We start from the raw sequence: 57,671 nt of genomic DNA, 5'->3' as shown, positions 1-57,671 counted from the left end.
ATCAATATGACTTCCTGCAACCACTACAGTATGCCAAGCGCGATGCTCAGTTAATGCGAGAGTTTCTTTATCATGAAGCAGGATTTGACCGAATTTTTTTCTTCTCTGATGACTCGCCAGATTTTAATGAAAGAACTACTCGTCCTTATCGCAATAACTTGCTGCGAGTGCTGCGACAGTTATTTGAAAACCCTTTCATGGAAGCAGGAGATAACCTCTGGTTTTTTTTCAGTGGTCATGGGATGCCTCATAACGGTTGCGATTATCTCATGCCTTCTGATGCAGATCCAGGAGATGTCGAAAATACAGCTATTTCTATCAACTATATCACTCAACGCCTACGTCGGTGTGGCGCTGATAACGTAGTTCTAATTTTAGATGCTTGTCGTAAGGGTATTGGCACTCGTGCAGGTGAAGGGATTGGACGACAAACCTCTAAACAAGCACGTCAAAAGGGAGTAATTAGTATTTTTTCTTGTAGTCCCAATGAATACTCTTTTGAAATTGAGGAATTACAGCAAGGTGCCTTTACTTATGCCCTGCTAGAAGCATTAGGGATTAAAGGTCAGTGCGCTACAGTTGAGCGTTTGGATCAGTATATAAGTTTTCGAGTTCATGAACTCGTTCGTCAGCATAAAAATGCTCAACAAACACCTTATGTTATTGCTGAACCAATAAATAAATCTCACCTTATTCTTGTACCTAAATACGCGACGCTAACGGATATTGCCATACTAAAAAATGATGCCTACCGTGCTAAAGATGAAGGTAACATTGATTTAGCCGAAAAATTGTGGATTCGAGTGCTAGCTGCGGCTTATGGTCAAGATATGGAATCAATTAAGGCACTTCAAAGAATTGCCCAGATTCGCATTTCTCAGCAGGTATCAGCTTCATCAGATTTTGCTATTCAAAATAATGAAATTTTGAACCGAACTCCTAAGTCTTCTTCAGTAGTTAAAAAAAGAGGTAAATTTAAACCACCTACGTCTATTCCAAGCCAATCAGCTATTAATGAGAACATCATTCAAATATTTAGAACTGATGAAATTAGCGATGAAATTGCTAGAGATTTTCATCAAGAAAACAACATTAATTTCACACAGATTGAGCCTACAAGAGAATTTTTTCAAGCAATTTTTTCTAGTCTCGGTAAACGTTATGGCGAGCAAAATTGGTGGATTAGAGATAATAAGTTTCAAATGTGTCTTGAAGCAATACTCAGTCAAGGTACAGGGTGGAAGAATGTTAGTTTAGCAATTGAAAATTTAAAGGCTGAAATTGCATTATTACCTGATGTGATATATAAAATGCCGGAAGATCAACTTCGTGGATTAATTCGACCATGTGGGCGTGCAAATACAAAGGTTTTCTACATTAAAAATTTTGTAATTTTTTTAAAAGAACATTACGAATTAAATGTAGAAAAAATGTTAGCAGAGGAAACAAATGTTTTAAGAAAAAAGCTCTTAAATATCAAAGGAATTGGTAAGTTTACTTGCGACAACATTCTTTTATATACTGCTGATAGGTCAAAAATCCCAATCAATGACCGAATGCGTAAAATTTTTTTTGAACATGATCTCATCAATCAAAGCGACTCATATGATTCTGTACAGAATCTTGTAGAAAGAACAGCATCTTTCACTCCTTATGAAATTCGTGAATTTGACGCGATGATATACCATGTAGTAAAAGATTATTGTCATTCCACGCCTAAATGTGAGGAATGCCCTCTACAAAAATTCTTACATGGACAAGGGCCTAGAACTCAGAGAATACAAGCGACTGTCGTACTCTAAGGGAAGCGCAAACTAATGCAAAGATTTGTGATTTTTCTTTTAAAATCTTTCGGGAATACACACATCTGGCGCACATAAACCAGGAAATTTTAAGGTTGTCACTTCAAAGGTATGCAAATCTACGCGGCGAATAGCGTGGTTATTAGTATCACTAATATATAGATGTGAATTTATTGCACTCAGTCCTGATGGTTCAAAAAAGCGTGTATTTTTTCCTATACCGTCTTGTAAACCGGCTGTACCATCTCCCAAAATTGTTTGACAATTACCTGTACTGGGACTGATTAATTTAATTTTGTGGTTGTAAGTGTCTGCAACCCAGAGATAATTTTGAGCAGATTCTATTCCTAAACAATGTTGCAATCGGACATCTTCTCTTTGTCCATCAACATCACCAAAACCAAATAATTCTCCACTACCGCAAATGGTTCTTACTTGCTGTGGTTCTATGAGTCCGACACCGCGAATGGAACTGATTTCACTATCAGCTATATATAATTCTTGTTTATCGGTTGTGATACCACTGGGTTGGGCAAAAACAGACTCGGTAAGGGAACCATCTACACAACCTTCTGCACCAGTACCAGCATAGGTTTTGATAATACTTGTTTCTAAATTTAATTGCCAAATTTGATGCGGGCCTGCCATTGCAATATATAGAATGTTTCCCACTTTTACTAAATCCCAAGGGGAGTTGAGGGCAATTTCTAAACCAGTACCACCATGAGGATGAATATTGCAACTTTGTTCACCAGTTCCGGCTATAGTTTCTACTATTTGATGCTTGAGGTCAACTTTGCGTAGGCTATGATTTTCGGTATCAGCAACATAAAGAATTTCATGGGCTTGATCAAATGCCATTCCTTGAGGTGCAAAAAACTGTGCTTGGTTATATGCACCATCATTTAAACCGGGTTTTCCTGTACCAATTATGTGGATAATTCCACCTTCATAGTTACTCATTACTACACGGTTGTGTCCAGAGTCAGCAATGAATAAACCAACTTTAGTAGCTAGAATTTTACCAGGAAAAGCTAGTGGCGTGATTAATGGTTGACGTTGTTTTTCTAAGGTTTGGCTGAGTTGTTGGAAATTAATAGTTCCTTTCTCTTGATGTTGATGAATTAACTCGGCAATTAACTGGTCTAAAGTCTCACGTTTACCTTCACCAGATACATAACCAATCACATAACTTTCGGGATCAATAATCATTAATGTCGGCCAAGCGCGGACAGCATATTCTTGCCAAACCCGAAAATTACTATCAACTAAAACTGGGTGTTCGATATCGTAGCGCAAGATTGCTTGGCGAATGTTTTCAATTTCTTTTTCGTTATCAAATTTAGCTGAATGTACACCAATAACTGTGAGACTATCTTGATATTTTTGTTCTAAATATTTTAGATCTGGGAGGATATGTAGACAATTTATACAACAGTATGTCCAAAAATCTAAAATTACCACCCTACCCTTGAGTTGTTTGAGAGATAAAGGCTTATCTGTGTTAAGCCAAGTATAATTTGGCGGTAACTCTGGCGCTCTGACACGGGGAGTCATAATTAATTCGTAATTCCTCAAGAAAGTTTTGGTTATTAGTATTGGGTGATACTTTTTTTATTTCAGAACTTACGCAAAAATAATTTAGTTTCGCCTTGGCGTAGGCGAAGCCCATCGTAAAGCCCTGACGGGCATAGCTACGCTTACCGCGTAGCGTCTCGGAGAGAAGATATCGCAAGAAAACAATACTCAGTTTTGTTTTTTCTACGCAGGCGTAATTCTCAACATTAATAGAAGACTGTATCACTTTTGAAAGGACTTGATAAATTAACTACTAAAGAGTTATGCACATGGGTAGAACAAGCCAAAATTCAAGCAGCCAAGGGACAAGTTTGCGATCGCATTCCCCAATTAGCTGTAGCTGATCCTCGTTGGTTTGCTGTTCACATCTGCTGTGAATCTGGGCAAAGTTTCAGTTACGGGGATACGGCTTGTGTATTTCCACTCATGAGTGTGATTAAGCCGTTTTCTTTACTATATCTATTGCAACATCTAAGTGCAGATATGGTTTTGCAATGGGTGGGAGTAGAACCATCGGCTGCACCGTTTAATTCTTTAGATCAACTCATAGCCGATAATGGATATCCCCGCAACCCCATGATTAATAGTGGGGCTATTACTTTAGCTGATAAGTTCCCCGGAAACGATGCTAATCAACGCACTCAATTATTCTGTCAATGGTTGAACCAAGCAGGTTGTCAACTCCAAGTGGATCAAGTCATGCTGGCTTCAGTCAGATTATCACGTTCTCCAGCTAATCAAGCGATCGCCAATTATCTCGCCACAGCAGGTAAGTTAGATAATCCAGAAATAGCTCTTGACACCTACGAGCAAATATGCTGTGTATCTGGAAAAGTAGAAGATTTAGCTTTGTTGGGAAAACTTTTAGCTTGTGAAAATAGCTGGTTAGCAACAAAACATCGTCAAATTGTGAATGCTGTCATGTTAACCTGTGGACTTTACGAAGCTTCTGCCCATTTTGCTGCCAAAATCGGTTTACCGATGAAATCAGGAATCGGTGGGGGATTGTTAGCAATAGTACCCGATGGAGGTGCCATCGCCTGCTACAGTCCTGCTTTAGATATGGTAGGAAATTCAGTAGGTGCGATCGCTTTTGTTGAAGCCTTATCTCAAGGATTTAATTACTGGAGGTGAGCATAACCTCTATGATATTAGTTGTTATTACTGCATTTTGCCTGGCGATAGCGCCAGCGCTGTTTCTTGGATGCCCGGAGGGCTTTTGTCAGTTCGCTCCGATAAGCGTTTGCTCAGGCTTTCCCAATTTGGTAACTCATTGATGATCCGCACAGAAATCAGGGAACTTTTACGCATCGCCATTCCCCTAGCAAGCGCTCAAGTTGCCCAATCTATTACAGGTTTTGTAGACACATTAATGATGGGTAGGTTGGGAGCAGAAGTTCTCGCAGGCGGGGGGTTAGCGTCAATCACCTTTTTTACCCTCTTGAATGTCGCAGCTGGAGTTGTCATGGGAGTTACTCCTTTGGTTGCTGAAGCTTATGGAGCAGGGCAAAAAAAACGCATAGAGCAGATTGCACATCAGGGATTATGGTTATCACTAGCATTGGCGATTCCGTCCATGTTTTTGATTGGACAGATGGGTGATTTAATGCAAATCCTGGGACAAAAGCCGATTACGGTAACTTTGGCAAAGAGCTATCTAGATGTTGTGCTTTGGGGATTATTTCCTGCTTTAGCATTCGCTACGTTGAGAAACGTTGTCTCTTCTCTGTCGCAAGCCCGTGCGGTGATGGTGATTGTCATTGCCGGAACGCTGTTCAACGTAGTAGGCAATTACGTCTTAGGATTTGGTAAATTTGGATTTCCCAAAATGGGATTGGCGGGTTTAGCTTTGGCCAGCGTTATTGCCCTGTGGGGGATGTTTATCGCTTTAGTTGTGTACATACTCCAAGACAAGCAACTAAAAACCTATAGATTCTTTCGAGATTTAAATCAGCTAAAGCTACTAATTATCTGGGAGTTGTTGATACTTGGTATACCCATTGGAGTGTCTGCCGCCTTAGAACTAGGACTGTTTACAATTGTTACCTACCTCATGGGCATATTAGGAACAGATGTCCTGGCAGCCCATCAAATTGTCTTCCAGACAATGTTTGTGATCTTCATGGTGCCATTGGGAGTGTCTTATGCCACAACTACCAGAGTAGGGCAGTGGATAGGACAGCAAAACACTGAAGGTGCAAAACAGGCAGGATATGTCAGTATCGGCATTGCGGCAGGATTTATGACGCTCATGGGGATCATCTTGCTGACATTTTCTCAACAAATTATTGGGCTATACGTGGATATTCGCAACCCAGAGAACAGGAATGTGGTGGCACTAGCAACATCAATGCTCAGTGTTGCAGCTTTGGCGCATCCTGTAGATGGAGTGCAAAAAGTCACCATAGGCGCACTCTATGGACTCAGGGATACACGAGTTTCCATGTTGTTGAGCTTTCCAGCATTTTGGTGTATTGGCCTAACAAGTGGCTATGTTTTGGGATTTCACTTTGGCTTGGGTGGTACTGGCTTGTGGGTAGGACAATCCATTGGTGTGGCGACTGCGGCGGGACTATTTATTTGGCGTTTTTGCCATCTGATATCACTCAGGCGATGATCTTAATATATAGATGTACTGGAAGGTTGTGCAGAGATGGCGCGCTCTCGCCTGCTGTGACATTCCCAGAAATTCAACATTTGCTCACCTACCTGTTGAGGATGAAAGTAGTGAAAAAAGTGATACCCCTGGGGAAATTCCCACATTCTATCCTCCGGCTTTAACCAATGGCGCCAGTCTTGCAATGCAGGTGGATTAACGATAGGGTCATTTTTGCTACCACAAACCAACATCGGCATAGAAACACTACTCTTAGGTAAATAAACTAATTTAAATAGAGAATGCTGTGAAGGCGATTGCTCTAAGTCTTTATCTAAGGCACTCATTAACTTTTTAGTGGTGTGAGGTGGTTGTTTACCAAAGAGAGTGCGAACACTATTAGCCAGAACTTGCTCACGACTGACAGTGAACAGTTGGCGTTGAAAGTAATAATGAGCGTGCCAAGTATTAGCAGGTTGGGAAGCCACAGCCAACAAAGTAAGCGATCGCACCTTTTTTGGATACCGACGAGCCAAAGTTAAAGCGATCGCACCACTCAACCCATGACCTGCAAGATGCACCGCACCGGGTACAGACTCGAGATACTCATGTAACAACAGCACAGCTTGATCAATAGAACTAGCTTCATCTTTTGCTTGTTGATACTCCCACTGAGCAATCTGCATATATCCAGCCAAGTATTGAAGTAATGGTTGATCAAAACGCTTCAAAACAGGACTAGCATTTAACCAAAGAACATCGAATAAGTCAGACATAAACCCCTAACATAGCTCAGTTATCAGTAACGAATCTAAGTTTTGTAATTACGAATTACGAATTGGTATAAAGCATTGCCCAGTTTTATTTCCCATCCCCAACAGGCAATGCTATACCTCTATTGTCTATAAACCAAATTCCGTCTTCAACTGAGCAACCCAAGCCTTAATCCGCTCATCCGTGAGATCAGATTGATTATCATCATCTAGAGCCAACCCACAAAACTTACCATTTCGCAAAGCCTTAGAATCGCTAAAATCATAGCCATCCTTTGACCAATAACCCACAGTTTTCCCCCCCTGTTGGGCAATCTTTTCCTCCAAAATACCGATAGCATCCTGAAAATTATCAGCATAGCCAATCTGGTCACCAGTACCAAAATAGGCAACAGTTTTCCCACTAAAATCAACGTCATCTAAATCTTGATAAAGACCTTCCCAATCGCTTTGTAGTTCACCGATATTCCAAGTAGGACAACCAATAATCAGACATTCATACTCATCAAAATCAGCAGTATCCGTTTGAGAAACATCGTGTAACGTCACAACATCACCACCAAACTCATCCCGAATCATTTCCGCAGCAGATTCAGTTTTGCCAGTTTGAGTACCGTAAAATAGACCAATTTTTTTCGACATTTTTACACCTGATAAATAGTTTTTGAGAGGTTAGAGGCTAGGGTCTAAGAAGTGAGAAATTACTTTAGTCCTACCCCTGATCCCCAGGGGGCCCCGATTTCCCCAAGTCATCAAAAAAACAAACTGCTATTGGTTAAGCACCGCCATGCTTGTCATGACGTTAGCTCCTGAGAATTTTGGGATTGACTGAGATATCTAAACAAGTTAATGACTATCTATCTCAATAAGTATTGGGAATATAGTATCAGAATTATTGAAAGTATTTATCACTTAATTTATGAAAATTTTATGAAAAACAATATACGCCAAGCTGCAAAATGCCTGCCAAAACTAGATTTCTAGCTATTTAGATTTAAAAAATTAAAAAAATAATTATAAAAAATGCTAGTAAATCTCAATAAGGTCATGGTAGAGTTAAAGCTACCTACACAATGTTAATAAACCTTCCGCGTTCATGAGGCTGAATCCTGTTTTGCACATCTGAGATCACAAAACTGGGATTTGGCTATTTTTCTCTGGGGAAGAAGATTAACAGAGCGATCGCCTCTCGTCTCTCTTGATTGTTAAACTAAAACATAACCCTCACTGCCAAGCATTCAATGTATTTCTAGGGTGTTTAAATTTTGAATAAATTTTGAATTTGGAGCGCAGCAACGTGACTTCTGCAACCAATCCAGCCACTGAAGAACTAACTCCATTTCCAGACCATACTCAGCTACCAGATTCTGATGGCACTTTTGTGTTCGCGGAGCGTGCCGAAGGCAAAAATTGGCAAGAGCATCCCCAAAGCATTTTATTGACTGACTCAATTACGCCAATATTGAAGCAATTACATCCTGAAGGTGAATATTGCATTGGTCAAGACTTAGGCATATATTGGCGTTTGACTGACCCTCCAGAGAAAGGCGCAGAAGCACCAGATTGGTTTTATGTGGGGAATGTTCCACCTCTACTGGATGGACTCACACGTCGGTCTTATGTATTGTGGCGAGAATTTATTGCCCCAACGATTGTTTTAGAATTTGTCTCTGGGGATGGGAGTGAAGAACGCGATAAAACTCCTTGGAAGGGGAAATTATGGGTTTATGAACAAGTGATTCACCCAGCTTTCTACGGCATTTATGAAGTGCAGAAAGCCAGTGTGGAAGTTTATGAATTAATTGGTGGACAATATCAGTTGTTATCGCCAAATGAACGGGGTCATTATCCCATACCACCTATGGGAGTGGAGTTAGGGATTTGGCAGGGAGAATATCAAAATACGGATTTACCTTGGCTACGTTGGTGGGATTTGCCAGGTAATTTGTTATTGACTGGAGAGGAACGTGCTGAACAAGAACACCAACGCGCTGAACAAGAGCGCCAACGCGCCGAGCGTCTAACTGCTCAATTGCGTGCTTTAGGAGTGGAACCAGAAGCCTAGTGTTTGATTAAAACTTCCTGCAATCAGTCATTCAGTATTTTTTCGGAAGCTGCGATCGCTTATACAAGAAATAGGATGTGGCTGAACCACCAGTAATTAATGGTTCACCTCTGATATTTTTGTCTAGAGGCGGTTTACTAGATTTATTACAATTATTGAATGATGAAGTTTTAGTGCCTTGAGGGAGAAACAAAGAACAATTAGCCATGCAGGTTAACTTGTTCTTGTAGCCAGGGGTCTACAGGTTCTCCATCTTTGCGTCGCAACTCAATTTCCACTACCATCACTTCTTTGGAACCAGGGGGTGCGGGTTTTTGATGAAAAATAATGTCATAGTCTTCAGGGTTATGTTTGCGTTCTTTCAACCAGTCCTGCACTTTGGTGGTAGCAAAAAATGATTGCCCTTGCTCGAACATACGAGTAATCTGCATTTGCAATGTGTACGGATTTATGCGACCCATTTTCTATATCCTGGCTTAAGTACTTAAATATTCTATTTTTGATATCCTGCTGCTATGATAACTCTGCATTGCCGTCAAGCGATGCCTACGCACCTGCTCACCGTGTCAATATCGCTAGGGATAGCCAGAGAAACTGCCAGAGTACGGTAAACTGCAATATTAAAGCTACGGAATGTTCGTTAAAATCGTACTTATAAACTGATTTGAGGAGCCACCAGGATGCAAGTTGGATACGATTCTGACAAGCGTAAGTTGCTGTCATCCCTGTGTCACGGGGCGATTTTTTTTAGTACAACATTTTTGTCAATTGGGGTGCCAATTGTCATTAACTTACTCTCCGACGACCCCGTTGTCAAAAGCAACGCTAAAGAATCGATTAATTTTCACTTAAATGTTTGGTTCTGGGCAACCATAATAGGAGTTCCATTAGGCATTCTATCTTGGCTCACCTTTGGCATTGGGGGAATTTTATTCTTCCCCGTTGTCGCCTTTGGCTTTGCACTGCATTGGGGATTAACTATTTGGGCCCTATTGCACTGTTTCAGTCGGCCAGATGAACCATTTCGTTATCCGTTTATTTTTCGACTATTCTAATGAAATAGGGACTAAGGGCTAGTACCGCTTTGGAAGTCAAAAGGAGCCAGCGCCGTGGGCGGTTACGCTTCACTGTACTAGCCTTAGCGCCTTTATTTTCATGATAGAACTGCATATAAAACTCCTATTTAATTTATATTGGCGTAGCCTGCGCTATGCGCTCAAAATCTCAGTACAACATCAAAATATTTGTCTCCACCCCTACTCCCCACCTATGCAAATAGGTATGAATACGTCACGCCAGCTATTAAATATTCATAAAGGATGAATCATAGTCCATAAAATATATACCTTGAATTCAGCCGCCAGCAGGAGGCAGACTCACACCATAAATTTTATGCTGATGGGTATATAAATATTTGCAATAACTTGAAACTTATGCCTCTCTACAAACTGGCTGAATTTGATCCTAACTACCGCGAAACCTTTGGCGGCGATGATGTTAAATCGTTGGATCTCTACACCGAAGGAGGTATGAAAATTGGCTCAGTTGCTGATGCCTTAGTTGACCAAAATGGACGTTTTCGGTATTTAGTTATCGATACAAGCATAGACTCTATTGGGAAAACAATATTACTGCCAATTGGGCTTTCTCGCATCAATTATCCCGCTAAACGTGTTGAGGTGGATGGACTAAATAAACAACAAGTAGAGCATTTACCAGAGTATAGAGAAGGTATAACAGTTAATGAGGATTACGAAAAACAGATACGACGTGTTTTTCGCCCTTCTACCACCGAACAGGCTTCTGAACTTGAGATGTTCAGTTATCAAAAAGAACCTAGTTTATATAATTTAAACGAACAATCTCATCAAACACTCAAATTATATGAAGAACGCTTAGTTGCTCAAAAGCATCGCGTCAAGTCTGGAGAAGTAGCAGTTAGTAAGCATATAGAAACGCAAACTGCACAAGTAACAGTACCTATTACTAAAGAACGTGTTTTAATCGAGCGAGTTCTACCAACAGAAATAGGAACAGTGGTAGATTCAAACTCCTTGCAATTCCAAGAAGGAGAAGTAGCACGCATAGAATTGTACGAAGAAACGCCTGATATTCGGAAAGAAGCGTTCGTTCGTGAAGAAGTGAGAGTTAAAAAAGTTGTAGAGCAACAAACAGTAGAAGCCCAAGATACAATTCGCCGAGAAGAATTAGATATTGATACTAAAGGCGAATTATATGTGGATGGAAATGGGGAACAAAAACCAGAAAAAATGTAAATTTTTTAGCGAAGAAGTTTGGTGAACAAATTTCATATAACAACATTGTGTAGGCAGAGTAGATTGCTACTTCTGCCTGTATTTTTAATGTAGGGTAGCCAGTGTTTTGTGGAGGTTTTCTCAGTTGTACTAACTTATTTAGTTTGTTTATGCTAACTTATCCCATATATTTTTAGACTTGTAATATTACAGATATAACTTTTGATATTTTTATTTCCAATTAATTCAGTCGATAGAAGGAGGTAAAACAGTAAAGAAAAGATTTATTTTGTTTAGTAAGAGATGGCTTGAAACCTCAGAGGTAAAATATAATGGTTCTACAAAGATTATTAGACTTTGATCCCAAATACCGTGATAATTTTCAAGGTAATGATATTCAAGGAATGAGTGTCTATACAGAAAACAGTGATGAAAAAATAGGTACTGTTAATGACATATTAGTTGATGATGAAGGTCATTTCCGCTACCTAGTTGTTGATTTAGGTTTTTGGATTTTTGGTAAAAAAGTATTACTACCCGTTGGACGTTCTCGTATTGACTATAATACTAACCGTGCTTACGCCATTGGCATGACAAGAGAGCAAGCAGAAGATTTGCCAGAGTTTGACGAAGGCAAAATGTTAGATTACGACTACGAAGAACGAGTACGTGGAGTTTATCGCAATCCTAAGTATAGCAATACATCTGTAGGTACAGGTGTAGGCACATCACCAAATTACAGTCGTGACAACTACACTTACGATAAAGAGCCTGCTTTGTATGGGCTAAATGAGCAAAATCATCAAACCCTGAAATTGTATGAAGAACGGCTAATTGCCAATAAAATACGCCAGAAAACTGGAGAAGTAGCAATTGGTAAGCACGTTGAAAGTGAAACAGCAAGAGTTTCCGTACCAGTAGAAAGAGAGCATGTGGTAATTGAGCGTGTGACTCCTGAAAATGCTGGTAGAGCTGTTCCCAGTAGCGAAGCCACATTCCGTGAAGGTGAAGTTGCTCGTGTAGACATTCATGAAGAAACGGCGGATGTTCGCAAAGAAGCATTTGTGCGTGAAGAAGTCAGAGTTAGCAAAGTTGTAGAACAAGATACAGTTGAAGCTCAAAAAACTATACGTCGTGAAGAATTAGACGTTAATTCTCCTAATCTCCCCATTGAAGAGCGCTAACTAATATATCTATAGCAATCCTATTTGATATCCGAAAGAATATGATTGCTATATGACGTGAACACTGATTAGTTACATAGGAATCTTATTTGATGTTTGAAATAATATAGGTAGGGTAAAACTCGCCCAAAATACCTAGGGTGTTTACAACCTAGCTTACTGATTTTTTGATATATCGTTTAAGATTCCTCTAGTACAGGTAAGGTTATCTCTGTATGAATTATCCCGCTTTTGATCAGCCTACACCATATTGGGGATACTTCTTGTTTGATTATTCTTACCTGTACTAGTAAGCGCTAAAAATAAGAAACACATAAAAAATAATTAGTATTTTATCAAGCATTTCATCAATCTTAATTAATTATGAATGGCCAACCGATTGCGAATAACTTGAAACAAGTCAGCCAAATAACTAGTATCCAAACCTTATTGGAGACATTAAAAAATAAGGTTAAAGGTTTTGTTGTAATTGATAGGCAAGGACAACTAGTAGGTAAAGTCAAGGATATTCTTTTAGATGCTAATCGGCGGCTCAATCTTGTAATATCTCAACAGTTACATCAAACTCAGGTCAACGAAAATACACAATCGCTAAATAATCAGCGATTAGTTTTGCTATGGAGCCAAAAAATCCAGAAAATTGACAATCATGCCAAATCTGTTGTCATCAATCTAGAAAAATCAGAAGTAAAGAATATGCCTGAATATTTAGGAACAGGAACTCCAAGTGAACAAAAAAGATCGGGTAATTATTCAAATGAGCCAAATGGGAATAACCAAATTATCAACAATCAGATTGAGATAGCATCCTCAGAAGAAGTAGACGACGAGACAATTATTCGTTTGATAGAAGAAAGGTTGATTGCTGATAGTCATAGGCGTAAACTTGGTGAGGTAATTATTCGCAAAGAAATCGAAACTCGCATGGTACAAGTACCTGTGCGGCGTGAGAAATTAATTGTCGAACAGGTGGGTGCAGAACATAAACAACTTGCAGAAATTGATTTAAGTCAGGGGGAAATTTCTGGGGTTGATTTAATCGAAAGAGGCATCCCAGAAGGTGTAATTCTCGATGGTAGTTTAGCCGTGAGTGGTGAATTTACTTCACCGAAAATTGCAAGTTTGCTTTTAAACGCCATCGCTCTAGAAAAAAAACACGGTTGTCAGCAGGTGAGAGTGACAATTGCGGTGATAGATGAGTCACGGCAAAAAAAATACCAGGAGTGGTTTGACCGCTGTTCTAAAGGTGAAAAACTCTAATCGAAAAACCTAGCTGTTAGCTAGTATTTTCATAGGGTTGGTAATCATACCTGCCCTATATTTTTTTGCGGGTGAATAAAAGCGGATATTTTTTTGTAAGCATTCTTGCTAAAAATAATCCTAAATTTAGAATATTTAAACTTAGTCAACAGGAAAGTGGCAAAAACCACATCCTTCTTTCCTCTGGAACTAAACTAATAGTGGATAAGGTAGACAGCGAGTGTTGCTGATGAAAAAATTTCTGAGATCCCTAAGTTTAGGGCTGTTATCTGTGTTTTTCACTGCGGCTCCCGGACTAGGAGCTGAACGGATTAGCTTTTTTTATCCTCCATTTGGGGAGTTTTCTTTAAGTGTTGATGCTTTAGAAGCCTTTGCCAAAGAAGGCGAAATTACTGATGAATTAGCTTTTTATGCCAGTCGTGCTAACCCGGAACAACTTGCTCAATTGCGAGAACTGCTACAGCAGCGCTTTGATGTCAGTCCCACCCTTGTGTCTCAAGTAACCTACTCACCTATAGGTGAAGACCTGATACAACGGATGGGAGATTTACTGTTAACAGAATCTCGCCAAAATGGTTTCTCTGCCCTACGAGGTGCTTTAATCTTAGCTGCTGCGGAGCCAGAAGGCTTAACAGTTTTGAATTTGCTGCGTCGGTTTCCCTCTCCCCGGGTGCGGCTAAATTTTACAGCCGGGCTAAGGATTGTAGATGATTTATCGCAAGTACTGGAAAAAAGAGACCAGGCGGTGAGTTGGCTTCAGCAAGAAGCACTAAGAGCTACTTTGGCAACAGCTGCACTGAATAAAGAAGATGCCAATGCCCAGGGTGACTTTTCGCAACAACCCGATTTGCGATCGCCTGGCGAATTTTCTTGGCAACGCCTAGAGTTCACCTTCAATGATCGCTCACGCGATCGCACTTTTCCCACAGATATTTATCTCCCTGAAGCTAACTCCACAACTAGCCAGGAATCTCTCTCATCCCCCTTTCCCCTAATTGTGATTTCTCATGGTGTGGCTTCTGATCGTTCTACTTTGGCTTATTTAGCTGAACATTTAGCATCTTACGGTTTTGCTGTAGCTGTCCTAGAACACCCTGGTAGTAACTCAGAACGCGTACAGCGTTACTTAACAGGTTTGGCTGGCCCACTAGAAGCAGAAGAATTTATCGATAGACCTTTGGATATTACATTTCTCCTAGATGAACTGGAGATTATGACCAAGACAAATCCTTTACTACTAGGAAAACTCAATCTTCAGCAAGTCGGGGCCATTGGTCATTCCTTTGGTGGTTACACTGTTTTGACTTTGGCGGGGGCTAAAATCAACCTTGAGCAACTACAACAAGACTGTAGTCCCAGTAATTCCACTTTTAATTTGTCGTTGTTTTTGCAGTGTCAAGTAACTGAGTTAGAAACACTCAATAACCAACTCCAAGACGATCGCATTAAAGCAGTTTTGGCGATTAATCCCTTAACTAGCTCCATTTTTGGAGAAACTGGGATGAGTCAAATTCAAATTCCTGTGATGTTAGTTGGTAGTAGTCAGGATATTGCTACCCCCATATTATCTGAACAAGTTCGCCCCTTCACTTGGCTGACTAACCCCAATAAGTATTTGGCATTAATTGAAAACGCCACCCACTTTAGTGTGATTGCTGAACCAACTTCCGACAATGATGTGTTGCCCATACCAGCAGCATTACTAGGCCCAGATCGAGCGCCGGCTTATGCTTATGTTAAGTCTTTGAGTGTGGCTTTCTTTAACACCCATCTGCTCAACCGTCCTCAATACCGCTCTTATTTACAGCCATCTTATGCCAAATATATTAGTCAAGATTCCTTAAAATTGAGTTTGTTACAGTCTTTATCCGCAGACCAATTGAATCAAGCACTGAACGCGGCAAATTTTCCCTCTTCTACAGCATCACAATTACCGGAAGCTCCTGGTAATTAGTCGTACAGTAAAAGGTGGATATTACTGAGAAGATTTTTTTTGAATTTAGACACTGTACAAATGCTAAAATCCTCAGGTAATCAATTAGGATACCTCGATGCCAGTTGCTGCTAACTCCATTAAGTTTGGTACAGACGGCTGGCGGGGCGTCATTGGTGATGAGTTCACCTTTGAACGCCTAGCCCTGGTCGCGCCAGTTGCTGCAAAAGTATTACATAATACATATTTTTCTACGGTAGGTAGCAAGACAATCGTGGTTGGCTACGATCGCCGATTTATGGCGGAAGACTTTGCTATGGCTGTGGCCGATGCTGTCACCGCTATTGGATTTGATGTTTTGCTTAGTGAAACTTATGCCCCAACACCTGCTTTTAGTTGGGCAGCAAAAGAACTGAATGCTTTGGGAGCGCTGGTAATTACGGCCAGTCATAATCCTGGTTCATATTTGGGTTTAAAAGTCAAGGGTTCCTTTGGTGGTTCAGTACCGCCAGAAGTGACAAAAGAAATAGAAACTTTGTTGTTTGAGGGTGTACCGACTGTAGCCACCCCTGGCAAAAAAGAAAAATTTGACCCTTGGCCCAGTTACACTACAGCCCTCAAAGCCAAAGTTGATATTGCCAAAATTCAAGCAGCCATTGCCTCTGGTAAACTTACCCTAATTGCTGATGTCATGCACGGTGCAGCAGCTGGCGGATTGGCAAAACTATTAGGCGAAGGCGTTCAAGAAATCAACAGCGATCGCGATCCTTTATTTGAAGGTGGGGCGCCAGAACCTTTACCCAAATATCTCTCTCGTTTATTTGAGGTGATCAAAAAACACCGAGAAACAGATAAATCAGGTTTAACTGTAGGTTTAGTATTTGATGGAGACTGCGATCGCATCGCCGCAGTAGATGGAGAAGGTAACTTTTTAAGTTCCCAAATCTTAATCCCCATATTAATTGACCACTTAACCCAACGGCGCAATTTTACTGGCGAAATCGTCAAAACTGTCAGTGGTTCTGATTTAATTCCGCGTGTAGCAGCGTTGCATAACTTGGAGTTATTTGAAACACCAGTCGGATACAAATACATTGCCGACAGAATGTTAGCCGCACATGTGTTGTTAGGCGGTGAAGAATCAGGCGGTATCGGTTACGGCAGTCATATTCCCGAACGTGATGCCCTATTGTCAGCATTGTACGTCCTAGAGGCCATCGTGGAATCTGGGCTAGATTTAAGCGATTACTATCGTTCGTTGCAAGAGCAAACAAAATTTACCTCAACATACGATCGCATTGATTTACCCTTAGCCAGCATGGAAGTGCGATCGCGTCTTTTGCAACAACTGCAAACCCAACCATTAAAAGAGATTGCCGGCAAAGCCGTGATTGATTGCCAAACCATCGACGGTTATAAATTCCGTTTAGCCGACCACAGTTGGTTAATGATTCGCTTTAGTGGTACTGAACCAGTATTACGCCTTTATTGCGAAGCTGCGACGCTTGAACAAGTGCATCAAACCCTAGCTTGGGCGAAAGACTGGGCGGAGTAAGGGAAAGCAGGGGGAACAGGGGGAGATGAGAAAGTATTTTTGTTTTTGTCTCCTTCCAGTACCCAACTATCAATAAAATAAAAATTATGACCAAAACACTCGTAGTAGCAACAGGAAACCCCGGTAAACTGCGGGAACTGCAAGCTTATCTAGCAAATACTGGGTGGGAATTAACCCTTAAACCTGAAGAATTAGAAATTGAAGAAACAGGCGACACCTTTGCAGCCAATGCTTGTCTGAAGGCTTCCCAAGTTGCTCAAGCTACAGGTCAATGGGCCATCGCCGATGATTCTGGGTTGCAAGTAGATGCCCTTAATGGCGCACCAGGGGTATATTCGGCACGTTATGGTAACAGTGACTCAGAACGCATTGCTAGGCTATTAAGAGAATTGGGTGACCAAGTAAATCGCCAAGCACAATTTGTCTGCGCCGTAGCGATCGCTCGTCCTGATGGCACAATTGCCTTAGAATCAGCAGGTGTTTGTCGAGGTGAAATTCTCCATACACCCCGTGGCACAGGTGGTTTCGGCTACGATCCCATATTCTACGTTCCTGAAAAGCAATTGACCTTTGCAGAGATGCCGCGAGAGTTAAAAGGGTCAATTAGCCATCGTGGTCAAGCTTTGAGTGCTTTAATTCCCCAATTAGAAAAGTCTGCGTTCTAGGGGTTGGAGAGAGGTTCATCGAACTCAGGTTAATATGAGATGCACTATTGCAACAATGCACCCGACTACATACACGATGTCTATGCATTTAACTATCGAACGAAAGAGTTAATTCTATTAGCAACTGATGACCGTAAAACCTCCGTCTAGAGAACGATTTGGACAACGATTCAAATGAAGTAGAAATAGTATACTAAATTCCAAAAGTTTGTATCCTATGAAACTGAATTATTTTACAAAACGGCTCTCGACTCTAGGACGTTGGATAGCTACAACTGTGTTTTGTGTATCCGCGATCGCCTTTGTTTGGCAGGGTGCGTTTTTATCGAATCATGTAGCAATGGCTAATCCTGCGGCAAACTTAATCGCATCAACAGATGTAGGGGATAAAATTCAAGACAAAGCCAGTGAAGATGCTGGGCGAGCCAAGAACTTTATTCGAGACAGTGCAGATAAAGTTAAGGAAACAGCAAACAAAAACGCCAATAAAATTGATCGCGCAACTGATGACAATGGGAGTTTTATCGAGCGTAAAGCAAACAGAGATACGGCTCGAATTGAGCAAAGAGCAGAAGAAGATGCAGCTCGCACTCAAAAGGCAGTAGACAATACAAAAAACATTGTTGAAAGTGCCATTGATAACATTCAAGATGCTTTCAATAACTAGAAAATAGTTCACATGTTTCACAGAGAAATTGTACTTTTCTGCTGTGGGATGTTTGAACAGTTTCGTCTAAATAAGCTGCTTGGCAGTTTATCTGACTTTTCACGTCATGTGGAAAATTCCACGGAAAATCTAACTGACAAACCAGGGATTCAAAGTCTCTCTCCTGCGAGGAGAGAGATTTAGAGAGAGGTTTTCCAGATACCGTGAAAAGTTAGGGCAGCTTATTTGTATAAAATTAAATAAATTTGATGTCAGATTGTGCTATCCATCCTAGATACATCACAACTATGTGTCTGAAAAAATATAATTTAAGAATATCTTAGTAATTCATTTTAAATTTAGATTTAATCTAAATCCTTCCCTTTATTATTGATCCCCAGCTAGTTTTAGACAAAACTTAGTGGGTGTCTACTATAGTGATCATTTACAAATATAACAAGAATCTAAAAACATCCTAAAGTTTATTTTATTGTGGGGATCGCTGAAAGTAGGGAAAACAATGACTTTGTAGCGATATTCCGTATTTATATCTAGGAGCAAAATATAAGAATGCAAATCACGCCCTAAACTGCATTAAAGATGAACCCAAATGAAACCTATTAAATTCTTGACATCTGCCTGTAGATATTGTCGTCATTACCAGCCAGAAGGTCGCCGTGGCGGTATGTGTCAACAGTTGGGATCACCAGTACAAGCCAATTGGAAAGCTTGTTCTTTAGCGCTTCCACCTTTTGCACCTTCTTGGGAGACTTTAGAAGATGCTTGGATTTTACCAGATGCGACACGAGTTGTAGGTTCTTCTCATCAACCCGCGTTGGATGTAGAAAATGAAACCCTTACCCCTGTAGAAGAAATATTTAATATTACCTCCCAAGAAGTTAATACTAGGGCAGTGCGAATTTAGGTATCCACAAATAGACTCAATCTGTATTTTATATTAAGATTTGACTTTAAAATTTCTGGCGCTGTGATCTTTGAAATTCTAAAAAAATCGCACCTTGTTCACGGTGCGATTTTTGCAATTTTAAGGGAGCCAGGGAAAGGTACGAAAATTTGGTGGGCGCTTTTCTAAAAAGGCTTGTTTGCCTTCAGAACCCTCTTCTGTCATGTAATACAGTAAAGTAGCATTGCCAGCAAGTTCTTGTAAACCAGCTTGTCCGTCACAATCAGCGTTGAATGCGGCTTTCAGACACCGAATCGCAATCGGACTTTTTTCTAAAATTTCTTGTGCCCATTGCATACCTTCAATTTCTAGTTGTTCTATGGGGACGACACAATTTACTAAACCCATATCTAGAGCTTGTTGTGCATCATATTGGCGGCAAAGAAACCAAATTTCTCGGGCCTTTTTTTGCCCCACAACCCGCGCGAGATAACTAGCGCCAAAACCACCATCAAAACTGCCGACTTTGGGGCCAGTTTGTCCAAAAATAGCATTATCAGCGGCAATGGTGAGGTCACAAAGCAAATGCAGGACATGTCCACCACCGATAGCATAACCAGCAACCAAAGCAATCACGACTTTTGGCATGGAACGAATTAGGCGTTGTAAATCTAATACGTTCAAGCGGGGAATACCTGCTTCGTCTACATAACCTGCTTGTCCACGTACAGATTGATCACCACCAGCACAAAAGGCATATTTACCATCGGTATGAGGCCCAGCACCAGTAAACAGTACTACGCCTATACTGGTATCTTCACGAGCATCGCAGAAAGCATCATACAGCTCAAATACAGTTTTGGGACGGAAAGCATTACGTTTGTGGGGACGATTGATGGTGATTTTAGCAATCCCATCAATTTTGTGATATAGAATGTCTTCGTAGGTTTTGGCAGTTTGCCAGTTTATGTGCATGATCTATGAAAGCTGGGAATTAGGGAAATTCTGAAATATTCATTTACTTGACTAATCTACAGGAATTGGGACAGCTTATTACTTTCTAGAACCAGAGAAATGGAAATGGGGCAGAGAGAATGGGGAATGAGGATAAGAGAAGTTATATGTGAATACGGCTGATATAAAGGTATTAAGTTATGGGTATTTCTTGTATTTGTTACCAGAGGGGTAGCCCCGTGGAACACTCAAATTATGAGAAATCGATATGATAGAAAAGTAGATAAAACTTAAAAAATATTTATCAAATGCAGATAGACTCTACTGGCTTGTCCAAGGTCAAAGACTCCATAAAAAGTAAAATCTTCTTCGGTCATGAACCCAGCGCCGAGTTGATGGCAATTCTTACTGTTTACTTTGTCCAAGGAATTTTAGGGCTGGCACGTCTAGCTGTGAGCTTTTTTCTCAAAGATGAATTACTGCTGAGTCCGGCTCAAGTGTCAGCGCTATTTGGAATAGTGGCATTACCTTGGATTATCAAGCCGGTATTTGGCTTTATTTCTGACGGCTTACCCATATTCGGTTACCGCCGCCGGCCATATTTGGTGCTATCTGGACTACTGGGAGCGATTTCTTGGGTGAGTTTGGCAACCATAGTTCATACTAGCTGGGCAGCTACCCTGGCGATCGCTCTCGGTTCCCTTTCTGTTGCTGTCAGCGATGTCATAGTTGACTCTCTAGTTGTGGAACGCGCCAGAGTAGAATCCCAAGCTGATGCTGGTTCATTACAATCTTTGTGTTGGGGTGCTTCCGCATTTGGGGGCTTACTTACAGCCTACTTTAGCGGGATGCTCCTCGAACATTTCACCACCCGCACTGTATTTTGGATTACCGCTTCATTTCCTCTAATTGTCTCAGCCGTGGCGTGGTTAATTGCCGAAACCCCCATCAGCAAAGATTCCCCAGATAGTAATAATTCCCTCAGCACCAAGCATCAACTGAAGCAACTACGCCAAGCCATTAGCCAAAAAGCAATTTGGCTACCCACAGCATTTGTATTTGTCTGGCTAGCCACCCCAACCGCCGATGCAGCTTTTTTCTTTTTCAGCACCAACGAACTACACTTTCAACCAGAATTTTTAGGTAGGGTACGGCTAGTTACCAGCGGCGCTTCATTAATCGGTATTTGGATTTTTCAACGTTTTCTCAAAAGCGTTTCCTTTCGCTTGATTTTTGGTTGGAGTACAGTTCTATCAGCCGCTTTGGGAATGACAATGCTGCTGCTGGTAACTCACACCAATCGAGCTTTGGGTATAGATGATCACTGGTTTAGTTTGGGTGATAGTCTCATCTTGACAGTCATGGGACAAATTGCTTATATGCCAGTTTTGGTACTCGCGGCGAGATTGTGTCCTCCAGGAGTCGAAGCCACATTATTTGCTGTATTAATGTCGGTGTCGAACTTAGCCGGCATGGTTTCCTATGAATTTGGCGCTATGATCATGCATTGGCTGGGCATCACTGAAACAAACTTTGAATCACTTTGGTTATTGGTAATTATTACGAACCTCAGCACATTATTACCACTGCCATTCATTAACTGGCTACCTGCTAACGATCCACAATCTGAGACATTAACATTACAACCTGCATTGGCTAATAATCAAGAACAACCATTTGTCCCTGAATTAATGTCCGAACTCATGCTGAGAGAAATAGACTCAGACGTAGTTAAGCCACAAAGACAACAATAATATTTTTCGAATGAGTTAAAACCAAATAAGATGCAGACATTAAAAACAGAAGACAGCCTAACTCCCCAAAAATCTTACACCCGTGAAGATTGGCAAGGCGGATATCAATCGCTTAATCAAGAGTTCGATTATTGGATTGATGATATAGAAGGGCAAATTCCCCCAGAATTACAAGGGACTTTGTTTCGTAACGGCCCTGGTTTGCTGGATATAAATGGACAACGCATTCATCATCCTTTTGATGGCGATGGGATGATTAGCCGCATCAGCTTTGTGAATGGCCGCGCCCATTACCGCAACCGGTTTGTTCGCACTGAAGGCTATATAGCCGAACAAAAAGCCGGAAAAATATTGTATCGGGGTGTCTTTGGTACTCAAAAACCTGGTGGTTGGTTAGCTAATATTTTCGACTTCAAAATTAAAGATATTGCTAACACCAATGTCATTTATTGGGGTGGTAAACTCTTGGCACTATGGGAAGCAACCGAACCCCATCATCTAGACCCTCATACCCTAGAAACTTTAGGCCGAGAATATTTTAATGGGGTTTTATCACCCGGTGATGCTTTCAGCGCCCATCCCAGATTTGACCCTAGTTGCAACCAAGACGGCGGCGCACCTTGCTTAGTTAATTTCTCGATTAAACCGGGGTTATCCACTACAATTACGCTTTTTGAATTAAATGTAGCAGGTGAGATTGTCAGAAAGCAGGCTCATAGCGTTCCGGGCTTTTGTTTCATTCACGATTTTGTCATTACTCCCAATTACTGTATATTCTTTCAAAATCCTGTCACCTTTAACCCCATACCTTTAGCGTTGGGAATACGCGCAGCCGGGGAATGTATTCAGTTTCAACCTCATAAACCAACTCAGATTATAGTTATTCCGCGTAATCCTCAAGTTGGGCAAACAAAGGTGAAAATTTTAGAAGCTCAATCTGGCTTTGTCTTCCACCATGCAAATGCTTTTGAGGTGGGTGACGAAATTGTCATTGACTCAATTTGTTATGAATCATTACCAGAAGTTGAGCCTGAAAGCGATTTTCGACAAGTTAATTTTGAGGCCAATTTACCTGGTCAATTGTGGCGATTTCATCTCAATTTGGCAAATGGGACAGTGCGACAAGAAATAATTGAAAGTCGTTGTTGTGAATTTCCCACTATAAATCCCGCATGTGTTGGACAGCCATATCAATACTTATACATAGGTGCGGCTCATAATCAAACAGGCAATGCCCCCTTGCAGGCATTATTAAAACTCAATTTAAAATCTGGAGAAAGACAACTTTGGAGTGCTGCACCTCGTGGTTTTATCGGTGAGCCGATTTTTGTCCCTCGTCCAGATGCAGGCAAAGAAGATGATGGCTGGGTGTTAGCCTTGGTGTATGATGCAGCACATAATCGTTCAGACGTAGTGATATTGGATGCTAGTGATTTTAATAAAGGTGCAGTTGCTAAACTACATCTCAAACATCATATCCCCTATGGTTTGCATGGAAACTTCACTAATGAGGTGTTTGTATAGTGGGGAGTAGGGAAAAGAACGAACCTATCCCCCTCGTCTTCCTCAATAAGTCTTTTCTATGACTTTGCGCCCCTTGGCGTTAAAAATTTCACCTGTAAACCATCGTGAGGATGGGGCGTGGGTACCATGATTAAATCCAAGTTTTGTTCGGGTACTAGTTCCCAGTGAGATTCACGGATTAAAAGCGCTGCAAATAGCTTCATTTCCAACTTGGCAAACTCCTTGCCTAGACATTCTCGCACTCCCCCACCAAAGGGTAAATAACTAAAGGGTTTTTGTTTATCCTCAGCCCGTTCTGGTGCGAAGCGCTGGGGGTCAAAGCTTTCTGGTTTAGTATATGTAGTGCTATCTTGATGTGTTTTGCCTATCTGGTAAAGAACAGACCAACCTTCGGGAATACGATAGCCATTAAACTCACATGACTGAGTAACCCGCCGAAAACCTCCACCCACTGGAGGGATAGTTCGGAGAACTTCTTTGAGTACTAGGTCTAGATATTCCATCTGCTTGAGATGTTCTGGTGTCAATGGTTCCTCAATAGCCAGTTGTTGTTGTTCTGCACAAACTTTGGCTAATACTTCGGGATGCTGTGCTAACCGTAAACAAAAAGAAGCGATCGCGGAAGTTAATGTTTCATGACCAGCAAACAGCAACAACAGCACTTGGTCTTTGAGTTCTGCCAAGCTGAGACGATTTCCATCTTCATCTTGGGCTTTTAGAAGTAGTCCCAAAGCATCTTCATCGGAATCAGGTTGCTGTTGACGTTGCAATATAATTTCTTCAATTTTTGCCAATAGCTGCTGACGACAACGTAGCGCCCGACCAAACTTAGTCCAGGGTAAATTTATGGGAATAGTGAATAAACCTTGACACCACTCCTCAAACAATTCACTAAAAAGGCTATCAGAGGCTGCATCTGTTCCTATGAGTAATTTGCAAGCCACATCAAAGGTATATTTTCTGATTTCGGGATACCATGTCAAAGTACCCATATTTTGCCATTTGTGTAGATAGCTGCGGGTAATCTCTGCCATTTTAGGCACATACCCAGCTAGCGCCCTTGGTTGAAAAGCTTGGGCAAGTAACTTCCGTCGCTTTTGGTGTATACCTCCTGATTGTGTTGCTACACATGCTGGCCCTAGTAAAATTCTTGTACTCTCAGGCCAAGTGTTCAAAAAGTATTGATTTTCATTAGTTAATAAAAAACGATTAGCATCAGCCCCAATCATTATCACTGTCGGTTGCCCGAATAAATGGGTTTTGACGATGGAACCGTATTGCTTCTGTCGCTTATCAGCAAATTCCGCATCGCGCAAAAAGCTGATAGTCTCGCCAATCAAAGGTAAGCCGAATTTACCAGGGGGTAGAGGTAGGTCTTGTTGATTAGCTGTCACTGTATTTTGGGTTTTCATAAAACTAGTAACGATACAAATCTTAAAAATTATTTTGGAGTTTTGATGTTGTGTTTACCTCTGATTAAATTCTGCTTAAACTTGTAACTTTACACTTAACTAGCTGCAAATATTAAATCAATTAATTTTGTAGTCAATAGCGATGGTGTGGATTATCCATCAAAGATAATTGCAGAAATTTATCTTGAGGTAAACTAATATGAAACAGGTTCCAAAATTAACGCTAATTGCTACTAGTTTAGCTCTGAGTATAGCTGCTGTAGATCAACAGGCAGCTTCTGCTGCCGTGATTAATTATGCTTTCACTGTAGATAGTTCTTTAATTAATGGCAATGGTTCTTTTAGCTTTGATGATACAACCTTCACCAATGAAGCTATTCCCACAGCACCAGTTCAGTTACTAAACTTCACCTTCAACAATAATCCTCAAACTATTTACACTGAGCAGGATGATATTGACTATCTAACACTAGGTCCACTTGTATTTCCAACTGTGGCTGGTAATTCACCTATCGGACTGTCTTATGTGTTTAATGACAAATTGAATAGTTTAATAGAGTATGAAATTGCAGGATATGACTTTATTGTCAGTGGGCAAACCTTCAATAATGCAGTTTCTTATACTGCTATTCCTGAACCTGCAACCTTATTTGGTACTTTCACTGCTTGCAGTATTGTCTGGCTGACGTCACGAAAAGTTAAATCTGCAAAAAAAGCTGCTTAACCTCTAATAAAATTACAAAATTACCCTAATTTTTGAATTAGTTAAAGAACTAGATCCCATTAATCAGGATCTTTTTTTTACATAAAGCTTGGCAAGTAGGCGAAATATTAAAGTTTTGAAATAAACCTCTAGCTTCTTTTTGACAGAAAACTAGAGGTGATTAAAATTTATCTAAATCCTATGGCTTGATCAAGGACTTGTAAGTCATTAAACATTCGTGATCAAGAAGTTCATCATTACTTACTTCCAATCACAGAGGATTTATGATTTTGCTTGATTTACAAGTAGTTGCGCGCGGTTTTGGCGGAGGTCTGTATGACTACGCTCTGTAGGATAAGGCACATTGTCGCCTTTAATGCCAGACCACAACACACGGTTGAATTTCTCAGAATCGAGTTTATCTTCAACTTCAAAGTAGAAATCTTTAGTTGCTTGCGCCCACCACTGTTTGTCATGCAGCGAGGGATGAGCAGCAGTCTTTTCTACATTAGGGTCATTGCAAGCTGGTACAAGGTTGGGATCTACAGGATCAGCACACAAGTTACCAGGTACAACAGCAGTGTAAGGTGTAAAGTCAGGGGTTCTAGTGAATGCATCTGACATGGGCTTGGCGTTGGCATCATTCATCCCCATATAGCCGATACCCAATAAGTCCTCCATTGTCCGTAGCACATCAACAGTGTTGTAGTTAGTGCTGATGAGAGCATTTCGCTTAGTGTAAGGCGAAATAATATAGGCTATTGAGCGATGACTATCTACATGGTCAGGGCCGTTTTGACAGTCGTCTTCCAGTATAACGATCGCAGTTTCTTTCCATAGAGGAGACTTGGAGATTTTTTCTACCAACAAGCCCACAGCATAATCATTATCAGCCATTTGCAATTCGACTGTATTCAAACCAGCTACAGCATTACCAAAGTTACCAAAGTGGTCATGATGCAGACGTACCATAGATAAGTTAGGTAGTTCATTCCTGGCTAAATAGCTATCAATGTCACGTGCCCACTCATTATATAAATAGATATCTGGGTGTTTCTGGTCATATCCCCGGAAGAAAACATCAGTTTTATCCAACAATACAGTTTTTGCTGCTACAGCTTGAGGAATATTGTCAGCAGCAGGAGTCGGAGAAATGGGAATGTAAAGTGGGTTATTGAGATCTGGTTGTGTGGGATCTGATTGATTAGTACCGTATGTACCAGTAACATAGAAACCATAGTTACGTACAGTTTTACCAGCACGTAAGGCTGCATCCCAAATATAGCCACCGACACTATTTGGTGAAATATCACCATCACCTGCGGGAGCATTTACATCTTTGTTCCCAGGTAAAATCCCAGATTGACCGGAGGGATCTAAAACTCCCGTTATCCGCGTAGTGAACTGAGAACCAGCAGCAGAAGTTTGTGGCAGAACAATATTGATGTTACGATTACTACCTTCATAATCGTATGTTAAACCGTTAAACCCAGCATTACCATAAAGTACCGACTGAGTTTTTTCGGTGTAATCAGTAGTCCGTGCATAAGTAGACCAATTCCAACCCATACCACTAGATTCACCAGAATCGTAGAAGTTATCAAAAGTGACAAAATCCAGAGCCAACTTGTGATGGTTAGGTGAAATCGGTTCCGGTAATAAAGTCAGAGCAGGATCGCCATTACCGATGGGTAAATCACCAAGAACTTGGTCATAGGTGCGGTTTTCTTTCAGCACGTAAATAACATGCTTAATTTTCCCTTGTAAAAACCTCATTGTCCTGTCGGGACGACGATTGAGGAAACCGTTGTTTGTGTCTACCTGTTGTGAAAGCGCAGCTAAGGTTCCACCTTTAGGAACTGGAATAACTGCAATACCAGCTTTTTCTAAAGCCCAGGTATACTCATTTCTAAAGGTAGTGTTGCGGGCTTGTCCGGCGGCTGTGGTTCTGTTATTGGAAGGGTTGGGGCCCGAATTGCTCTTGGCATTAACCACAAACAATTTTTGACCATCTTTGCTAACACTAACAGAGTTAGGATACCAGCCTGTAGGGATACGTCCAGCTACCCGACCGGCTCGTAAATCCACAACAGCCACTGCATTCTCACCAGCTAAAGTAACGTAAAGAGTGCGTTCGTCTGGGCTAATAGCTAAAGAGTTGGGACTTGCTCCTTTGTATTTATCGTTTGGTCGAGACAAAGAGATAGTCTGAACAACAATGTTGCTATTAGTATCGATAACCGAAATTGAGTCGCTATTACCATTAGCTACATACAGTTGATTTTGCTCAGGAGAAAGCAGGATTTTGTTGGGTTGGCTACCTACATGTATGCGAGTAATTGCTCCAGAAGCAACATCAACAGCCACTACTTCATCATCACGCTGGCTACTTACGAAAGCTTTGCCAATTGCACCATTACTTGTATTCTTGATAGCAACATCAAAGGGAAATTCTCCTGTTGCTACTTGATCGCCTGGTTCAAAAAATTTAATTTCTTTGAGTACTTGACGATTAGCAGTATTGACAACTGATATGGAGTCATTCTCAAAATTAGCAGCTATTAAAGTATTGCCATCTTGACTAACAGCAAGACCTGCCACAACTGCTCCTGTTGATGCAGCACTAGCGGGTGTATTCTTCAACAAACCACCATCGTAGCTAGGGAAAGGTACAGTTTGGTTAGAGTTGTGACCTAAGAGAATAAACGGAGCGTCTGGGACAAATTGACTACCATTGGCAGCATAAACATAGACGCGATCGTCAATACCACCAGATACATAAAAGCGTGAGCCATCTTTTGCCCACGCTAAACCATTGTATGTATTAGGAATATTGATCTGTTGGCGCTTGACTAACTTACCACTGCTGACATCGAAGACAAAAACCCATTCTGCTTTGCGGGTTGTTGTACCAGTGGGTTGACCAGTTACTGGGTCTAAAACAGGATAAGTGAGATTTTCACCAGTATTTTGATCTCTGAAGTTCTGGTTATAGCTGCTGGTCAGTACCAAGAGAGTTTTACCATCAGGGCTGAGAGTAGTTGTTACAGCTCCTGCCGCATCAGCATTGTTATCGGCACGCAAACCAGTAGCTAGAGGTGCAAAGGTTGAGCCTGGGGCTGCGGCGGGTGTAATCACTTGACCTGTGGGTAATAATGCTCCACCTTCAGGCAGCTCACCAACAGGGCTAGTAGAAAGTACAGCGTTGACTATTTGTACACTGCTAACTACTATCGCCACTGCAACTAGCAGGCTTAATAGAAGATATCGCTTCCGCTGGAAATTTAGCATTTGCTGTTCTCAGACATTAAGTTTGCCTACACAGCTAATACTCCTGTTTCTTAGTTAAGGGAAAGATAAGATGAGGTTACTTGAATGGTACTAATTCTTGACGAATTGTTAATTCATCTCACCGATAACTTCCTCTGGCTTTTGCTGTCTTACTTGCCAACGCAAAATTGCAGAGGCGATCGCCATACCGACACCCCAAGCTAGAGGTAACCAAATAATTGCCCAATGACCACCAGGCCACTCTATATCCAATCCTGCACCCAGCCAGTAAAGACCAAATCCCATCAGCAGCATTGCGGCGACAAACTTCATTGGCTTCACGGGTACTTGTTGGAGTGGCGCTCTAAATAAGAAAGCAAACACCACCAAGCCAAATGCTGCAAATCCGGCTCCACCAATCGACTCTAGCCATTGGCCGCCAGCAGCACCCAACGTCACTACAGCGATCGCCACTTCCACACTATCTAAGAGCGCCCCTTTAAAGGTGGTGATGACAGCAAACCAATTCCAGCCAGATTGATTACCGTCTTTTGCTAATTGCGTTTCCAGCCTATCTTCATCATCTTTACGCTTCTTGGGAATGCCGGCGTAGTACTTAACAATGGAACGTGTCCACTTTTGACCAAACAGTAGTAGTAAAACGCCTGCGACAATTCTGAGAATATCTACGGGGATGAGAGTCAAACTTTTGCCTAAAACAAGAGATAACAGTAAAGTCAAGCCGATACCACCACTGGAACCAACCAGGGCATTACGCCAACCAGCCAATCTCCCGACAACGATGACTATACCGAGAATCTCGACTAATTCAATCAAAGAACCAGCAAAACTAGCTAGAAAGATTTCCCAATTCATAATATTGTGATACCTCAAATTTTGATAGATGGTAGAAACAAAAAGCTTTTGGCTTTCACTGGCTTAACCTTAGGGAAAAAACCTCAAATTTGGCTCTGTTAAAGACACATTGACCCGTGTGCCGCTCTCCAGCGTAACAGTAGCTGGTGTCCTTGCATACAACTTTTTCCCAGAGAGTGTACACAAACAATATCGATATTCATGACCCAAAAAATGGCGTGTTTCAATAACAGCTAGACCATCACTAGCTGGCTGTAAAGTCATCTTTTCTTCAGGGATCATCAATTCTCCTGTGTCTGAAACTTGACCAAAGTTGTAAACAGGGAAATATCCCACTTCTGTTTGCCAGAAATTTTCCCGCCGCTGAACTGGTAGGAAGTTGGACTGGGTAACAAATTCTGCCACAAAACGAGACGCTGGCTGAGTATAAATTTCTTCTGGTGTTCCTAATTGTTCTAATTTACCTTGCTGCATCACAGCCACCTGGTCAGCGATCGCTAGTGCTTCTTGTTGGTCGTGGGTAACAAAAATACCGGATACACCTTGGTTTTTGATAATTTCTAAAACTTCTTCGCGCAATTTTAATCTTACTTGTACATCTAAATTACTCAATGGTTCATCCAGCAGTAAAAGTTTAGGTTGAGGAGCTAAAGCACGAGCTAGGGCTACCCGCTGTTGTTGACCACCAGATAATTCATGCGGATAGCGTTTTTCCATGCCTTGGAGTCTGACTAAAGCTAATAACTCTGCTACTTTTTGAGAGCGATCGCTTTTTTTAATCCATCGCAAACCAAAGGCAATGTTTTCCGCCACCGATAAATGCGGAAACAAGGCATAATCTTGAAATAGCATCCCGATACAGCGTTTTTCTGGCGGCACCCAGTTACCATTCCCTGCAACTAACTGTCCCGCAATTTCTACAGTTCCCACTTGTGGAGATACAAACCCAGCAATAGTTCGTAGGAGTGTTGTTTTCCCACATCCAGAAGGCCCCAGTAACCCTAGTACATCTCCTGGTGCTAATGCCAAACTTACTCCAGCCAAGACTGGAGTATTCATCTGAGAAAACTGAAGTGTTACATTCTCCAAACGTAAAATTGCTGATTTAGCCATTTAATCGTCCTTCTAGCTAAAAACTGCTTTTTTCCTGATTCTCTTTCTTTCAATCAACCTCCCTTTGCAAGCTGCGGCGTACCTCTGTAACAAGTTCTGGGTAGCCATTTTGAGATAACACTAAGAATATGGAACTCAAAGAAATTACTAGCATGATTAATGCCGCCGCCGCCGCTTGACTATAAGAAACATTTTCAGTTGCTTTCCAAATTTGGGTAGCTAAGGTGTTAAAGCCAATGGGAGCTAATAGCAACGTCACTGGTAATTCCTTAATAGCCCTAAGAAACACTAATGCAGCTCCTCCCAATACTCCTGGAGTCACTAGTGGTAAGGTAATTTCTCTAAAAGTTTGCCCAGGGTTTCTACCCAAACTCCGCGCCGCTTCTTCTAATTGGGGATTGACTTGCAGTAATGAAATCCGCACAGTACCCACTGATTGGGAAATAAATAATATTAAATATGCAAATACCAGCATCGGTAAAGTTTGATATAACCAAGGTAAGTAATTTGCTCCCCAAAATACCAAGGCAAAGGCAACTACAACTCCGGGTAAACCAAAACCAATGTAGCTACAGCGCTCAATGGCTGTAGTGATGCGACTAGGGAACCGCACAGCTAAGATTGCTACTGGTAGGGCGCAGCAAGTGGCTGCCAAAGATGCTAATCCCGCAGCAATGATCGAATTTCCGGCTAATTGTGTCATTTGCGTCCAAGAGAAAATTTGCTGTACTTCTGTGGTGGCTAAACCTCGCACCAACCAAAACAAAGTCACACCAATTGGTAAAAATAAACCCAGGCTAGTGACGGTAAAGCACAACAAGATGGCAGGTAATTTCCAAATACCCAAATGCAGCAATACTGGAGGATGGCAGAATCGATTACCACGACCATAATAAGCAGCCCGCGATCGCGTCTTGTATTCCAACCACAACAACAGCAGCACTAAACCCACTAATATCAAAGCTAGTGCTGCTGCTTGATGACGATCAAATGTGTATCTGTATTGCAAAAAAATTGCCCGCGTAAATGTATCAAACCGCATGACGGAAGTTGTACCAAAATCTTGCAAAGCATTAAGTGCAACTAGTAATCCTCCGGCTACGATTGCTGGGCGTAAAGCAGGTAAGGTGATGCGCCAGAATGTCTCCCTTTGGTTAAAACCTAAACTTCTGGCAGCTTCTTCTATAGCTGGATCAATGCCTTGCAAGCCTGCATGAACACTCAGCAGTAAATATGGATAGGAAAATATAGTCAGACCTAAAATTGCCCCAGTCCAACCATAAATTTCTGGTAAGGCCTCCACTCCCAGAGGTTCTAGCCAAAGTTGCAACAAACTACCCTTAGGGCCAAAAGCCGCAATCAAGGCAAAGCTACCGACATAATCAGGTACAGCTAAAGGTAGTGTTGTCACAATCAGCCAAAATCGCCGCCAAGGTAAATCTGTGCGCGCTGTGAGAAACGCGATTGGTACAGCGATCGCTGTTGCGAGTATGGTGCTAGCTACAGCCAAACCAACACTATTGAGTAAGACTGTCAGTGTCCGGGGACGCAATACCAAAGCCAATAAATGCTCTCCACCGACACCAGCCATCCGCATGACTAAGTAAGTTAAGGGCAGTGTGATTGCTACAGCAATTGTTCCTGCTATAACTACCAGCAAAAATGGTGGATGAGGATTTTTTATGCCTTTCACTTGTATATTAGTCATTGGTCATATCCCCCTCATCGCCCCCACTTCTTCCTGACTGCTCTACAACAAATTGGCATCCTGAATTAACGTCAGTGTTCCCTTGAGATCCGATAAATTGCTTAAATCCAGGTTGGGGGGTTGTAATTGCTCCAGTGGCATTTGTTTTTGTGATACTGAAATACCTTTAACTAAGGGATATTCATAAAAATTTTCGGTGATGAATTTTTGGATTTCTGGTTTGAGCATGTAGGCGACAAACTTTTCCGCATCACTCTTTTGATCGGTTGTCTTGAGTACTGCTAAACCTGCGATGTTAATTAGAGATCCCGCATCACCTTTTGTATGATGTATGGCTACGGGAAAGTTAGGGTTAGTTTTGGTAAATCGATAGAGATAATAGTTATTTACTAATCCCAAGGCAATTTCTCCTCGTCCTAGAGCCTCAACAATGGCGCTGTTTTTGCTATAAGACCTAGCACCATTAGCTTTCATGGCTTTCAACCAATCTAGGGTTTTTTGATTACCTTCCATGAGTCGCATTGCCGTTACAAAGGATAGAAAGGAGCCATTTGTAGGGGCCCAACCAACTTTCCCTCGCCATTTGCGATCGCTCAGTTGCATCACACTTGTGGGGAGTTCGCTAGGTTTGACAAGCTTAGTATTGAAGTCAATCACACGCGCTCTTCCCGAAATACCAACCCATTGTCCGGAAGGGGAACGAAATCGGGTATCAACTTGATTGAGTAATTGGTTAGGGAGAGGTAAAGTGCGTTCTTCTCTGGCTACGGCTCCCAACGAACCGGCATCCTGAGCATAAAACACATCTGCACGGCTATTTTTGCCTTCTTCAATTAAAGCGATCGCTAATTCTGTAGAATCACCATAGCGGACTTCAATATTCATGCCTAAATCTTTTGTGGCTTTTTCCATCAGGGGTTTCATGATTTCTTCATCCCGCCCTGAATAAATTGTTAGTGTTTTCGGATTGGCTGCTACTGAAATTCCTATTCCCCAGCCCAAAAATATAGCAGCAATTACACTAGACATTTGTTGCACTTGACTTGACACCATTAATTAACCTCAAAGTCTAGTTCAGTTCTATGTCCAAGTATGTTGTAGTTTTTTTTGTTAAATTACAAATACATAAAAAATTAACGGATATTTTAGATAAGGTTAGGTTATGCTCAGTAATAATTTTGATTAAGTTCAGGTAAATAAAATATTAAAAAATCAATCTCGAACGTGCCTAAGATTGGTTGGGATACAGATAGTTTACAACTATAAAGTATAGAAACAAAAACACTAAATAACCCACACCCAAGAACGCGTTTATATATTGTTAAGATTACTGACCCTTTTAGCTGAAAAGCTATTTGAAACCATCGTTTTCTTTCGAGTGTCATACAACTAACCTCAAAGAACGTTTAGTGAACAGTTATCTCAACAGAATACATGTGTCAGTCATCAGAATTCAGAATTAAATTCTGTACGACTGGTGGATGAGGGGGCAACATGCAGTCCACGTTGGAGATTGTATAAAAAATTACTAAATTTTGAAAATAAAAAATAGGGAAGTTAGACCTCGGTTTATGGGAAATAAGCCTTGAAAGTATACTTTTATTTATTTAACAGTTTGTGCAGTTGGGAATGAACTATCAATCTGGGGACGAGTACTTACATGACATGCCGCTAATTTTGGCGGGGCCAATCTTACGACATACAGAACCTGAATCAGTTACGGTCTGGCTTGCGCTCAAACAGGCTTGTGAGGTTGAACTCACGGTTTACGACACCACAAATAACGGTACAGTGTTAGGAAATTCTTTATTCCAGGGAAGACGTTCGACCATTGCCCTTGGCAAATCGCTGCACATTGTTGCCGTAACAGCTCGTTCTTTAAATATGTACCGCCTCAGGAGCGATCGCATCTACGCTTACGATCTCCAATTCATTGACCAGACTGACCAAACTCAGCAAACGTTACAGCAAGCCTTATGTTCAAACCGCTTTCCTACAGTCAACATCAGCTATTTTGCCCACCAAAAACCAACGTTTGTCCTACCGCCTAATAATCTCCAAGATTTGCGAATGGTGCATGGTTCCTGTCGCAAACCTCACGGACATGGGTTTGATACACTACCCATTCTCGATTGCCTGATTGAAGAAACTGCCAACCAGCCTCGAAAACGTCCCCATCAACTGTTTTTGACTGGCGACCAAATTTATGGAGATGATGTCGCGGAGCCGCTATTGTGGGTTTCCAGTATGCTTGGTGACGCGTTATTGGGTTGGGAAGAACGGCTACCAGTCACTCAAACAAAGCCTGGAGATGTTGCTTATTACACACCAAAGCAATTACCTCCTGGACATCGAGCTGATGTAGTAACTCACCAAGGTGGCTTCACCGCAGGATTAGACAATAAACGCGCTAAAGTCGCTAGTCATCTTCTGAGTCTGGGTGAGTACTATGCATCTTACTTATTAATTTGGTCTCCAGTGTGCTGGCCAAATGCTTTTCCTCAGGGACGGGAAATGATGAGAACTCGCAAAGCAACTCGCCAGTGGGATCGGCAAGTTCAAAATCTCCGGCAATTTATTCACACTCTTGGGAAAGTCCGCCGTGCCCTGGCAAATATTCCCATGTATAGCATCTTTGATGACCATGATGTTAGTGATGACTGGAACCTCAACCAAGCTTGGTGTTTGCGGGTACTAGGACAACCCTTGGGTCAACGAGCTGTACAAAACGCGCTGTTAGCTTATGCAGTTTCTCAAGCATGGGGCAATACACCTTGGCAATTTGAAGCTGATCAATCCGGTGAAAAACTATTAGTAGCGGCTCATGACTGGTCTGCTTCCCAAGGAACAGATACTGCGGCTTACGAGGCGATCGCTCGTTATGTGGGAATGCCACCCAATAATGCCCACACTGGCTTACCTGAGTTTGTCACAGATGGTTCAGTATTAGTCCTAGATCGACATCCAGAGGCAATTACGTGGCACTATACGGTACGCAGCAATTGCCATGAAGTGATTGTTTTAGATACACGCACATGGCGAGGCTACCCTGCTGAGCAAAAACCCACAGCACCACCAATGCTGTTATGCCCACAAACCTTTGAGCGCCAGCTCTCCCTACCTTTACAACAAGCATCTGGGATTCAAGCCACAATGGTGATTGCACCGACAAATGTGTTTGGTTTAAAAATAATTGATAAAATTCACCATTGGCAGTTACAACGCGATAAAGTGTTTGCCACAGATGTTGGAGATGCGTGGAATATTAACTCCAAAGCATTGGCGAAATTTCTCACAACTTTATTTGAGCAACGCCAAAAAATAGTAGTTCTATCTGGAGATATTCACTACAGTTCAGCTGTTCGTTTATCTTTTGTCAGTACTTCTCCAGATTTTGCCCACCCATCAGTTTTAGTGCAGTTAACTTCTAGTGCAATGAAGAACGAAGAGCCTATTACTCGTATACTGCATACACGACTGAAACACTGGCTCTTGCCCGAAAAGGTACGACATTGGATAGGATGGTTCAATCCACCAGATATGCTAGAACAAAGAGCTAGACAATCCCCCCATCCGCAAATGAAACCAGATTGGAATTGTGAGCTGGAATGGATTCCTCGACAAAACTTTCAGACTCCTAACTTTGGCACTAATGTGTCATGGCTCAGGACTCCTCGACAAACAGCCAAAAACGATAGATGGTCATGGTTACAGCAGCTCATGTTCTGGAAATCTCCTTGGTTTCAAGATGGACGAGAAGTGGTGGGAGTCAATAATTTAGCCTTAGTTCAGTTTGAATTGACAGACACCAGTAATTCTTACAAAGTTATGCAAGATTTATACTGGTTTTCTTCCTGGTATCCTACCCGAATTGTTTATAGCCGCTTCGAGAGCCAACTATAGCTGTTCATGCTTCAGTGCAATACAGTAAGCTTAAAGGGGAATGTCACGAATGGCACTAAGTTAAGCGCAAAGCCCTGATATAACTGGCTTTTGGGTGTAGGTTGTAGGGTGTCGGGTGTGGGAAAATCGGCACTCTCTGGAAAAGTAGTTAAAACGCGGATCGAGGAAGGGTTGGCAAACCCGTGAATTCAATGAACCTCTCCCCAACCCCTCTCCGACGCGGAGAGGGGCAGATATATTTCGCATTTTCAACGAGATAATAGACATTTCAAAGCCTCTAACGCCACTTGCTACAAGTCGGTAAAGCCGCCCAACGCAGTAGCTCCTCCTTGCAGGGGAGAGGAATGGAAGCGGGGTTTTTTAGATCCGTCGAACTCACGTTAAATAAAGTCATAAACTGCATTACCATTAAGATTATTTATAGAAACCACCCATTTGTTCAATTGAAACAGCCCAAATCTGTCGCCTTTCTTGACGATAGTGCGACGTTTTTCTTGTGTTTACCCTGCGAAAATATGTCGTTTCAGATTATTTTCCTAAAATCTGCTTTCATACTCAAAAAGTAACTGATTTTCATCCCCCAAATTAGTTAAACCTCGGAGCAAAATTTGATCATTGAGTCGATAGAGCAGATTGTAACGGAAAGACCCATCACTAGATAAAGGCCGCGATAAAGAGGCAGAGAAATTTCTATTGATATTAAACACACCCTCTGCTGATAAATCAAGAATCGAGGCTGTAGATGATTCACTAGTGATAGGAGTAGGAAATATCCGAAATTCACTGAAACCAATAGCCTGTCCGAATGCAGTGATGGTTCCTTGTAAACCACCTAAAATAGTGGAGCTAGCAAAATTAGTCAGCCCTTGGGTAGCGTCTGTTTGACCAAAGCCACCCAGAATAGAACCACCCAAAAGAGCTACAATTTCTGATTCACTACGCCGAGGTTCACTTGTCAATTCTAAATTGTCACTTAATTCACTAGCTGGGCCGTTGACGTTTGCTTGGACGCGAACAGTACGTAAAGTACCAAAGTTGGTAGCCGGAACATCACTAATTTCAGCAGAAAAAGGTGATTCTAAAATTCGATTACCGATTGCCGATGTTTCGGGTACAATTGCCACCAATCGAATATCTAAGTTAGGGTTAAGTCCTTCACTAGGAGTAAATGTCGCAGTTTGTTCATAGCCCTTCGCCAAGGTAAACTCAGTTGAAAATAAGGCCAGTCGTCCTCCTGTTAAACGAATGACTCCTTCAGGTATGGGTTTGACCAATGTACCATTGATAGTTAAGTCGCCCTTTGCTTGAAAGCTAACTATGGGCTGACTAAACAAGTCTCCTCCCGGTACAGAGTCCAGTAAAGATGCAGTGGTAACATTTACATCGTCGCCCAGGATGATCTGTAAATCTGCAAAACTGATAGGTAAGTTGGATGAACTAGTGGAGCTAGTACTAGCTGCGGCTTGAGTTCCTGTACTACTGCTACTTTCTGTTGTCGCGGCTGGGTTTGAGCCAGCAGTAGCCGATTCTCCAATGATGACGCGACCATCACTCAGCCGAATTTCTCCACCAATTTGCGGTTTGAGTGCTGTTCCGCGAACGACGACATCACCACTAACATCACCTTCATACAATTGTGGCAGTTGCAAATCTAGTTGGTTTGTGATTAATACTGTGAAAGGATTCGATACGCCTGGTTGAGGAGAAAAAACGGGAAGGATTCCTGATGCAGTCACTTGCCCTTGATTATAATTAGCCTGAATACCTGGGACATTTAAAGTATTGCCATTAAATTGCAGTGTCCCTGTGACATCCGTTAAAGGTTCAGACAAAGCTTGAGCGCGCAAAGTAGCATTATTGATTGTGGCATTGCCGTTGATAATTGGCTGATTTAAAGTACCTTGGACGTTGACATCCACTTGACCTTGACCATCTACCCAAGCAACTTGATTATTAGTAAATACGTTTAATAATGCCAAGCCTTCATTATTCACACTGGCATTGATACTAATTTGATTACTATCTGGTTGGGCTGTGGCAAAAGGTAACGGAGCAGGTACGCTACCTGTAATTGCTACTGGTTGGTTTCCTGTTACCAACAAAGTACTGTCAAAATTCAACCGCGCATTATCGTAGTCAAAGTTTGCCTGGGCTGTTTGCACAGGTTGTTGGTTTAAAGTTGCATCTGCTAACGCTATATCTCCCTTAACATTGGGATCTTGTAAACTACCTCCTAAGGTGGCGTTAGCATTTACCTGACCAGTGATATCTACAGGGTATTGTTCTATAAAAGGCTCTAAAAGTGACAGGGGTAAACTTGCTACTTTTAAATTTCCAGACAATTGCTCAGTTCCTAACTGTCCCGAAAAAGCTACTAGTCCTTGATCAATACCAACACGCAATGGTGATAGTGTGACGACATCATTTGCAAAAGTGCCATTAGCAACAACTTCGTTAATAGAATAGTTACCCCATTGCCAGTTATCACCTTGTAAATTAAAATCAGCATTTAACCCAGATTTCAATGAGCCTCTGGCTTGAATTGCTCCACTTAAAGCGCCCATTAATTCTGTCAGTGGGGGTAAAGCCGCTGTTGTTTGTGCCTGTTCTACCTGCTGTTGTCTAGCTATTAATGCTTCTATTTGGGAAAAATACTGTAGCTGTGATATTAAGTCTGCGTTAGGCAAATTAATCGGCACAGTGTCGAGGACGTTTGCTCCAGCCAAATCTGGAGACTCCAACCCTCCACCAAGGTCTTGAAAGTCAAAAATATTAAAGGATTGTAAGAGTTTTTGGATTCTCAGTTGGGCAAAATCAGCTTGCACTTGAAATTGCGGGTCGTTTCCTGTTTGTACATTGCCACTCAAGGCTATGTTACCGTCTCCTATTTGCAGTTGCCCATTGGCCAAGCTGGCAGCACCATCGGCATAATTGATGTTGCCTCGGAATGCGTCTGCTGTAACTCTGCCAACACGAGGTTGAGCGATCGCCACGTCTCCAGCTAAGGCATAATTATTTAAATTAACAGCTAAGTTGCCCGATAGTTTTCCCCCCAGTGGTTGCAATTGATTGTTAGGTAAGAAGCCACTTACAAGGGCAATGGGAAAGTTTTGAGCGTTAACAATTAAGTTATCTCCCTCGGTTCGACCTGTGGCGACTGCTCCGTTAGTGCGGAATAAAAATGAAGTGGGGCGATAATTAGCATTCAAGTTGAGAGCAATTTGATCTTGTGTCCCTGCAAGTTGCAGATTTCCCCCTTGTCCTCCTTGGAAGTTGACGTTGCCAGCTAAAACGGGGTCAAATTCCAAATCAGCAACTTGAAAATTCCGCAGTCGGATATTGCCACTGGCGTTAGGAACTGCTGGAGTGCCTGTAACTTGTCCATTAAAATCAAGTAACCCCGCTAGGGCGATGTCTCCAGGAACATCAAAGCCAGTATTGTTAAGGTTGAAATTCTGGGCTACCACATCTAAATTCAAGCCAGCAATTTCCGGTGTGCCAGTTTCCGGGAATTGAACTGCGATCGCCCCTCTCGCATTCAGTCCTGGGGTAGATGCGTTTTGGACTATAATTTGTTTACCATTCCACTGCACTTGAGCTGTGAGTGGTTGTGCTAGCGGTGCTATCCCTTGGGGAACTCGAATTTTGGCATTGGCTCGAATATCTGGTAAAGCAAAGGATGCTGTTGTGCCAGCTAACTGGACATTACTATTGAGTCTTCCTTGTAGTTGGGGTGCAAAACGGTTGAGTTGAATTTTGTTCAGGTCGGCCAGCACTCGCCAGCGGCCATCATCAAGGTTAATCTGGCTGACGTTAACTTCACCTCCAGCGACACTCAAGTTAGCTTGTCCGGTAGCTTGAATGGTTGAGGGTTGAAAAGCAGTAGTGCTACCTGACAAATTCAACGCCGCATTATTTAAAATTCCTTGGAACTGGGGTGGTATCTGAGCCAAACGGCTTAATTGCAATTTTTGAGCGTTAATCAAAGCTTGCCAGCGTTTTTGTACTACTTGAGCTTTAGCTGTAATTGTCCCACCTGCCACATTTAAAACAGCATTGGAGACAACAATTTTCTGGCCTTGTTGAGTAATTACAGCTTGTCCGCGGATGGGATAAGTCGCCCCTGGTGCTTGTACCCGCGCTACTGTTCGTAAATTATTTAAAGAACCGGAAACTTGAGCATTAGCCGAGATAGTACCAATAGTAATGTTAGATGAAGAGTTATATGCTCTAGCGATCGCATCTCCTGGTAAATTTTGAGCTTGGATATTCAAAGCTACCCGACCTTGGGGTGCTAGTTGCAGTTGACCATTAGCTGTGATTTGCCCTCCCACTTCAGGATTTGCTTGCACTCTGGCAATATTCACATTTAAGGGTGTACCCAAATCACCGGAAACTGTCGCTCTTGCAGATATCCCCCCGATATTAACCGGAGTCGAAACATTGTAACCTTGAGCGATCGCATTTCCTGGTAAATTTTGTGCTTGAATACCTAAAGCTACCCGTCCTTGGGGTGCTAGTTGCAGTTGACCGCTGGCTGTGATTTGTCCTCCTGCTGGCGGTGTCACTTGCACAGTGGAAATATCTAATTTCAAAGGTTGTTGATTCAGGGAACCAGAAACCGTAGCTCTGGCTGAGACATTCCCGACTGCGATCGGTAAACTTACACCGTAGCTTCGTGCTAGTATATCCCCGGAAACGCCATCAACTTGAGCATTAAATAATACTTTGCCCCCTACAATAGCTTGGCCGCCGCCTGTAATTTGACCACCTGCGGCTGGGACTAATTTCAAATTGGCAACGACAAATTTCGATGCAGTTTTATCTACATTCAAGCGGAAGTCAGTATTTACAGTTTGAAATAACAGGCGGTCAACTTGAATTGGTTTTGTATTATTTACTGTACCGCTGACGATTGGCTGTTGGATTGCCCCTTGCACCCGCACATCTGCTTTAACTTCCCCAGTCGCTGGGACTGACGATTTTACTTTTAATGTATCTAAGATATTTTTCGCACTAACTGGTTTAATCTGAGCAGAGACGTTAAAACCTGTTTGGTTACTAATTGTGCCATTAGCTGCGATCGGAACTTTACCAAAATTTGTATTCAGATTTTCTAAAGCAACTGTCTGACCTTGAAATAAAAATCTGCCATTAAAATTAGAAATTGGCTGGGGAATATTTTGAATTTTGGCAGTGACTTGATTCGCGGTAGCTGTTCCTGTAACTTCTGTTTTTGACAGATTGGGTGGAATCTCAGCAGCTAAGTCAGCATTTAAGCGCCCTGCTTGCAAAGCAATTGGCAAATCAATTAATCGACTAATATTAGATGCTGGAAAATTTTGTGCTGCAACCTTGAGGTTAGTTTGTTGGGTTTTTAGTTGGGTTTCGCCAACAATTTTAACTGTACCTCCCCTGGTGGGTTGAGCATTGATATCGTAACTAATTTTTTGATTATCAGATGAAAATCGGGCAATACCACCGAATTGATCTAATACTACTGAACCTTTTGGTTTTGTTGGTGCGGCAAATGGCATTAATTCTACATCGCCATTTTGAATCCGCAGTGTTTGCAATTGAGTTTGAATAAAACCTTTTCCTTCTCCAGATTTAACATTAGCTGTTACCCAACGACCATCTTTATCTTGTTGAATATAGACATTGGGCTGAACTAACGTGACATCTAATACCAGCTTTCTAGTGAAAAGGACTTGCAAAGGCGAGAATTGTACATCTAATGCTTTTGCTGTTACTTGGTCTGCATCTGTCGGAGTTGCTGGTATTGCTAAAGAGCTAAATCTCAGACCAGATAGGGAAAAACTCTCGACTTGCCCAACTTTCACTGGACGACTTAGTAAGTCCTCAAGGTTTTTCTCTACTAATGGTGCTAAATCTTTATATACGTAGTTTCTAGCCCACCAAGCACTGATTGCAATTCCAATGAGCAAAACGACACCTAAAGCCAGACTGGTACGCCCTAAGAGTAGAAGCAACAGACGACGATTGGATGATTCCTGATCGTTACCGGGATTTGGAGAATTCGTCATTGTTGATACCATTGATGCAATCGAGTAACAGATTATTGTTTACTCGAAAACAACATAGTTGTTTACACTCAGATCTAAAAACTTTTTTAAGGTGATTATGAATTCATCCTTTCAAAGGATGACCATTTTGTCTAGTGGTGTAGCCCACATTCCGCACCTTTAACTGTCACAATCTGTCTTATTGGTATATGACCACCAATTTGAAAGCTTGAATCCTACTAAAATCGTTATTGGTGCAATATTTTAAATTTTTTCACTAGCAGCTAATTCTCTGGGTTCATAGTGACGACAGCCTTGACAAGGGCCACTGGGGTTAACCGCACAGCGCATGTAGCCAGATCGAGCATTAAATTGACAACTGATGTCACCAATCAGGTAACCTACTCCTTCTAAATAATAGCGATCGCCTTCAACTGGGCCAATATTTTGCCGACCGCGCACTCCTGTATAATTTATAGGTGCTTGCCTGATCCGTGGGCGTGTTCTTGTCTGGGTTTTACGCATTACCCACAGGGAAAATAAAGATGGTAACAAACCAACGGTAATCACGAAAAGTGTTTTCAGCACCTTTTTTTACCTCTTTTATGCGCTGACTGCTCTTTTTTGATGTTACACCTCATTTTTTCCCAAAGTGCAATGACTAGGGCAGTTTGGCTTGATTGTTTAACCTCGCATCTGTTTCATTTTTTTCTGGAAGTGGTATGAGCGCAGCATACATTCCCAGTCCCCAGTCTCCATTATTCTGGCTTTTGATACTTACCTGGATATTTGTGTTGAAAATAGTCTTCCATAATTTCTAAAATCATCGGGCCGGCAAGACTACCACCACCACCACCAGAATGTTCAGCAAAAGCGACAATGAGAATTTCTGGTTGATCTACTGGGGCATAAGCACCAAACCATGCATGATTTTTTTTCACCCCTCGCTTCCATGCTTCAGCTGTACCAGTTTTACCCGCTACTGGGGGAAGTGTCGGCTTATTTAAAACTTTACCAGTACCGTCAGTGATCACCTTCTTCAGCCCATCGCGGATAATTTTGAGTGTTGTCGGCTTCATATTCACAGGTTCTCGCCAACTTCTAGCTTCTTCGTTATCTTTAAGTAAATGCGGTTGGACTCGATAACCGCCATTAGCTGGCACAGCAAACATCACCGCAACTTGCAACGGTGTAGCCAGTAAAGCGCCTTGACCAATTGACATATTAATGCTGTCTCCTACAGTCCAAGGCATTTTCCAAGCCTTGCGCTTCCATGCTTCATCTGGTACTAAACCTCTTGATTCTTCTGAGGCAAATTCAAAGCCGGTTTTTTGACCAAAGCCAAACTTACGAGTCCATTCAATTAAAGTAGGGCCACCAACTCCCCTGGCAATTTGATAAAAGAAAGTATCACTACTCCATTGCATTGCGCCGACAAAACCCAATGGGCCAAATCCAGCGTGGTTCCATTCACCAAAGCGAGTGCCACCAATGGTTAAAGAACCATAGGTTTGTAGCACTGTATTGGGAGAAAATTTGCCCGATTCTAGCCCGGCGGCTGTAGTGACAATCTTGAAAGTACTGGCGGGTGGAAAAGCGCTGAGGGCACGATTAACTAGTGGATGGTCTGCACCTTGAACAGTTTCCCAATCTTTTTGGGTGAGTTTTTGCTTGGAGAAAATGTTGGGATCAAAGGCTGGGTGAGACACCATTGCCAAGATGGCACCATTTTTGGGGTCAAGTGCCACAATTGCACCATCACGCGCACCCAAAGCTTTTTCTGCTGCCATTTGGATATTTAAATCAATAGTTAAATTAAGATCAGTACCTGGCTTTGCCTGTTTCTCTCCTAAAACGCGAATGGGACGACCCGCACCGTCCACTTCTACTTGTTGACCACCCCATTCTCCTCTGAGTGTGTCTTCATAAGCCTTTTCGGCCCCCATTTGACCAATCACATCTCCCAAGCGATAGCCTTCCTGACGCTTCTCTTTTAATTGTTCAGCAGTTAATTCCCTTGTATAACCCAGTACATGGGCTAATTCTCTGCCTTGGGGATAATAGCGAACTGCTTCGGTATGTATTTCTACATCTGTAAGTTCATGTTCATATTCCTTCAAGGCTGTGATTTGGGCTTCATCTAAGTCACGAGCAATGCGAATTAGTGAAGAAGAGTTAGGGCCTGCTTCTTCTAATTTTTTGGCTACTTCTTCTTTGGGAATTTCCAGAATTTTTTCCAACCGCGCACCCACAATCGGCCATCCTGGCTTGGTGTGGGACATGGGCCACAAGTATACAGAACGAGGGTAGCGCGTACTAGCTAAAAGTTTGCCATTGCGATCAAAAATATTTCCCCTTTCTGGTTGTTTGGGAATTACGCGAATGCGGTTAGCTTCTGCTCGTTGACGATGGTTTGCACCTTCGACAATTTGCAGGTGTGCTAAACGAACACCTATGCCCGTGGTCATTAATAACGTAAAGGCAATTAAAAATACGGGCTGGAAATTTTTGCCGACTGTGCGTGTACTTTTTTTTTCACCCAGTGGGGATGGTTGCAATAAAGCCATAAGATTAATAAAACTTCTCTACTAGGATTACTATGTATTCAATTATGCTAAGTAGTTACCGGATGGAATGCTCAACAGATACTTTCAATCAACTTTTATACTGCATAATTTATTTAGTCTCCAGTCCTAGTGATCGATTTATGGGTCTTAACTCCTGACTTTCTGGAAAAAAGCTGCTCATACTTGCCTAGATGCCTGATATCTGTAAGTTTTACCGGGAATTGTGTTAGTTGCCATGAAAAAAGTATCCTTTTGCACAATTGTTGTGGGCGGATACAATGAACCAAAGAGTACTATATAGTCAACTTTTAAGACTAGATTAACCGACAATATCACCTTAGATCACGGCATTCTACTGAAGATTATGGCTCAAACTGTCACGCAGAATCAGAAGGGAAGCACTACTTGTAAGCCAATAGATGTTGAGCTGCGTAACGTATTCAAATTTTTTAACCAAGAAGCAGCAGTTCATGGAGTAGATTTAGATATCAGACAGGGTGAATTCTTTAGTATTTTGGGCCCCTCTGGTTGCGGTAAGACAACTACACTCCGCTTAATTGCTGGGTTTGAAATGACTGATGCTGGCAAGGTATTGATTCAGGGACGGCCGATGACTAATGTTCCTCCTTACCGCCGACCCGTGAATACAGTCTTTCAAAGCTATGCTTTATTTAACCATTTGAATGTGTGGGATAACATTGCTTTTGGACTGCGCCTAAAAAAATTACGCAAGTCAGAAATTGAAAGCAGAGTTAAAGAAGCGTTAAATCTCGTGAAAATGGAAAGTTTGCGATCGCGCTTTCCCAGTCAACTCTCTGGTGGTCAACAGCAACGGGTGGCTTTAGCTAGGGCCTTAGTTAATAGGCCGGCTGTTATCTTGCTAGATGAACCTTTGGGGGCCTTAGATTTAAAACTGCGTAAGGATATGCAGGTGGAGTTATCGAATTTACACAAGGAATTAGGCCTGACCTTCATTTTGGTGACACATGACCAGGAAGAAGCGTTATCCTTAAGCGATCGCATTGCGGTGATGAATCAAGGCAAAATTGAGCAAATTGGCACTCCTAGTGAAATTTACGAACATCCCCTAACACCCTTTGTAGCTGATTTTATTGGTGATACTAATTTATTTAGTGGCACAATCACCACAATGGAATCCACATGCGTACACGTTGAAACCAAAACAGGATTCAAAATTGTTGTCACCCGCAATCAAGATACACCAGCTGAATTATCTCAAGCCGTCGTGGTCAGTGTGCGCCCAGAAAAAATTCAACTTTCGCTTTATCACCCCAATTTATCGACTAACTGCTTTGAAGGTAGGTTAGTCAATGTGATGTATTTAGGAACTCATGTTAATTATGTTGTGGAATTGACCAACGGTATTAGCATCGATGTTTTGCAGCCCAACACCTTTGGTAATTTGCCAGACCGTGATACACCTATCTATGCTTGGTGGGCAGAAAATGACTGTATAGCTTTATCAAATAATGAGTCATGACTAACAGACGGCAATTTTTACAAAGGATGGCGTCAATTTCTGGTTTGTCTTTAGCTAGTTGTGCTTGGAAGCTAGGTGATGTCAGACCTACTACTACCTCTGGACGCAGCGACCAACTGTATCTTTATACCTGGACACAATATTCTGATCAACAATTACTGCAAACTTTTTCTGCCCAAACAGGGATAAAAGTGCTGGCTGATGTCTATGATTCTAACGAAGTCATGCTAGCTAAACTGTTGGCTGGAGGTGGTGGTGCTTACAGCCTCATCTACCCATCTGACTATATGGTGCAAAAGATGGAGGCACAAAATTTATTAATTGAATTAAACCGCGATCGCTTAATTGGGATAGATAATTTATTTCCCCAGTTCCAAAATCCTAGTTATGACCCCAATAATCGCCATAGCATTCCCTTTAATTGGGGGACAACAGGTTTAGTTTACAATTCGGAAATCCTCAAAGATGCACCAGAGGATTGGGACTATCTTTGGCAAAACCAGAAACTACTTAATAAGCGGATGACATTGTTAAATGATGTCCGTGAAGTCATGGGTGCAGTTTTACGCATGTTGGGTTATTCTTACAACTCCCAAGATGAAAATCAAATTAAACAAGCTTATGAAAAATTAGTAGAACTAAAACCTGCGATCGCCTCTTTTGATACCGATGCTTGGCAAAACCAACTTCTCGCGGGAGATTTAACATTGGCAATGTGTTATTCAGTAGATGCTATCAAAGTCATCCAAGAAAACCCCAAGCTCAAATATGTCATCCCTCGTAGTGGTTCTTCACTCTGGACTGACACTATAGTTATTCCGAAAACAGCACCCAATATAGATGGAGCCTATGCCTGGATTAACTTTATGTTACAACCAGAAGTCTCAGCCATGATTAGCAAACGCATGAATATTGCTATTCCCAATAGTGCCGGCTTTGAACAATTGCCAAACGACATCAAGAATAATGTGAATTTGTTTCCGCCAGCTTCACTTTTAGAAAAATGTGAACGCCTTACTCCCTTGGGAGATTTGGAAGATATTTATGAACGTTACTGGACTCAATTAACTAGTAGTTAAATAAAGAGAGGGGAGCGGGTAATAAGTTTGAAAGCCTTTTGTGATCAGATGACTCTGAGTATTTATCCAAATTTACATATCTAGTAAATTTATATTATTTGTAATTAAATTAATATTATGCCTACAAAAAATCGTGATATTCAAATAAATTCAGCAGACGATTATATAGATACAGAAAAAATACATCGCCCCCTGTCAACCTGGTTTCAACCTTTAGTATTTCTTGCACCCTCTGGTATTTGGTTATTACTTTTGTTAGTGCTACCAACACTATTAATTTTTCTGTTGAGTTTAGTCCCCAATATTAGACCAGGAGATGTAGTTAATCCCAGTGGATTTGACAATTATATTCGCATACTTGATCCTTTATATTTGCAAGTAATCTGGCGGTCATTATGGTTAGCGATCGCCACAACAATGATTTGCTTAATTTTGGGATTACCTGTTGCTTATTGGATTGCTCAAATCGCACCACAACGCTGGCGAAATATGCTGCTATTAGGCTTTGTTTTGCCTTTATGGACTTCCTCGTTGCTGCGTTCTTATGCTTGGATTACTATTTTACGTCCTACTGGCTTATTGAACAGTTTACTGAGTAGTTTCGGGTTGCCTACTTTAGAAATACTCAATCGTGTGCCAGCAGTATTAATTGGGATGAGCTATAGTCTATTACCTTATATGGTGTTAATTTTATATGCTTCTTTAGAAAAACTAGATAAACGCTTATTAGAAGCCGCAGCCGACTTAGGTGCAAATTCTCTGCAAACTTTTTGGAAAGTGACTGTACCCCAAATTTTACCAGGGATTACTGCTGGTTCAATGCTGGTTTTGATTACAGGATTAGGGGATTTTATCAATCCAGAATTACTCGGTGGCGCTTCTAGTATGACAGCAGCACGATTAGTCTACAACCAGTTTCTCGGAGTTACCCAAAATTGGGGTTTTGGTTCAGCTTTGAGTATGACATTAATTTTGGCTGTCAGTATTGCGATCGCGCTCATCATTAAGTTTGGTGACGCAAGAGAGTAGTTGTTGGTAATTTTTTCTATATTGTGAAACTTCCTCATCCTCAGTGCGCTATCGTTGAAACAGAGAAAATTGCAGGGTATTGTCTCAACCCAGGACATCCAGAAGGTAAACACAAAGCTCGTGTATTCAAATCTGCTTTAGACTTAGATTTAAATAATCTAGAAGAACTACAAGCCATACTTTTACAAGCAGTGGCTAATTATAATGCCATCCCTGGAAAAAGTAATCCATACGGTCAAAAATATATCATTGACTTTCCCATGACTCGCGCCAATAAACAAGCAATGATTCAGAGTGTTTGGATAGTGCGAAATGATGAAAACTTTCCCCGCCTAGTCACCTGTTATATACTCTAAGCAGTGAGGTAATATCTATGAAATTATTAAATGTTGTTGCTTTAACTGAAGATTTACCAGAATTAGAACTATATCGCGGTCAAGTAGGAACAATTGTAGATGAATATGAACCTGGCGTTTTTGAAGTAGAATTCAGCGATTTGGCAGGACATGCTTATGCAATAGAAACTCTGAATGCTAGTCAGCTAATGGTTTTATATCATCAGCCCATAGATGAAAAAAAATTATTGGTTTGACTTTCATCTTAGCAGTAATGTCAAGATAGCAGCTAAAAGCAATTTTGTTAAAAATTATTTAATCATTAATTTTTATTAATTAAACATCTTTATTCTTCAATCCAGTTCAGATAGAGTAATTAACCGTCGATAAAGCAAGATTGAGATGTTGGCATTGAACCTAATTTAACTTTAATTAAACCGTATGACTTTCTTATTACCTAATTTAACAAATTGTTTTCATCTTTGTTCATTAAACTGTTGACAACAGAGAGGAACTCATGCTCTAAATAAGGCTTGGTTAAGTAAGCATTTGCTCCTAGTTCTTGGGCAAGTTGACGATGTTTTTCGGCGCTGCGGGAAGTGAGAATGACAATAGGAATATTCACGAAATTTGGGTTTTGTCGCAAATTACCTAATAATTCAAAACCATTCATCCGTGGCATCTCTAAATCAGAGATAATCACTTGAATATCAGCATGGCGTTGTAACTGTTCTAAAGCTTCTACACCATTTTGAGCTTGAATAACTTGATAGCCAGATTTTTGTAGAGTCAAAGAAAGAGTTTGCCTCAAGCTAATAGCATCATCTACTACCAAAATTACTTTAGGAGCTTGATGATTTGACTCGATAGACTGAGTTAGTGGTTCTATACTATTTGCAGAAGCAGCCAGTAAAGGTAGACTTTCCCACTGGTTGACTGACATTGGTAAGGCTTTTTGTTCCGAAGAATACGCAATTGGTAGAGCCGCAATCTTAAGTTGTGTTTGGCTATCTTGAGATTCTAGCAGTAGCGTCCCATCAATGACTAAAATCAGATTACCGTTGGCTAAACTACTACAACCATAAATATATTTTGGCGGAGCGATCGCATTTCCTAAAGGTCTAATTACTAGTTCTTGTTCGCCTAAAATTTGGTCAACTTCTAACCCAAAAACACCTTGCTTTCGTCGTAGCAGCAACACAGGATTTTTCATCACGCCTGCTTCATTGGCTATTGGTGTATTGTTGAGGTTCGCACTATTGAATACTGAAGTTTTGTAACTTATCAAATCAGAAAATTGATGCAGGTTAACTAGAGTTTCATCCTCATCTGTATGCCAATGCAAAACTCTTTTACCTTCAAATTCCTTCACTTGCTGAGTCGAGGGAATCAAGATTTTTTCTATACTGTCCAATAGCAGTGCATAAACAATACCTCCGGCTTGGACTAGCATTAATTTATCAGTGGTCATAGAAAAAGGTACTTTGAGTATGAATGTTGTTCCTTGGTTTGGCAAAAATTGCACTGAAATAGAACCATTGAGTGCTTGCAACTGAGAACGCACGATATCTAAACCCATACCACGTCCAGAAATTTCATTTACCTGATCAGTGGTGGAAAATCCAGGTAAAAACATCAAATCTAATAATTCGGCTTTATCTGAGTTAGAAAAATAGCCTTTTGATAGTTCATTATCTGGGATGAAATTCAGTTCAATAGCTTTTTTGCGAATACCTTCTAAATTCAATCCCTGTCCATCATCCCGGACTTCAATAATAGTTTGACTACCTTGATGATAAGCACAGATTTCGATAGTGCCTTGTTCTGTTTTACCACGTTCTTTACGTACCTGTGGCGATTCAATACCGTGGTCGAATGCATTACGTACTAAGTGTAATAAGGGGTCATATAGCTTTTCGGCGATCGCCTTATCAACTAATACACCTGTACCATAAAGTTGTAAGTTAACAAGCTTGTGATAAACCCTTCCTAGTTGTTTCACCATTTGAGGGAAGCGATTGAGGACATTACCCAAAGGTAACATTCGCGCTTCCACTAAATTATCGATGAGATTAAAAGCTAAATTTTGTTTTGTTTCACTAATTTGCATGGCTTGTTTAAGCAGTAAATCAAGAGATTCTGTTGTTTCTTGTAATTGTAGAGTTTCTTCTATTATTTCATGCAAAGAGAGATTAAATTCTGTATAGACATCCATTTCCAGCGAATCAAACTTCACAGATGCAAAATTTTGTGTTGGTAAAGATGTGAAATTCTGCATTTGGACTGGCAAATCTCGCAATTGATTTAAATTGTCTTGATGTTTGCTCAATCGTTGCAATAATTGTTCTAATATTTCTTGAATTTGTTCATCATATAATGTGCGGCGTTTTTGATGAATTAGTAATTCTCCTGCTAGGTAATTCAGACGTTGTAGTCCTTCTACATCTACACGAATAAATGTAGATTTTCGAGCGTTATTATTTTGTGGCGACTGAGATGGCTCTTCTGTTGATTCGTGAATCTGCATAGCTGGTTCAGAAATAGCCTCAATGCCTGTTTCTCGAACCTCTGCGGTTACCGATTGATCAATTTCAGGATTCACATTTTGCTCTGCTTCTCCCCCCCATATCGACTCTAATAGGCTATCGCTAAGAGGTGATTCGGGTATTGAGATTTCTTTGAAGACTAACAACTGGCGTAACTTAGGACTGTCCAACCAATTTTTTTCTTCAGAAGTCACAGGAGGATAATTTTTATATTCTTTTGCTAATGTGCGAATTTGGTTTTGTAGTGTTTGAATTAAGAAAATATAGCCCTCAGATTTATCAGATAAGTATTGAAATTTGGCAACTGCCAACAGAATAATTAAAATTACCCCGTGGCGATAAAGACAAAGACTATAACTATCTTCTTTATCCTGAACAAACTTAAGGAAATTATTCAGCCAACTCTCTATATAATTAATATTATTTTCTTCTACTGTTTGCGGAATCAGTAAAGATAAATTAAGTTCTGTTTTAGATATTCCTTGATAGTGGTTAAACCAGCCGAAAATATAGTAAATAACTTTTAAATATAATTTAGCCGTTGTCGGTTTAATTCGTTCATTTTTAGTATTACCAGATGCAGTTAAAAATTTATAAAATTCTTCTGCATTGAGCAAAAATTTATCCGCCGATCCAGAAAATTCATCAACCGCAGTTGTTGTCAGTCTTTGTAAACTTGGAGAAGGTGCGCCGCCACAAGTGCGATCGCCTGCTAATACATCTTTTTGTGCTTGCTGCAAATCCACCAGGGAAATTTCTGCAATTTCGCCTACTTGCTGAGGATTCGCTTGCAGTGCAGCTAAAATTGTTTGAGCAATTTCTGCCAATCCAGGTAAATTTAAAGACTCTGCTAAACCCAAAAATACCTCAGCTTGAGAGCTGAAAAAATCTACAAATTCTGTATTATCAGGTGGATTATTAATAACTTCAGCAATACTTTCTAAGCGTTGTTGTACTCCTACTTCAAATATAGACTGGGCAATGTCAAATCCTAACTCTTGAGAGGTAGGAATATGATTGTCAGCACCAAAAAAGTCACCCAGCTTTTCTTGTAATTGCACAAAAATTAAAGTAGTGCGTTGCAAAATTTCTTCATTATTAATAGCACTACCTGTCAATTCTGTAGTTAATGCTAAATTAAGACATTCATAAGCTTGATGCAAGAGTGTTTGCAATTCATCATCAATAACTACATCTGGATTATATAAAGCCTTAAATACATCTTCTAAAGAATGGGCTATCATCTGAATTACTTCTAACCCAACATTAGCAGCACCACCTTTAAGGGTATGAGTTGCCCGCATTAAGTTATGAACTTTCGCAATGCTATAACCTTCTGACAAGCTAAACAGTTCTTGCTCAATAATTTGTACTAACTCTGGGGCTTCCGCCAGAAAATAAATATAGCCTTGTTCACGAATTGCAGCGTCTGTAATCATAATAAATAAGGGAGTAGTGAGTGGTGAGTGGGGAGTGGGTACTAGGGATTTGGTACTGGGAAAATTCTTCTCTAGCCTCTAGTCCCTAGCCCCTAGCCCCTAACTAATTCACTTTGAACTTACTGGCAGTTGCTAATAACTCTTGTGCCATTCCTGATAAATTTTGTAATACCGCAGCAATTTCTTGAGATTCGGTAAACGTTTTGTTAGCAATTTCTGCTACATCTTGCATTGATGCTGTTACCGTTACAGATTGCCCCATTTGTTTTTGGGTTGCTTCAGTAATTCGCTGAATTAGCTGACTGATTTCAGCAGTTGCAGAAACAATGGCGTTTAAGTTTTGACGGGTTTCACCAACAAAGTTTGTCCCTTCTACCACTTGCTGAATACCTGTTTCCATCGCTACTGCGACTTCGCCAGTTTCTGTTTGAATTTCTTGGACTAATTTTTCAATTTCAATGGTTGCAGCGGCTGATTGGCGAGACAAGGAACGGACTTCATCGGCTACAACGGCAAAACCTTTACCATATTCACCGGCACGGGTGGCTTCAATAGCGGCATTTAACGCCAGTACGTTTGTCTGTGTGGCGAAGTTGCTAATTAAGTTCACCACCTTGGAGATTTTTTGTGAAGATTCGCTGAGGCGTTTGATCTTTTTACTAGTTTGGGCAACGGTTTCACGAATCGCTTGAATGGCTTTGACAGTCTGATTCATGGCTGCATCACCAGATTCTACGGTTTGGTTGGCTTGTTGCAACGCCATCTGCACCAAATCTGCGTGATTAACTACCGCTTGGGTTGAGTCAACCATTTGTTGAATTTCACCTAAGACTATGGTGATTTCGTCAGACTGTTGTTTTGCTAGATTTGTTAATCCCGCTAAGGAAGCTTCACTATGACTAGATGTTTGGGCGACTTGTTGAGAAGTTACCTGCACTTGATTGACAATTTGCCGTAGTGCTTGCAGAGTATTATTGTAAGCATCAGCAATTGTACCGAGTTCGTCTTCTGTAATAGGTGCGCGTACTGTTAAGTCGCCATTCAAGGCGGGCCTGACTGCTGTGAGAAGTTGAATAGATCGTTGTTGCAATAATTCCTTGGCTGCCTTTTCTCGTGCTGCGGCTTCTGCTAGTTTGGCTGACTGTGCTTGTAGTTGTTGTAGATATTCGGTTTGTTGTAATCCCAACCCTAACTGATCACCAATCCGTGCTAACAAGCTGACTTGTGATTCTTCCCAATCACGAGAGCTAGAATTTTGATACGCTGCCAATAAGCCCCATAATTGTTCGCCAGAAAACACAGGAACTATCACATAAGCTTTGGCTTCAAACTGCTCTAAAATCTCAATGTGACAAGGAGAATGTCCTACCTGATAAATGTCATTGGCAACAAAGCTTTCGCCTTTAGCATATCTACCTCCCTGAGTTTCTTGTAAGTGGGTATCTTCCCAAACGGTTTTGATATCAACACCTACTAGTTTTACCCAATTATGCGCCACAGACTCAGCAATAAATTCACCGCCCCAATCAGCATTAAAGCGATAAACAGCCACGCGATCGCATCTGAGTAATTGGCGCACTTCTTGAGTTGCTGTTTTGAAAATTTCGTCTACATCTAATGATTGCCGAATCCGGTTGACTATCTTGGTAACGGCTTTTTCTTGTTCAGCTATCTGAGCTAGTTTCTCAGATTTCACGCGCACTTGTTCGAGATAATCTATTTGTGATTTAGCTAGGCTAAATTGCAAGCCAATTTGAGTTAAAAAGTTGACTTCCCACGGTTGCCATGTCCGAGAGCCAGAATTTTGATAAGCTGCCAGTAATCCCCATAATTTATCACCAAAAAATATCGGCACAATGATATAAGCTTTGGCTTCAAACTGCTCTAAAATCTCAATGTGGCAGGGAGCTAGACCTATTGTATAAATATCATTAACAACGAAATTTTCACCTTTGGTATAGCGCCCTCCCTGGGTTTCTTGTAAGTAGGTATCATCTAAAACTGTTTTGATGCCAGGCCCCACCAGTTTGACCCAAATATTACCTACTGATTCAGCAATAAATTCACCACCCCAATCAGCATCGAAGCGATAAACAGCCACGCGATCGCATCGTAGTGATTGACGCACTTCTTGAGTTGTGGTTTTAAAGAAACAATCTACATCTAAAGCTTGGCGAATGCGGTTAATTGTTTTAGTTAATGCCTTTTCTTGTGCAGCAATCTGCACTAATTGCTCAGATTGTACCTGCATTTGTTCTAAATATTCACCCTGGGAAATGGCTACACCAAATTGCAAGCCAATCTGAGTTAAAAAGCTGACTTCCCAAGATTGCCATTCTCTCGAACCAGAGTTTTGATAAGCTGCCAATAAACCCCACAATTGTTCCCCAGAAAAAATCGGCACAATTATGTAGGCTTTCATTTCAAATTGTTCTAAAATATCAATGTGGCATTGAGCATGACCAACCTGATAAATGTCATTGACAGCAAAGCTTTCACCTTTGGCATAACGACCTCCTTGGGTTTCTTGTAAATGTGTATCTTCCCAGACCATTTTAAAGTCTTGGGTGACCATTTTTACCCAACCATGACCCACAGATTCAGCAACAAACTCACCACTCCAGTCAGGTTTGAAGCGATAAACACCCACGCGATCGCAGCGTAAAAATTGGCGGATTTCTTGAGTTGTGGTTTGAAAAATCTGATCGACATTTGATATTCGCAGAATCTTGTCGATGACTTTAGCAACAGATTTCTTAGCTAGTGTCTGCTGTTGTAATTCTTTTTGGAATTCAAATTTTTGTAATCTGTAGGTTAGTTCTGTAGAAATTTGCGATAGTAAAGTAATTTCTACTTCTTGCCACGGGCGAACTGAATTACAATTATTGATAGCTAATAAGCCCCAAACTTTACCTTCTATAACAATCGGTAAACTCAAACAAGCTTTGATTTGAAACTTCTCAAGCAGTTGTTTTTGATAGGGGGTAAGCTGTATTTGGTTAACATCATTAATGGCTACAGGTTCCAAATAATCTTGGCTGGTATATAAGCCAAACAAAATACCTGGAAGATTTTCGCCTAGAGTTGGTGTCCAACCTAAAGTTCTCGATTCTGATAAAACTGTGCCAGACTCCAGAGAAGTAAAGCGATAAATTAAGGCGCGATCGCTACCAAGTTTATCCCTGACTTGTGCCACAGTCACTTTTAGTAGCATCTCCATATCTGGAGCTTGACGCATCTGAGTTGTCATTTCTTGCAACTGCTGTCGCCAAGTTTTAAATTCCTGAGAAATAGCTTTTAATTCTGATATGGCATCGCTAGCAATATTGGCTATTTTCTCATCGCCATTCTCATTTTTTAAATGTGCTAATTCAGTAACTATAGGCTGGTTTTCGTGACTATTATTATATGCAATGCTCATGTTTTCACCCTGGAGAGATTGTACTAGTAAAGTAATATTTTGTCGTTTCCAGTTAAACCCTGGTAATTGAAAATGCATGACTAGAAAAGATAATTAATTATTCATAGTCCATAGAGGCGATCGCACAATTGCTGTGGCATCCAAATTTAATAGCATCTCCTCAGCACTATTAATAAAGTAGCCTTGCAAAAATGGTGACATCGCCGGATAAAATAATTCAGCTGATGGAGGTTTAATTTGATTGGTGTCTAGCCACTCAATATCCATGAGATTCCGCACCAATAACCCTAAATATTTACCTTCTTTTTCCAGCACAATAGCCATCATTGTTGAAAGAAAATTAGCCTTTTGTAAAAGTGGTGGATAACCCAGCATTTCTTCTAAATCAACTAACCACAGCATTTCGCCGCGCCAGTTATAGATACCCAAGACACAATTAGGCATTTGGGGGACACCACATATATCGGCCAACGATACTTGAAAAACTTCTGTGATGTGTTCTAAAGCAATTACTGCTGTATCCCTTGTACCTAATTGCAAACTTAAAAATTTCTGCTTAGTCTCTAAAGTCATTTTTCCTTTGATATTACTTAATTAATTTCTTTAAAGTAACCTCTAGTTCTTCTTGATCTATAGGTTTAGAAAGATAAGCTTCCGCACCCAGCATGTTACCCCAAATTTTGTCTACGTCGCTATTTTTAGTAGAACAAAAAACCACAGGTATTTTGCTAGTGTTGGGGTTATTTTTAAGTTCTCGACAAATTTCAAATCCACTTTTACCCGGTAAAATTACATCTAAAAAAATCAGATCAGGTTTATTTTTGTCTATTTTGTCCTGTGCCTCTTCACTACTGGTGGCACTCATTACCGAATACCCTGCTTGCTGCAAGTAACGGCTGAGGATTTGCATATCTGTCAAACCATCTTCAACAACTAAAACAGTATTCATATTTATCACCTGTTGAATTTTGCAATAATGAAACTACCAAACTTAGTAAATATCTTAATAAGACATTTACTGGATTTGAGTTTTACTCAAGTTTGATTCATCTTTTTTAGATTTGCTTCAGCGTAAGTACTAGACTTTATCAGTTTTTTTGTTAATAATTTTAGTTTTATCTAATACTATTAATTACTGGATAATTCAGCCTTAAGTAAATGTGAGTTCGACGGAACCTAACCCCAACCCCTTCCCTACGATGGAAGGGGCAAAAAATCTACAGTTTGGTACGAAAAAATAGTGTTTTTAAGCCTCTCACCGCGTCGGGTAGAGGAATGGAAGCGGGGTTTTTTAA

General features: G+C 41.1%; 41 protein-coding genes (1 of these 41 only partly in view). 22 read left to right on the top strand and 19 right to left on the bottom strand.

What is annotated here, in order from left to right; translation table 11 throughout:
• On the top strand, positions 1 to 1,802 hold the 3' portion of the coding sequence (locus ACM0OT_RS07670; protein WP_414563804.1) for a caspase family protein. Its footprint begins 34 nt before the window's first position; the window shows 1,802 of its 1,836 coding nt (coding positions 35-1,836); its start codon lies off the left edge, out of view; it ends in the stop codon at positions 1,800 to 1,802.
• Positions 1,803 to 1,841: 39 nt separating this feature from the next.
• On the opposite strand, the gene ACM0OT_RS07665 is transcribed toward ACM0OT_RS07670, so the two are convergent.
• Complete coding sequence (locus tag ACM0OT_RS07665; protein WP_414563803.1) at positions 1,842 to 3,359, bottom strand: thioredoxin-like domain-containing protein; 1,518 nt, start codon at positions 3,357 to 3,359, stop codon at positions 1,842 to 1,844.
• Between the two features lie 249 nt (positions 3,360 to 3,608).
• Here ACM0OT_RS07665 and ACM0OT_RS07660 point away from each other — a divergent pair, with 249 nt between their 5' ends.
• Together ACM0OT_RS07660 and ACM0OT_RS07655 are read left to right on the top strand one after the other, a co-directional pair.
• Entirely contained in the window at positions 3,609 to 4,514 is a 906-nt protein-coding gene (locus ACM0OT_RS07660; protein WP_414563802.1) for a glutaminase, read from the top strand.
• Positions 4,462 to 5,997: an MATE family efflux transporter gene (locus ACM0OT_RS07655; protein ID WP_414563801.1), complete on the top strand. Its 1,536-nt coding sequence runs from the start codon at positions 4,462 to 4,464 to the stop codon at positions 5,995 to 5,997. Before ACM0OT_RS07660 ends, ACM0OT_RS07655 begins: the two co-directional genes overlap by 53 nt.
• Positions 5,998 to 5,999: 2 nt before the next feature.
• Here the strand turns inward: ACM0OT_RS07655 and ACM0OT_RS07650 are convergent, their stop codons facing one another.
• Together ACM0OT_RS07650 and fldA are read right to left on the bottom strand one after the other, a co-directional pair.
• On the bottom strand, positions 6,000 to 6,752 hold the full coding sequence (locus ACM0OT_RS07650; protein ID WP_414563800.1) for an alpha/beta fold hydrolase: 753 nt from the start codon (positions 6,750 to 6,752) through the stop codon (positions 6,000 to 6,002).
• Positions 6,753 to 6,878: 126 nt separating this feature from the next.
• Positions 6,879 to 7,391: a flavodoxin FldA gene (gene fldA / locus ACM0OT_RS07645; protein ID WP_414563799.1), complete on the bottom strand. Its 513-nt coding sequence runs from the start codon at positions 7,389 to 7,391 to the stop codon at positions 6,879 to 6,881.
• Positions 7,392 to 8,046: 655 nt separating this feature from the next.
• On the opposite strand from fldA, the gene ACM0OT_RS07640 reads away from it, so the two are divergent.
• Positions 8,047 to 8,814 carry a Uma2 family endonuclease gene (locus ACM0OT_RS07640; RefSeq protein WP_414563798.1) on the top strand — a complete coding sequence of 256 codons (768 nt, stop codon included), beginning with the start codon at positions 8,047 to 8,049 and terminating at the stop codon, positions 8,812 to 8,814.
• A gap of 200 nt (positions 8,815 to 9,014) precedes the next feature.
• Here ACM0OT_RS07640 and ACM0OT_RS07635 read toward each other — a convergent pair whose 3' ends face one another.
• Positions 9,015 to 9,275: a hypothetical protein gene (locus ACM0OT_RS07635; protein WP_414563797.1), complete on the bottom strand. Its 261-nt coding sequence runs from the start codon at positions 9,273 to 9,275 to the stop codon at positions 9,015 to 9,017.
• Positions 9,276 to 9,494: 219 nt separating this feature from the next.
• Here ACM0OT_RS07635 and ACM0OT_RS07630 point away from each other — a divergent pair, with 219 nt between their 5' ends.
• From ACM0OT_RS07630 to ACM0OT_RS07590, 9 genes are all read left to right on the top strand, one after another.
• On the top strand, positions 9,495 to 9,869 hold the full coding sequence (locus ACM0OT_RS07630) for a DUF4870 domain-containing protein (protein ID WP_414563796.1): 375 nt from the start codon (positions 9,495 to 9,497) through the stop codon (positions 9,867 to 9,869).
• A 378-nt stretch (positions 9,870 to 10,247) separates the two neighbouring features.
• Positions 10,248 to 11,090: a DUF2382 domain-containing protein gene (locus ACM0OT_RS07625; protein WP_414563795.1), complete on the top strand. Its 843-nt coding sequence runs from the start codon at positions 10,248 to 10,250 to the stop codon at positions 11,088 to 11,090.
• Positions 11,091 to 11,401: 311 nt separating this feature from the next.
• Positions 11,402 to 12,253: a DUF2382 domain-containing protein gene (locus ACM0OT_RS07620; RefSeq protein ID WP_414563794.1), complete on the top strand. Its 852-nt coding sequence runs from the start codon at positions 11,402 to 11,404 to the stop codon at positions 12,251 to 12,253.
• 363 nt (positions 12,254 to 12,616) lie between these two features.
• Positions 12,617 to 13,513, top strand: a complete 897-nt coding sequence (locus ACM0OT_RS07615; protein ID WP_414563793.1) for a DUF2382 domain-containing protein — start codon at positions 12,617 to 12,619, stop codon at positions 13,511 to 13,513.
• Between the two features lie 229 nt (positions 13,514 to 13,742).
• On the top strand, positions 13,743 to 15,467 hold the full coding sequence (locus ACM0OT_RS07610; RefSeq protein WP_414563792.1) for an alpha/beta hydrolase: 1,725 nt from the start codon (positions 13,743 to 13,745) through the stop codon (positions 15,465 to 15,467).
• 97 nt (positions 15,468 to 15,564) lie between these two features.
• The gene (locus ACM0OT_RS07605) at positions 15,565 to 17,001 is read left to right on the top strand and encodes a phosphoglucomutase/phosphomannomutase family protein (RefSeq protein WP_414563791.1); all 1,437 of its coding nucleotides are present in this window, start codon (positions 15,565 to 15,567) and stop codon (positions 16,999 to 17,001) included.
• A gap of 86 nt (positions 17,002 to 17,087) precedes the next feature.
• Complete coding sequence (rdgB, locus tag ACM0OT_RS07600) at positions 17,088 to 17,666, top strand: RdgB/HAM1 family non-canonical purine NTP pyrophosphatase (RefSeq protein ID WP_414563790.1); 579 nt, start codon at positions 17,088 to 17,090, stop codon at positions 17,664 to 17,666.
• Between the two features lie 217 nt (positions 17,667 to 17,883).
• Positions 17,884 to 18,333 (top strand): hypothetical protein, encoded by a 450-nt coding sequence (locus tag ACM0OT_RS07595; RefSeq protein ID WP_414563789.1) that lies wholly within the window; start codon positions 17,884 to 17,886, stop codon positions 18,331 to 18,333.
• Positions 18,334 to 18,922: 589 nt separating this feature from the next.
• Entirely contained in the window at positions 18,923 to 19,237 is a 315-nt protein-coding gene (locus tag ACM0OT_RS07590; RefSeq protein WP_414563788.1) for a hypothetical protein, read from the top strand.
• A 120-nt stretch (positions 19,238 to 19,357) separates the two neighbouring features.
• On the opposite strand, the gene menB is transcribed toward ACM0OT_RS07590, so the two are convergent.
• Positions 19,358 to 20,191: a 1,4-dihydroxy-2-naphthoyl-CoA synthase gene (gene menB, locus ACM0OT_RS07585; protein WP_414563787.1), complete on the bottom strand. Its 834-nt coding sequence runs from the start codon at positions 20,189 to 20,191 to the stop codon at positions 19,358 to 19,360.
• 287 nt (positions 20,192 to 20,478) lie between these two features.
• Here menB and ACM0OT_RS07580 point away from each other — a divergent pair, with 287 nt between their 5' ends.
• Together ACM0OT_RS07580 and ACM0OT_RS07575 are read left to right on the top strand one after the other, a co-directional pair.
• Entirely contained in the window at positions 20,479 to 21,924 is a 1,446-nt protein-coding gene (locus ACM0OT_RS07580) for a folate/biopterin family MFS transporter (RefSeq protein WP_414563786.1), read from the top strand.
• Positions 21,925 to 21,954: 30 nt separating this feature from the next.
• Positions 21,955 to 23,448 carry a carotenoid oxygenase family protein gene (locus tag ACM0OT_RS07575; protein WP_414563785.1) on the top strand — a complete coding sequence of 498 codons (1,494 nt, stop codon included), beginning with the start codon at positions 21,955 to 21,957 and terminating at the stop codon, positions 23,446 to 23,448.
• A gap of 56 nt (positions 23,449 to 23,504) precedes the next feature.
• Here ACM0OT_RS07575 and ACM0OT_RS07570 read toward each other — a convergent pair whose 3' ends face one another.
• Positions 23,505 to 24,860, bottom strand: coding sequence for a cytochrome P450 (locus tag ACM0OT_RS07570; RefSeq protein ID WP_414563784.1), 1,356 nt, complete (start codon positions 24,858 to 24,860; stop codon positions 23,505 to 23,507).
• 199 nt (positions 24,861 to 25,059) lie between these two features.
• Here ACM0OT_RS07570 and ACM0OT_RS07565 point away from each other — a divergent pair, with 199 nt between their 5' ends.
• Complete coding sequence (locus ACM0OT_RS07565; protein ID WP_414563783.1) at positions 25,060 to 25,584, top strand: PEP-CTERM sorting domain-containing protein; 525 nt, start codon at positions 25,060 to 25,062, stop codon at positions 25,582 to 25,584.
• Positions 25,585 to 25,845: 261 nt separating this feature from the next.
• Here ACM0OT_RS07565 and ACM0OT_RS07560 read toward each other — a convergent pair whose 3' ends face one another.
• From ACM0OT_RS07560 to ACM0OT_RS07535, 6 genes are all read right to left on the bottom strand, one after another.
• Positions 25,846 to 28,854 carry a bifunctional YncE family protein/alkaline phosphatase family protein gene (locus ACM0OT_RS07560; RefSeq protein ID WP_414563782.1) on the bottom strand — a complete coding sequence of 1,003 codons (3,009 nt, stop codon included), beginning with the start codon at positions 28,852 to 28,854 and terminating at the stop codon, positions 25,846 to 25,848.
• Between the two features lie 108 nt (positions 28,855 to 28,962).
• Positions 28,963 to 29,709: a COG4280 domain-containing protein gene (locus tag ACM0OT_RS07555; RefSeq protein WP_414563781.1), complete on the bottom strand. Its 747-nt coding sequence runs from the start codon at positions 29,707 to 29,709 to the stop codon at positions 28,963 to 28,965.
• A 69-nt stretch (positions 29,710 to 29,778) separates the two neighbouring features.
• Positions 29,779 to 30,822 carry an ABC transporter ATP-binding protein gene (locus tag ACM0OT_RS07550; RefSeq protein WP_414563780.1) on the bottom strand — a complete coding sequence of 348 codons (1,044 nt, stop codon included), beginning with the start codon at positions 30,820 to 30,822 and terminating at the stop codon, positions 29,779 to 29,781.
• Between the two features lie 49 nt (positions 30,823 to 30,871).
• Positions 30,872 to 32,530, bottom strand: a complete 1,659-nt coding sequence (locus tag ACM0OT_RS07545) for an ABC transporter permease (RefSeq protein WP_414563779.1) — start codon at positions 32,528 to 32,530, stop codon at positions 30,872 to 30,874.
• A 42-nt stretch (positions 32,531 to 32,572) separates the two neighbouring features.
• Entirely contained in the window at positions 32,573 to 33,583 is a 1,011-nt protein-coding gene (locus ACM0OT_RS07540; protein WP_414563778.1) for an iron ABC transporter substrate-binding protein, read from the bottom strand.
• A gap of 113 nt (positions 33,584 to 33,696) precedes the next feature.
• On the bottom strand, positions 33,697 to 33,915 hold the full coding sequence (locus ACM0OT_RS07535) for a bestrophin family ion channel (RefSeq protein ID WP_414563777.1): 219 nt from the start codon (positions 33,913 to 33,915) through the stop codon (positions 33,697 to 33,699).
• A 244-nt stretch (positions 33,916 to 34,159) separates the two neighbouring features.
• Here ACM0OT_RS07535 and ACM0OT_RS07530 point away from each other — a divergent pair, with 244 nt between their 5' ends.
• Complete coding sequence (locus tag ACM0OT_RS07530) at positions 34,160 to 36,433, top strand: PhoD-like phosphatase (protein WP_414563776.1); 2,274 nt, start codon at positions 34,160 to 34,162, stop codon at positions 36,431 to 36,433.
• Between the two features lie 536 nt (positions 36,434 to 36,969).
• Here ACM0OT_RS07530 and ACM0OT_RS07525 read toward each other — a convergent pair.
• The 3 genes from ACM0OT_RS07525 to mrdA all read right to left on the bottom strand — a co-directional run bounded on the left by ACM0OT_RS07525 (position 36,970) and on the right by mrdA (position 45,026).
• Positions 36,970 to 42,480: a translocation/assembly module TamB domain-containing protein gene (locus ACM0OT_RS07525; protein ID WP_414563775.1), complete on the bottom strand. Its 5,511-nt coding sequence runs from the start codon at positions 42,478 to 42,480 to the stop codon at positions 36,970 to 36,972.
• Between the two features lie 243 nt (positions 42,481 to 42,723).
• Entirely contained in the window at positions 42,724 to 43,047 is a 324-nt protein-coding gene (locus ACM0OT_RS07520; RefSeq protein ID WP_414563774.1) for a DUF6464 family protein, read from the bottom strand.
• Positions 43,048 to 43,217: 170 nt separating this feature from the next.
• On the bottom strand, positions 43,218 to 45,026 hold the full coding sequence (gene mrdA / locus ACM0OT_RS07515; protein WP_414563773.1) for a penicillin-binding protein 2: 1,809 nt from the start codon (positions 45,024 to 45,026) through the stop codon (positions 43,218 to 43,220).
• A 364-nt stretch (positions 45,027 to 45,390) separates the two neighbouring features.
• Here mrdA and ACM0OT_RS07510 point away from each other — a divergent pair, with 364 nt between their 5' ends.
• From ACM0OT_RS07510 to ACM0OT_RS07490, 5 genes are all read left to right on the top strand, one after another.
• On the top strand, positions 45,391 to 46,527 hold the full coding sequence (locus ACM0OT_RS07510; protein ID WP_414563772.1) for an ABC transporter ATP-binding protein: 1,137 nt from the start codon (positions 45,391 to 45,393) through the stop codon (positions 46,525 to 46,527).
• Positions 46,524 to 47,606, top strand: coding sequence for a spermidine/putrescine ABC transporter substrate-binding protein (locus ACM0OT_RS07505; RefSeq protein WP_414563771.1), 1,083 nt, complete (start codon positions 46,524 to 46,526; stop codon positions 47,604 to 47,606). The genes ACM0OT_RS07510 and ACM0OT_RS07505 overlap by 4 nt, the downstream gene beginning before the upstream one ends.
• 117 nt (positions 47,607 to 47,723) lie before the next feature.
• Positions 47,724 to 48,635 (top strand): ABC transporter permease, encoded by a 912-nt coding sequence (locus ACM0OT_RS07500; RefSeq protein WP_414563770.1) that lies wholly within the window; start codon positions 47,724 to 47,726, stop codon positions 48,633 to 48,635.
• 23 nt (positions 48,636 to 48,658) lie between these two features.
• Complete coding sequence (locus tag ACM0OT_RS07495) at positions 48,659 to 48,991, top strand: DUF6883 domain-containing protein (RefSeq protein WP_414563769.1); 333 nt, start codon at positions 48,659 to 48,661, stop codon at positions 48,989 to 48,991.
• A gap of 17 nt (positions 48,992 to 49,008) precedes the next feature.
• On the top strand, positions 49,009 to 49,227 hold the full coding sequence (locus ACM0OT_RS07490) for a DUF4926 domain-containing protein (protein ID WP_414563768.1): 219 nt from the start codon (positions 49,009 to 49,011) through the stop codon (positions 49,225 to 49,227).
• A 200-nt stretch (positions 49,228 to 49,427) separates the two neighbouring features.
• On the opposite strand, the gene ACM0OT_RS07485 is transcribed toward ACM0OT_RS07490, so the two are convergent.
• From ACM0OT_RS07485 to ACM0OT_RS07470, 4 genes are all read right to left on the bottom strand, one after another.
• Complete coding sequence (locus tag ACM0OT_RS07485) at positions 49,428 to 52,955, bottom strand: response regulator (RefSeq protein WP_414563767.1); 3,528 nt, start codon at positions 52,953 to 52,955, stop codon at positions 49,428 to 49,430.
• Positions 52,956 to 53,058: 103 nt separating this feature from the next.
• Complete coding sequence (locus ACM0OT_RS07480; RefSeq protein ID WP_414563766.1) at positions 53,059 to 56,376, bottom strand: GAF domain-containing protein; 3,318 nt, start codon at positions 56,374 to 56,376, stop codon at positions 53,059 to 53,061.
• 93 nt (positions 56,377 to 56,469) lie between these two features.
• Positions 56,470 to 56,949: a chemotaxis protein CheW gene (locus ACM0OT_RS07475; protein ID WP_414563765.1), complete on the bottom strand. Its 480-nt coding sequence runs from the start codon at positions 56,947 to 56,949 to the stop codon at positions 56,470 to 56,472.
• Between the two features lie 13 nt (positions 56,950 to 56,962).
• Complete coding sequence (locus ACM0OT_RS07470) at positions 56,963 to 57,325, bottom strand: response regulator transcription factor (protein WP_414541653.1); 363 nt, start codon at positions 57,323 to 57,325, stop codon at positions 56,963 to 56,965.
• Positions 57,326 to 57,671 lie beyond the last annotated feature (346 nt).

This window comes from Anabaena sp. CCY 9613 (assembly GCF_963920895.1).
Lineage (GTDB): Bacteria > Cyanobacteriota > Cyanobacteriia > Cyanobacteriales > Nostocaceae > Cyanocohniella.
The sequence above is the reverse complement of the archived record's forward strand: the minus strand, read 5'-3'. Positions and strand labels throughout refer to the sequence as shown.

Excerpts from the sequence above, each read along its gene's own strand:
- ACM0OT_RS07635 (WP_414563797.1), bottom strand. The coding sequence starts at position 9,275 with ATGGGTCGCATAAATCCGTACACATTGCAAATGCAGATTACTCGTATG.
- mrdA (WP_414563773.1), bottom strand. The coding sequence starts at position 45,026 with ATGGCTTTATTGCAACCATCCCCACTGGGTGAAAAAAAAAGTACACGC.
- ACM0OT_RS07530 (WP_414563776.1), top strand. The coding sequence starts at position 34,160 with ATGAACTATCAATCTGGGGACGAGTACTTACATGACATGCCGCTAATT.
- ACM0OT_RS07500 (WP_414563770.1), top strand. The coding sequence starts at position 47,724 with ATGCCTACAAAAAATCGTGATATTCAAATAAATTCAGCAGACGATTAT.
- ACM0OT_RS07565 (WP_414563783.1), top strand. The coding sequence starts at position 25,060 with ATGAAACAGGTTCCAAAATTAACGCTAATTGCTACTAGTTTAGCTCTG.
- ACM0OT_RS07535 (WP_414563777.1), bottom strand. The coding sequence starts at position 33,915 with ATGACACTCGAAAGAAAACGATGGTTTCAAATAGCTTTTCAGCTAAAA.
- ACM0OT_RS07470 (WP_414541653.1), bottom strand. The coding sequence starts at position 57,325 with ATGAATACTGTTTTAGTTGTTGAAGATGGTTTGACAGATATGCAAATC.
- ACM0OT_RS07665 (WP_414563803.1), bottom strand. The coding sequence starts at position 3,359 with ATGACTCCCCGTGTCAGAGCGCCAGAGTTACCGCCAAATTATACTTGG.
- ACM0OT_RS07625 (WP_414563795.1), top strand. The coding sequence starts at position 10,248 with ATGCCTCTCTACAAACTGGCTGAATTTGATCCTAACTACCGCGAAACC.
- ACM0OT_RS07580 (WP_414563786.1), top strand. The coding sequence starts at position 20,479 with ATGCAGATAGACTCTACTGGCTTGTCCAAGGTCAAAGACTCCATAAAA.
- ACM0OT_RS07525 (WP_414563775.1), bottom strand. The coding sequence starts at position 42,480 with ATGACGAATTCTCCAAATCCCGGTAACGATCAGGAATCATCCAATCGT.
- ACM0OT_RS07595 (WP_414563789.1), top strand. The coding sequence starts at position 17,884 with ATGAAACTGAATTATTTTACAAAACGGCTCTCGACTCTAGGACGTTGG.
- ACM0OT_RS07545 (WP_414563779.1), bottom strand. The coding sequence starts at position 32,530 with ATGACTAATATACAAGTGAAAGGCATAAAAAATCCTCATCCACCATTT.
- ACM0OT_RS07615 (WP_414563793.1), top strand. The coding sequence starts at position 12,617 with ATGAATGGCCAACCGATTGCGAATAACTTGAAACAAGTCAGCCAAATA.
- ACM0OT_RS07570 (WP_414563784.1), bottom strand. The coding sequence starts at position 24,860 with ATGAAAACCCAAAATACAGTGACAGCTAATCAACAAGACCTACCTCTA.
- rdgB (WP_414563790.1), top strand. The coding sequence starts at position 17,088 with ATGACCAAAACACTCGTAGTAGCAACAGGAAACCCCGGTAAACTGCGG.
- menB (WP_414563787.1), bottom strand. The coding sequence starts at position 20,191 with ATGCACATAAACTGGCAAACTGCCAAAACCTACGAAGACATTCTATAT.
- ACM0OT_RS07560 (WP_414563782.1), bottom strand. The coding sequence starts at position 28,854 with ATGCTAAATTTCCAGCGGAAGCGATATCTTCTATTAAGCCTGCTAGTT.
- ACM0OT_RS07650 (WP_414563800.1), bottom strand. The coding sequence starts at position 6,752 with ATGTCTGACTTATTCGATGTTCTTTGGTTAAATGCTAGTCCTGTTTTG.
- ACM0OT_RS07490 (WP_414563768.1), top strand. The coding sequence starts at position 49,009 with ATGAAATTATTAAATGTTGTTGCTTTAACTGAAGATTTACCAGAATTA.
- ACM0OT_RS07475 (WP_414563765.1), bottom strand. The coding sequence starts at position 56,949 with ATGACTTTAGAGACTAAGCAGAAATTTTTAAGTTTGCAATTAGGTACA.
- ACM0OT_RS07555 (WP_414563781.1), bottom strand. The coding sequence starts at position 29,709 with ATGAATTGGGAAATCTTTCTAGCTAGTTTTGCTGGTTCTTTGATTGAA.
- ACM0OT_RS07620 (WP_414563794.1), top strand. The coding sequence starts at position 11,402 with ATGGTTCTACAAAGATTATTAGACTTTGATCCCAAATACCGTGATAAT.
- ACM0OT_RS07510 (WP_414563772.1), top strand. The coding sequence starts at position 45,391 with ATGGCTCAAACTGTCACGCAGAATCAGAAGGGAAGCACTACTTGTAAG.
- ACM0OT_RS07485 (WP_414563767.1), bottom strand. The coding sequence starts at position 52,955 with ATGATTACAGACGCTGCAATTCGTGAACAAGGCTATATTTATTTTCTG.
- ACM0OT_RS07480 (WP_414563766.1), bottom strand. The coding sequence starts at position 56,376 with ATGAGCATTGCATATAATAATAGTCACGAAAACCAGCCTATAGTTACT.
- ACM0OT_RS07505 (WP_414563771.1), top strand. The coding sequence starts at position 46,524 with ATGACTAACAGACGGCAATTTTTACAAAGGATGGCGTCAATTTCTGGT.
- ACM0OT_RS07630 (WP_414563796.1), top strand. The coding sequence starts at position 9,495 with ATGCAAGTTGGATACGATTCTGACAAGCGTAAGTTGCTGTCATCCCTG.
- ACM0OT_RS07540 (WP_414563778.1), bottom strand. The coding sequence starts at position 33,583 with ATGGTGTCAAGTCAAGTGCAACAAATGTCTAGTGTAATTGCTGCTATA.
- fldA (WP_414563799.1), bottom strand. The coding sequence starts at position 7,391 with ATGTCGAAAAAAATTGGTCTATTTTACGGTACTCAAACTGGCAAAACT.
- ACM0OT_RS07590 (WP_414563788.1), top strand. The coding sequence starts at position 18,923 with ATGAAACCTATTAAATTCTTGACATCTGCCTGTAGATATTGTCGTCAT.
- ACM0OT_RS07575 (WP_414563785.1), top strand. The coding sequence starts at position 21,955 with ATGCAGACATTAAAAACAGAAGACAGCCTAACTCCCCAAAAATCTTAC.
- ACM0OT_RS07605 (WP_414563791.1), top strand. The coding sequence starts at position 15,565 with ATGCCAGTTGCTGCTAACTCCATTAAGTTTGGTACAGACGGCTGGCGG.
- ACM0OT_RS07550 (WP_414563780.1), bottom strand. The coding sequence starts at position 30,822 with ATGGCTAAATCAGCAATTTTACGTTTGGAGAATGTAACACTTCAGTTT.
- ACM0OT_RS07610 (WP_414563792.1), top strand. The coding sequence starts at position 13,743 with ATGAAAAAATTTCTGAGATCCCTAAGTTTAGGGCTGTTATCTGTGTTT.